Genomic DNA, 54,014 nt, shown 5'->3' with positions numbered 1-54,014 from the left:
CCGTTGCGCCTGAACCGCTGCCCTGGCTTGCGGCGGGAAGGCAAGGCCGGAATCATGGGCGTGCCGGTCGGCCCCGCACGGTCCGCCGGATTCCGATCGGCCCGGCTCCGGTCCGTACGGCGCCGCCAGGCCCGACTCCGGTCCACGCAAAGGAGGACGAGCATGCGCAAGCTCCCCTGGATTCCCGCCTGGCTGGCCACGGCCATCCTGCTGGCCGGTTGCGCCACCGCGCCGACCGGCCGCAGTCAGTTGATCCTGGTCAGCGATGCCGACATGAACCGCATGGGCGTCACCACCTTCGACCGGATCAAATCCCAGGGCAAGGTGGCGAAAGACCCCGGCCGGCAGCGGTATGTGCGCTGCGTCGCCGATGCCCTGATCGCCCAGCTGCCGGCGCAATGGCGGCAGCAGCCATGGGAAGTGGTGCTGATTGCCGACGACAGCGCCAACGCCTTCGCCTTGCCTGGCGGCAAGGTCGGCGTGCACACCGGCTTGCTGAAGGTGGCGGCCAACCAGGACCAGTTGGCCTCGGTGATCGGCCACGAGCTCGGTCACGTCGTTTCGCGCCATGCCGCCGAGCGGGTGTCGCAACAGTTCGCCGCCGACGCCGCCCTGAAAGTGCTGGATGCGGGCACCGGCGGCGAGCAGCGCGCCTTGCTGGGTTTGCTTGGCGTCGGCGCCCAGGCCGGCGTGTTGCTGCCGTTTTCGCGCAAGCACGAAAGCGAGGCCGACATCCTGGGCCAGCGCTACATGGCCGCCGCCGGCTTCGATCCGGATGCCGCTGCAGCCTTGTGGCGCAACATGGTCGCGCATTCCGGCGGTCAGCGCGCGCCTGCCTGGCTGTCCACCCACCCGGATCCGCAGCAGCGCATCCGCGAACTCGAGGCGGCGGCGCCTTCGCTGCGGCCGGTCTACCAGCAGGCCCGGGCCGCCGGTCGCCGTCCGGATTGCGAGTGATCTCTCCGGCAAGGAAACGTCCGCCATGGCCTACCTGTTGACCAAAGCCGCCCACGTCCTGTTCGTGATCGCCTGGATGGCCACGGTGTTCTACCTGCCGCGGATCCTGGTCAACCTGGCCGAATGCGCCGGCGAGACGGCCGTGTGCGACCGGCTGGCGCTGATGGGGCGGCGCCTCTATCGCTTCGGCCACACCATGTTCGGTTTCGCCTTCCTGCTGGGCCTGACGCTGTGGTTGCACTTCGGCATGTCCGGCGGCTGGCTGCACGCCAAGCTGGCCCTGGTGGCGGCGCTGCTGGCGCACTTCGTCATCGCCGGCCGATGGCTGAAGCGGGCGGGGACGGGCGGGACGCTGCCGGGCGCCACCGCCCTGCGCTGGTTCAACGAGATCCCGCTGCTGCTGTTGATCGGCGTACTGGTGCTGGTGTACCTGAAACCCTTCTGAGTGCGGTACCGGCTTACCCGGCGCGGCGGCGCGCCCGCCATTCGCGCCAGGCCACCGCCGCCAGCGTCGCCACCGTCAGCGGAATCACCACCATGCGCATCACCAGGCCGTATTCGTCGAGCGCATCGTGGTGCTGGGAGTACAGCACCAGCCAGGCGGTGTAGGCGAGGTAGTAGCCGAAGAACAGTGCGCCTTCCCAGCGTGCGATCAGGTGGCCGGTGAAAAGCACTGGCAGGCAGGCCACCGCCACCGCCACCATCACCGGCAGGTCGAAGGCCAGCAGCGACGGGGCCACCGGCAAGCCGTTCCCGCCGGCGAACAGCGCGCCGAAGCCGAGCACCGCGCCCAGGTTGAAGATGCTGCTGCCCAGTACGTTGCCGACTGCGATCTCGCGCTCGCCACGCGCGGCCGCCACCACCGAGGTGGCCACCTCCGGCAGGGACGTGCCTGCGGCGACGATGGTCAGTCCCACCACCGTCTCGCTGATGCCCAGGCCGAGCGCGATGTCGGTGGCAGCCGCCACCAGCCAGCGCGAGCCGAGCACCAGCAGGGCCAGGCCGGCGATGATCGCGGCGAGATCCCATATCGGCCCGCGCCGCGGCACGGGCAGCAGCGGGTCGGCCATCTCCACGGCGGGCGCGCGTTTTCCCTGGCGGTACAGCAGCAGGGAGTAGGCCGCCAGGCTGGCCACCAGTACCGCGCCATCGGGCATGGACAGGCGGGTGTCCAGGGCCAGCACCATGGTCAGGGCGGACAGGGCGATCACGATCGGCACTTCCTGCCGCACCAGTTGCCGGTCCACCACCAGCGGCGCGATCAGGGCCGACAGGCCCAGGATGAACAGCACGTTGAAGATGTTGCTGCCGACCACGTTGCCCATGGCCAGGTCGGTCTTGCCGGTGACCACGCCGCCCAGGGTGACGGCCAGTTCGGGCGCGCTGGTGCCGAAGGCGACCACGGTGAGGCCGACCACCAGCGGCGGCACGCCCAGGCTCAGTGAAAGGCGGGAGGCGCCGCGCACCAGGACTTCGGCGCCGAGGATCAGCACGGCCAGGCCGGCAAGGAACTGGATCAGGGTCATGGGGGCTCCGTTCTGCCGATCATTATCCACGGCCCTGGTGGTTGCCACGCCAAGGTGACCCTTGCTGCGGACGCCGGTATCGTGCGCGCTCGCCAAGGCCGCCCGCATGACCCCCAACCAAGCCACCGCCGCCGGATTCGCCGCCATCCTGCTCTGGTCTTCACTGGCGGTGCTGACCGCCGCGACTGCGGGGATCCCGCCCTTCCAGCTGCTGGCCTCGGGCTTCGGCATCGCCGGGCTGGCCGGCCTGCTGGCGCTGGTCCGGCCCGGCGGACCGGGGCTGTCGGCGCTGCGCCAGCCGCTGCCGGCGGCGGTGCTGGGCGTGGCGGCGTTGTTCGGCTATCACGCGCTGTACTTCATCGCGCTGAAACGGGCGCCGGTGGTGGAAGCCAACCTGGTCAACTACCTGTGGCCGCTGTTGATCGTGGTCTTCGCCGGGCCGCTTGCCGGCGCGCAGGTGCGCCCGGCGCAATGGCTGGGCACGCTGTTGGGGCTGGCGGCGGCGGTATTGCTGGTCGGCCGCGGCGGCGGCGGCTTCAGGGCCGAACACCTGCCCGGCTACCTGGCGGCCCTGGGGGCGGCCCTGACCTGGTCGCTGTACTCGGTGCTCAACCGACGTTTCGGCGACGTGCCTTCCACGGCCATGGCCGGAGCCTGCCTGCTCGTGGCCCTGCTGGGGGCCGGCGCGCATCTGGCCTTCGAACGCACGATGGCGCCGGCGCCGGCGCAGTGGCTGGCCATCGCGGTGCTGGGCCTGGGCCCCACCGGACTGGCCTTCTGGCTCTGGGACATCGGCACCAAACGCGGCCACATCGCCTTGCTGGGCACCCTGTCCTATGCGGCGCCATTGTTGTCCACGGGGTTCCTGCTGGTCTTCGGCCGGGCGCAGCCGCACTGGAGCCAGACCGTGGCCATGCTTCTGCTGCTGTCCGGCGCCTGGCTCAGCCTGCGCCGCCGTCCCGCCTGAGCGGTTCAGAGCGCGAAGCGGCCTCCCAGCCAGGCCAATGGCAGCGGCACCAGGACTCCGGCCGCCACCATCCACATCGGGTGCGGAATCATCGCGAAATTGACCACGACCAGGGCCAGCATCACGAGGCCCACGGCAAGGGCGGCGCCGCGCTTGTGCAGGGCGCTGACCGTGCCGCCGACGAAACCGCCGACGAAACTGCCGACGGCATAGGCCGCCGGCACGAACGCCAGTTGGGCGACCGGCAGGGAGTCGATCAGCGCCGTCACCGCTGCCCGGTCCCGCCAATCCACCTCGACCGGCGGCGGATACAGCCAGTGGCCAAGGGCCTGTACGCCGGCGACCGCCAGCCCGGCGGCCAGGGTGCCCAGCACGACGGCCAGCAGGGTCCTGAACATGTCGGCATTCCTCCCCGGAAGCGTGCCGCGAGCATCCGCCCGCCTCCCGGGAAAAACAAGCCCCGTCCAGCGCCCGGCGGCCGGGGCGGCGGCTCGATGGCGGTCCCTCCCCGGAGTCCGCTCACACCTTTTCTTGCGGAACGGACCGGGCCCTCAACGGCTGGCGCGACGGGTCGGCCGGTCGGGCTGCGACGTGCGGTGCTGATTCGGGCCGGCATGGCCATGGCTGTCGCCGCGCTGGCCGGCATGACCGCGACGCCCATGGCGTCGGGGTGGCTGCTGGCCGGAGGGACGACCACGCGCGGGGCTGTCGTTGCCCATGCGGACGGCCCGGCCGGGCGCATACCCCTCCACCGTCACCATGGCCAGCTCGGTCTCGAGCAGGCGCTGGATCTGCCGCAGTAGCTGCCCCTCGTCCGGGGACACCAGGGAAATGGCCTCGCCGCTGGCGCCGGCCCGGCCGGTGCGGCCGATGCGGTGCACGTAGTCCTCGGCCACCATCGGCAGGTCGTAGTTGACCACCAGCGGCAGCAGCGGGATGTCCAGGCCGCGGGCGGCCACGTCGGTGGCGACCAGGATGCGGGCATCACCGGATTTGAACGCGGACAGTGCCTTCAGCCGCTGTGCCTGGCTCTTGTTGCCGTGGATGGCGACGGCGCTGATGCCGGCCTTCTCCAGCTGTTCGGCCAGGCGGTTGCAGCCGTGCTTGGTGCGCCCGAACACCAACGCCTGGTCCTGCCAGCGGGCACTGAGCAGCTCGATCAGCAGGTCGCGCTTGCGGCTGCCGTCCACCGGGTGCACGACGTGGCTGACGCGGTGGGCGACGGCGTTGCGCGGCGTCACCTGCACTTGCCTCGGTTCGTGCAGCAGCTCCAGCGCCAGCTTGCGGATACCGTCCTCGAAGGTGGCCGAAAACAGCATCGTCTGGCGCTTGTCGGGCAGCTTGGCCAGCACCCGCTTGATCGAGGGCAGGAAGCCCATGTCGAGCATGCGGTCGGCCTCGTCCAGCACCAGCAGCTCGACCTGGGACAGGTCGGCGCTGCGCTGGTCCAGGTGGTCGAGCAGGCGGCCGGGACAGGCCACCAGGATGTCCACGCCGCGGCGCAGCGTGTCCACCTGCGGCTGCATGCCGACGCCGCCAAACAGGGTGGCGCTGCCCAGGCGCAGGTGCCGGCCATAGGCCTTGAGACTGTCGTTGACCTGAACCGCCAGCTCGCGGGTCGGCACCAGGACCAGGGCGCGCGGCTTGCGCGGACCGCTGCGCGGACCGGTCACGGCCAGGCGCTGCAGCAGGGGGAGGGCGAAGGCGGCGGTCTTGCCGGTGCCGGTCTGGGCGCCGCCCATCAGGTCGTGCCCGGCCAGGGCCAGCGGGATGGCCTCGGCCTGGATGGCGGTGGGGGATTCATAGCCCTGCGCGGACAGCGCACGGACGAGCTCGGGCATCAGCCCAAGGGAGTCGAAAGACATGGATTGGCTCCGTGTGGACCCGGAGCGTTCCCTGGAACCGCGCTGCGAGTGATGTTTCGGGTTTGTGCGCCGGGCCGGTGGCCGGGCGTGTCTGTGCAGCGAAGCTCGTGCGGGTGGGGCCGGGACCGGCGGAGCGGGGCTCCGGCGGAGGGCGGGCCTGCCGTGGGAAAACGGTCAGCCGATGCAGCAAACGGGGCGGGATGCTACGCGAAAGGCCCGACCGCCGCCAGCGCGTGTGAACGGCGTGTTCAGCTGGCGTAGGATGGCGGCCATGCGCATCACGTTCGAGCTGGAACCGGCCGACATCGAGCGTTTCCATGAGGCCTTGGCCCGGGCCGAGGCGCGGGTCGCCTGCGCCGAGGAATGCGACATCGTCGCGGCGGCCAGGCATGCCCTGGACACGCTGCCGATCGCCCGTGCGCCCGGTTACGTCCGCCGTCGCCTGCGCGAGGTGCAGGGGCTGGTAGACATGCTGGAGGACGATGGCTGGGCCCTGCCGCAGGTGGAGCGCGCGGAAGTGCTTCGGCTGCTCGCCTATTTCAGCGATCCGGAGGATCTGATTCCGGACGAGGTGGCGGTGATCGGCCTGCTCGACGACGCGATCATGCTGGAGCTGTTGCTGCGACGGATCCGCCACGTGGTGCAGGCCTGGGACGAGTTCCGCTTCGCCCGTGAAGCCTTGCCGGTGGCGGCGGGACCGGACGACCGCATTGTCCAGGCCCGGGAGATGGCGCGGCTGCGCGACCGCCTGCACGCGCGCATGCGCAGGCGCACCCTGCGTGAGGCCATGGCGCTGGCGGCGGCCACGGCGGGCGCCGCCTCGGACGGCATCGCGCCGGAATGAGCCCGACTGCGCGGGTCCGACGCTGGTTCTGGTTGCTGTTGGCCTACGTGACCCTGGGCCTGGGCATCGTCGGTATCTTCCTGCCGGGGCTGCCGACCACGCCGTTCGTGTTGCTGTCGGCCTACGCGGCGGCCAGGGGCTCGAAACGCCTGCACGACCGGTTGCTGGCGCATCGCGTTTTCGGGCCGATGATCCGCGATTGGCGGGAAACCGGTTCGGTCAGCCGCCGGGCCAAGTGGTGGGCGGTGGGCACGATGGCGGCATGCGCGGTGATCTTCTTCCTGACCGCGCCGAAGTGGTGGATGGCGGCGATCGGCACCGCGATCATGGCGGTGACAGGCACCTGGCTGTGGCTGCGGCCGGAACCGGCGCGTCGCTAGTCCGACAGCGCGCCGGCCGCCCGGCTGCCTGCCCGGAGGATACGGTCCGTCAGTCCAGCAGGCGGCGTGCGCCGGCGTAGTGCCGGCTCCAGTAGGGGTTGTCGAGCCGGTCCAGGCGCACCGTGCCGCCGGTGCTGGGCGCGTGCACGAAGCGACCCTCGCCGACATAGATGCCGATATGGAAGACCTGGCCGCGGTTGGCGAACAGCACCAGGTCACCGGGCGCCAGGCGGTCGGGAGGCGGCGACTTGGCCCGGTGCCGGGCGATCTCGCGCGTGGTGCGCGGCAAGTAGACGTTCGCCGCGTCCAGGAAAACGAAGCCGACCAGACCGCTGCAGTCGAAGCCGCCTTCGGGGGTGTTGCCGCCCCAGCGGTAAGGGGTGCCGACCAGGCCCAGGGCCCGCATCAGGACATCGTTGGCCCGGGCCGGGTCGTCCGGGCTGACGTCGGTGATGCGGATCCCCTCGCCGATGCCGCGCGCGGGTGCGCCGGCCCGGCGCTCGGGCGCGCCCGCGCAGCCCGCGAGCAGCAAGCCCGCCAGCAGCAGGTTTGCGAACGGAAAGGACAGGGCCGGCCGGCCCCGAACTGGCGCCGGCCCGAAGCGGCCGGGATAATGCGCGCTCGCCATCACGTGGCGGAGTCTGCCCCATCCCGCCGGCCGCGTCACCGGCCCCTGCCCGGAAAGCCCATGAAGATCGAGAACAACCGCGTCGTCCGTTTCCACTACACCGTGTCGGAGCCGGGCCGGGAGGCCCTGGAGAGCTCGCGCGAACGCGAGCCCCTGGCCGTGCTGATCGGCCACGGCAATATCATCCCCGGCCTGGAAGCGGCGATGATGGAGCACGTGGCCGGTGACCGTTTCGAGGTGACGGTTGCGCCGGACCAGGCTTACGGCGAGCGTCGCGAGGGCCTGGTGCAGCGGCTGCCCAAGAAGCATTTTCGCCAGGCCAGGCTGCTGCCGGGCCAGCAGGTGGTGCTGGATACGTCGAACGGTCCCCGCGCCGTCACCGTCGTCAAGGTCGGTGCGACGGTGGTGGACGTGGACCTGAACCATCCGATGGCCGGCAAGACCCTGCGGTTCGACATCGAGATCGTGGACGTGCGCGAGGCCGAGCAGGCGGAAATCGAACACGGTCACGTTCATGGCGCCGGCGGCCACCAGCACTGATAGGACGGGAATCGGCGCAAGGGGCTGACTCAAGGCCCGGGGCCGGGAGTCCGATCCTGGCGTCGGAACTGAGGAATCGAACCCCGATCGGGGGAGGAGGCAGGGTGGCTGGAGAGGCAATGGGGCCGGTGGCGGCGGCCGAGCGGATCACCGTCATGGACGTGCTGCGCGGGTTCGCCCTGCTCGGCATCCTGCTGATGAACATCGAAGGCATGGCCGGCCCCCTGACCGCCTCCATGACCGGAGTGGACCCTTCGCTTTCCGGTGCCGACCGGGTTGCCGACACGCTGGTCTACCTGCTGGTACAGGGCAAGTTCTACCCGCTGTTCTCCCTGCTGTTCGGCATGGGCTTCGCGGTGATGCTGGCCAGGGCACAGGCGCGCGAGCAGCCCTTCTTCGCCATCTACCTGCGCCGGATCCTGGCGCTGCTGGCCATCGGCCTGGTGCACGCCCTGCTGATCTGGGCGGGCGACATCCTGGTCACCTACGCGCTTGCCGGCTTCGTGCTGCTGTTGTTCTTCCGGCGCACGCCGGCGTCCAGGCTGATCGGATGGGGCGTTTTCTGGATGCTGGTGCCCTGCGTGCTGAACCTGTTGCTGGGCGGCCTGGGCAGTCTGGTCCAGCTGGCGCCTCCGGAGCAGGCGGCGGAGTTCCAGCGGCAGATGCAGGAGCAGGCCGCCACCTTCGCCGCCCAGATCGAAGCCCAGCGCCTGGCTTACGGCAGCGGCAGCTTCGCCGAAGCCACGGCCCAGCGTGTGGCCGACGTCGGCAGCATGCTCGCCTTCATCCTCATCTACGGCTGGTTCATCCTCGGCCTGTTCCTGCTCGGCGCCTGGTTCGTGCGCAGCGGCGCCATCGCCCGGCCTGGCGAATGGCCGCGCCTCTACGCGGCACTGCGCCGGCTGGCGCTGCCGGCGGGTCTGGCCATGACCCTGTGGTCCTGGTGGCTGGTGCCGACCATGGATTTCGCCCGCCTCGATCTGACCGCCAGCTTCGCCCAGGTGCTGCAGATGCTGGGCGGTGTGTTGATGGCCCTGGCCTACCTGGCCTGGATCGTGCGGGCCGTGCAGGCGGCGAATCCGGCCGGCTGGCCATCCTGGCTGGCACCCGCCGGCCGCATGGCGCTGAGCAATTACCTGTTGCAGTCGCTGGCCATGACCCTGCTGTTCTACCACTACGGCCTGGGCCTGTTCGAACAGGTGCCGCGCGCCTGGCAGCTGCCGCTGGCGACCGGCTTCTTCCTGTTGCAGCTGGGCCTGAGCCGCTGGTGGCTGGACCGGTTCCGCATGGGCCCGGTGGAATGGCTGTGGCGCGCCGCCACCTACGGCAGCCTGCCGCCCATGCGGCGCTGAGCCGAAGGCGCCCGGCGTAGAATCCGCGCATGCACAAGGACGCGGACGTTCTGATCCTGGGCGGCGGGGTGATCGGCCTGGCCTGCGCCCATTACCTGCAGGCCGAAGGTCGCAGCGTCCGGGTGATCGAGCAGGGCCGCGTCGGTGGTGCCGCCTCGCACGGCAATTGCGGCACGCTGACGCCCAGTCATGCCGCGCCGCTGACGGCCCCCGGCCTGGTCGGGCAGGCATTGCGCTGGATGCTCAGCCCGTCGGCGCCGCTCTATATCCGGCCGCGCTGGGATCCCGGGCTCTGGCGTTGGCTGGCGCGGGTGGCGGGGCGCTGCAATGCCCGCGACTGGCGGATCGCCGGCCTGGCCAAGGGCGCCTTGCTCAAGTACTCCCGCGCCCTCGTCGAAGACCTGGTCTACGGCCAGGGCCTGGACTGCGGTTTCGAGGCCGGCGGCCTGCATTACGTATTCCGCAAGGCCCGGGCGCTCGACCGCCACTCCCGCGAGCTCGGCCTGCTGGCCGAGCTGGGCATCGAGGCCAGGCTCATGGATCCCGCCGCGCTGGCTGCCGACGAACCGGCCCTGAAGGAAGGCCTGGCCGGTTCCATCTTTTTTCCCGGCGACGCGCAGCTGCGGCCGGATCGTTACACCGCCGAACTGGCCCGGATCATCCGCGAGGACGGCGGCGCGATCGAGGAAGGCGTGTGCGTCACCGGCATCGTGCGTGGCCGGCACGGCATCGAATCGGTGCAGACCAGCGAGGGCGAACGCCGCGCCTCGCAGGTGGTGCTGGCCTTGGGCGCCTGGTCGCCCCTGTTCGCCACCATGATCGCCCTGCCCATCCCGATCCAGCCCGGCAAGGGCTATTCGATCACCTACGAGCGCCCGGCCATCGTGCCGCGCCGCGCCCTGGTGCTGAAGGAACGCAGTGTCTGCGTCACCACCTGGGCCGATGGCTACCGCTTGGGCAGCACCATGGAGTTCAGCGGCTACGACCAGCGGCTCAACCGGGTCCGCCTGGACGCCCTGGAGCGTGGCGCCCGCGATTACCTGCGCGAGCCGGTCGGGCCGGTCAAGCGCCAGGAATGGTGCGGTTGGCGGCCGATGACCTGGGACGACCTGCCGCTGATCGGCCGCGCGCCCGGCCACACCAACCTGTGGCTGGCCACCGGCCACGGCATGATGGGCATGGGCATGAGCGCGGGCACCGGCCGCCTGCTGGCCGACCTGATGAGCGGACGGGCGCCGGCGCTGGATCCGGCGCCTTATTCGCCGGCGCGTTTCGCCGGCTAGACTCGCCGGCATGGAAACGATCCTCAGCCTGCACCGCGGCGAACTGCCGCTGTTGGTGAGCCTGCCGCACGACGGCAGCCTGATCCCGCCGGAGCTCGCCGCGCGCATGCAGCCGGCGGCGCGGTCCGCGCCCGACACCGACTGGTTCGTCAGCCGCCTGTACGGTTTCGCGCGGGAGATGGGCGCCTCGGTGCTGGTGCCGGTGTATTCCCGCTACGTGGTGGACCTGAACCGCCCGCCCGACGACACGTCGCTGTATCCCGGCCAGAACACCACCGGCCTGTGTCCGGCCGTGCGCTTCGACGGCGAACCGGTGTACCTGCCGGGCCAGGCGCCGTCAGCCGACGAGATCGCGGCGCGCGTGCGGACGTATTGGCAGCCCTATCACGAGGCCCTGCAGGCGGAACTGGCGCGGCTGCGCCAGGCGCATGGCCGGGTGGTTCTGTGGGAGGGCCATTCGATCCGGGCCGAAGTGCCTTTCCTGTTCGAGGGACGGCTGCCCGACCTGAACCTCGGCACGGCCGCGGGCGCCAGTTGCGGTGCCGCCACCCAGGCCCGCCTGGAAGCGGTGCTGGCAGGGCAGGACCGTTACAGCCACGTCGTCAACGGCCGCTTCAAGGGCGGCTACATCACCCGGCACTATGGCCAGCCGGCCGACGGCGTGGAAGCGATCCAGCTGGAGCTTGCCCAGACCACCTACATGGACGACGCCCAGCGCGACTACCAGCCGCAGCGGGCGGCGGCCTTGCAGCCCTTGCTGCGGCGTCTGCTCGGCGCGGCCCTGGGCTGAGCTGCCGGCCGCCCCGGAGCGGCGGGCTTCAGGGGGCGGTTGCGGTTTCCGGGGCGGCGTCCGGCGGATACCGGGGGTCGAAGAAGCAAAGCGCGCGGCCGTCCGCGACCCGGCCCGGAACATCGCAGCTGGCCCGGTTGGCGCTGCGCCCGCCCAAGCCTTGCAGGCCGATCGTGGCTTGGCCACCGACGCTGTCGTCCACCGAGGCGTATTGCATCACGATGGCATGACTGCGGTGATACAGCACCGCCTGCATGCGCAGCGGCCGGCTGCTCGCCAGCGGGGCATTGCGTTCGAAGCCATCCCATTCGATCACCGTGCAGGCCTCGCTGCCTGCGACGCCGGCGCGCGGACAATCCTCGAAGAAGGCATGTCGCACCCGCGCCCCGGGCCGGGGCCGCAGGTCGTCGTGGTAGACGAAGATGCGGTCGAGGCTGGAGCGGGCGTTGTCCGCGCGCGCCGGCAGGCCGCAGCGGTTTCCGTAGTCGCTGCCGTCGTCCTGCGCGAAATCCGAGGCCGCGGCCAGATAGCCGTTGCCCGACACCACCAGCCGGTCGACGCGGGTCTGGAACAGTTCGAAGGGCCGGCGCAGCCTCAGCATCGCCGCCCGGTCGTCGGCCGCCGCGCCCGGGTGCCCGGCGACCAGCTCGAGCTCATGGCCCTGGCGGTCCAGGTCCAGCCAGGCGAAGCCGCACTGTGTAGAGCGGTCGTTGTCGGCAAGCCGATAGCCGTTGCCGCCGGGCAGGCCCTTGGCCAGCTCGCTGGCCTGCAGGCCGACCGCCAGCACGGCGGCCGACACCAGGCCAATCAGGCGCAGCAGCAGCCCGGTGGTGGCATTGCCGGCGCTGTTCGGCGGGGCGTTCATCGCTCCCTCCTGGCGCCGATGTCCACCACGGCGGCCTCGCGCACCTTGACCTCTACGCCGCGACGCTCGTCGGCGCCGTCCAGGAACCAGGGCAGGGGCAGGTTGTCCGGAATCACCACCAGCTCGTGCGTGCCGACCGCCACCCGCGGGAACTCGAAGCCGCCCTGGCTGTCGGTGCGCACCACGTAACGGCCGTCCAGCACCACGGTGACGTTCACCGCCGGCAGCTCCGAGGCCGAACGGACGCCATCGCCGTTCTCGTCCAGGAACACGCTGCCGCGGATGCTGCCGGTGGCGCTGCCGGGCGGGCCGCCCAGCACCATGGCCTGGCTGCCGGCCTGGCGCTCGTAGCGGATGCTCAGGAACAGCGAGCGCTCGCGCGGAATGGGGAAGAACTGGTCCGGCGGCGCCAGCGGGTCGATCAGGAAGGGCGAGCGCTGCTCGCCGGTGCTGCGGTAGACGCTGGCCTGCAACCACCAGTGCGTGGCCATGCGCCAGTTCAGGCTGAGGTTCATGTCCACGCCGCGGAAGGCCTCGGGGCCGTCGCCGCGGGTCCAGCGGACGTTGCCGTCCAGGCTGGTGCGATCGCCCAGCTCGATGCCGCCGAGCGCGGACAGGGTGAAGGTGTCGGTGCGGCCGACGTCCGCGGTGTCCTGCGTGCCCAGGCTGGCCGACACCGACAGGCGCGAGCCGCTGCGGACCGGCACGTCCTGGTCCAGCGTGAGCAGCCAGTCCTCGCGATCGCCGCCGCCGGTGCGGGCCTGGTCGAGCTGGACCCGGGTCAGGCCCCAGCGGCCGCGCCGATCAATGAACCAGCGGGTGCTGTAGTCGGTGGCGGTGGCGGAGTCGCGGATGTTGACGTTGCCGCCGACGCCGACGTTGTGGCGAAGCTGGTAACGGGCGAAGAAGGTGCCGTAGCTGCCTTCGAAGCCGCTGCCGCTGACCGAGTCTATGCGGTCCAGGCCGGCACTCCAGGTCCAGCGCGCGCCGTCGTGGCGCAGCCGGACGTAGCCGCCCTGGGCGTCGTTGTTGATCGGCAAGGCGCCCCAGGCGAGGCCTTCCTCGAGGCGAAAGAGACCGTAGTTCCAGGTATGGCGACCGCGACGCGACTGCGCGTCGACCCAGAGGCCGGTGGCGTCGCCCAGGTAGCCGGAACTCGAATGCAGGTGCAACTGGGCGCGGTGGTTCCCGCCCTCCCAGCCCGTGCTCAGCAGCACGGCTTCGGTGCGGCCGTCCTGGAACAGGCTGCCGGTGATCGGGTCCGGAACGATGAGCCCGTCGGTCGCCAGAGCCGTGGCCGCGCCGGTCCAGCCTTCGGACCAGCGCCACTGCGCACCGACGCTCGCCACGTTGCCGTCGGCCTGGTCGAAGGCCACGATGCGCGAACCGGAGAACACGCCTGCCCGGCCCAGCGCGCCCTGCAGATGCAGGCCGCTGTCCTCGTCCAGCCACTGGCTGGTGGCGCCCAGGAAGGGCACCGAGGGCAGGAAGAAGCGGTACTGGTCGCGTTGCAGCGGCACCAGCGGGGTGTTCAGCACGCCCAGGCCGTTGTCGGCGCGCCAACCGCCGTCGAATCGCAGGCCGCGCTGCCACAGGGTGGCCGAACCGATCCATTCGGCCGGCTCGCCGCGGACGCCGTCGCGCCGGAACACCGTGCCGTTCAGGGACAGGCTGCCCCAGCGCTCGGTTTCGCGATGGCCGCCGAAGTTCAGGCCGAACTCGGTGAAGTCCTCGTCGCCGCGTTCGACGTGGCTGAGCACGTTCTCCAGGCGCCAGCTGCGCGGCAGGCCGCTGGCGTCGAATTGCGTCTCCTCTTCCTCGGGCAGCGGCGCCAGGTCTTCGGGCGCGATCACCCGGTCCTGGTATTCCCCGGTTTCGCCGCCCCCGGCGTCCTGGCGGGCGGCGACCGGAAATACGTAGGGAAGGGCGAGCAGGAGGGCGAGGGCCAGGCGGGCCGGGGCGGGCGTCCTGGTCATCGCGCGACCGTCGCGTCCACGGGCAGGCGCTGGCCCCGCCAGTCCAGGCGACCCTGCAGGCGCAGCGGGAAGGCGATCGGGGGAACGGCGACTCCTTCGGGCTCGCCCATCGGGTACAGGGCGATGTCGCGCTGGCGGCCCGGCAGGATCGGGTCGTTGGCCGGGACGAAGGTCCAGCGACGGCCGTTGGCGTCGCGGCCGTCCAGCAGGCCCTGCAGCCTGCCGTGGGCAATGCCGTCGTTGCTTACCCGCAGTACGGGCAGGTCGCGGCCCTCGACGGTTTCGACGGCATGGCCGACGATGCGAAGCGCGGCGGCGGCGCCGGCGATGTCCAGGTAGACGATCACGCCGATCCGCCCGGCCACGGCCACACCGGCGCCGGTCTTCTGCGGCTCGCCCTCGATCATGATGGCGAAGCGGCACTGGCGGGCCGGCGTGCCCGGCGGCACGGCCACTTCGAAGCGGAAGCGCTTGCGGCCTTTGGGATCCAGGCGGATCTCGCGCGCCTCGAGGCCGACCCAGGGCCGGCAGCTGTCGGGTGCCAGCGCGTAGTCGAAATGCACGCCGCCCTTGTCGTCCAGATCCCAGTCGGCGGTGCGCACGCCGAAGCGGACCGCCTCCGGCGAAGCGTTCTGGATCTCGATGACGTTCCGGTAGGTGCTGCCGGGCTTGGCGGCATCCTCGAACCGGGGCGGCAGCACCTGGGCGGAAAAGCCCTGGGCCAGCACCGGTGCCGGCAGGAGCAGGCTCAGCAGCAGGGCCCCCTGGCGGAACATGATCAGGGATTCTCCAGTTCGATTTCGAAGTCGAAGTTCAGGGTTTCGCGATCTTCCAGCCCGTCTCCGTCGGCGACGATGGTCAACTGGAATACGTCCTGCAACTCGTCTGCGTCGATCAGGCCGGCGTAGACGAGCGCACGCTCGCCGCCGCGCAGCTGGCCGGGCAGCAGGCGGCCCTGGCTGCTCCAGCGGGCATGCACGCGCGTGCTGGCCGGCGTTTGCAGCACCTGGTAGATGCGGGCCCGCTGGCCTTTCCAGGGGCGGACGTTCAACCGCACCTGGACGGTGATGGTGCCGGACAGGGTCTGGACGCCGCCGCGGCCGGGCATGGGCTCGTCCCAGGCGAGCTTGAGCGTGCTGCCCAGCACCTGGCTGGCGCTGTCGTCCACGCGCATGGCCTGGCCCAGGGCCGCTGGCGAGGCCAGCAGCAGGCCCAGGCCCAGCAGCAGGAAGACGAGCCTGCTCATGGCTGCGCCAGCGTGAAGGTCACCGTGGCGTCGTAGGTGCCGGCGGCGACGAGATTCTGGTTGGCGTAGGTAAAGCTCATGCAGCTTTCCCGCCAGGAGTTGCGCGGAAAGGTCGTCAACTGGTTCTGGCCGGCGCTGAGCGTGCCTGCCGGGATCGGCTGCGGGCCCGTGTCTCCGTTGCCGCTGGTGGTCCAGCTGATCTCCGAGATGGGTATGGTGTGGCCGTCGGCGCTGACCAGGTTGGCCGGTGCCGTGATCAGCAACCGGGCCGGCTGGGCGCGCCAGCCGCCGTTCGAGGTGGTCCGGTAGAACCCGCCGATGTAGATCTGCCCGGGGTTGCAGAAGAGGTAGCCGTCGTAGTCGCTGGTCAGGCGGGGCGAGCCTTCCGTTCCCATGGCGATCGGGACGCCGTTGCCCACGGACCCGGCCGGGACCGTGACCAGGACGCGGTTGACGGCGCCGCCGGACACCGGCGTGCCGCCGGCGTTGTAGTTGCCGCCCGACATCAGGCCATCGCCCACGCGCAGGTATACAGCGCGCGGGTTCGCCGGCGCGATGTTCACGGTGTAGGCGGAAGCCAAGCTGGACAAGGCCAGCCCGCCGGCCAGTATGACCAACCGGGGCAGCGCGGTACGCATGATCCTCTCCGGGGTGCGGCCATCCTCACGGGATGGCCGCACCATTCGCCGGAAACGCCCTTACGGAGCGGCAGCGGTGTAGGTCACGGTGCCGTCGTACTGACCGGCGCCGACCACGGTGTTGTTGGCGTACTGGAAGGTCCAGTCGGCGGTGCGGTTGATCACGCCGGAGGCCGGAGCGTTCAGCGTGGTGGCGGCGGCGCCGACGGCCGGCACGGGGAAGTTGGCGTTGTCGGAGCTGGTGCCCAGGATCTCGGACCAGGGGATGGTGTTGGTGCCGTCGGTCAGGCCGCTGCCCGAGCCGGTCGCCGACAGGTTCACGTTGCCAACGTTGCTCAGCAGGCTGACCGGGATCGGCGCGCCGCCGGCATTGCTGCGGTTGATCGGGCTGCCGTCGCCGACATTGGCGGCCGGAACGTCGAACTGCACCAGATCCACGGTGCTGCCGGTGGAGCCGACCCGGAAGCTGATGAAGCGCGGGATCACCACGCGGAAGTTCAGGTCGGCGTTGGCCGAGAAGGCGCCGTTGCCGGTCTGGAAATCGGATTCGGCGAAGGCCGGGGTCATGGCGATCAGGCCGAGGGCCGCCACGCCCATGAGGGCGAGGCCTCGGATGCTACGGACAGTGTTCATGGAGATGTATTCCTCATTGGGGGTTGCGGGGAAACAGCCGGTTGGCCTTGCCCCGGCCATTTCCTGTGACCAGGGGCCGCTTGGAGCGGGCAGCCCATTCGAAGCAAGTAGCGTGCCAGCCTGCCCGGGACGGTCCGGGAGGCTTGAAGTGTGAACCAGATCACATGTTCAAGGCGCGGCCGACACGCGTTAGCAGGCCAGCAACGGCCATCTGGCCGATGAGCGGTCGGTTTTCCGGAGCCGGCGGCGGCAGAAATGTGACGCAGAACGTCACATTTCCGTGCCCGGGGTCACACTTTGGGCGGCTGGCGGCTGGCGGCTGGCGGCTGGCGGCCCGGGCCCGGTCAGGTCAGGTCAGGTCAGGTCAGGTCAGGTCAGGTCAGGTCCGACGGCGTGCGAAACGGATCCCGGCCCCGGTTCAGACCTCCAGCGAGGCCAGATCGCCCTTGGCCTCCAGCCAGGCCTTGCGGTCGGCGGCCCGCTTGCGGGCCAGCAGCAGGTCCATCAGGGCCCGGGTCTCGGCATCGTCGTCCACGGTCAGCTGCACCAGCCGGCGGGTGTCGGGGTGGATGGTGGACTCGCGCAACTGGGCCGGGTTCATCTCGCCCAGACCCTTGAAGCGGGTGACGCTGACCTGGCCGCGGATCCTTTCCCGCTCGATCCGGTCCAGCAGCAGCCGCTTCTCTTCCTCGTCCAGGGCGTAGAACACCTGCTTGCCGACGTCCACGCGGAACAGCGGCGGCATGGCCACGAACACGTGCCCGGCCTTCACCAGGGCGGGGAAGTGGCGCAGGAACAGGGCCGAGAGCAGGGTGGCGATGTGCAGGCCGTCGCTGTCGGCGTCGGCCAGGATGATGATCTTGCCGTAGCGCAGGCCGGCGATGTCGTCCGTGCCCGGGTCGCAGCCGATCGCCACGGCCAGGTCATGCACTTCCTGCGAGGCCAGCACGCCGCCGGATTCCACTTCCCAGGTGTTCAGGATCTTGCCGCGCAGGGGCAGGATGGCCTGGAAATCCTTGTCGCGGGCCTGCTTGGCGCTGCCGCCGGCGGAGTCGCCCTCGACCAGGAACAGCTCGGTGCGCGACAGGTCCTGGCTGCTGCAGTCGGCCAGCTTGCCGGGCAGGGCCGGGCCCTGCACCACCTTCTTGCGCACTACCTGCTTTTCGGATTTCAGCCGGGCGGTGGCGCGCTCGATCGCCAGCTGGGCGATGCGCGTGCCTTCCTCGACGTGCTGGTTGAGCCACAGCGAGAAGGCGTCGTGGGCGGCGCCTTCGACGAAAGCGGCGGCCTGGCGCGAGCTCAGCCGTTCCTTGGTCTGGCCGCTGAACTGCGGGTCGGTCATTTTCAGGCTGAGCACGAAGCTGATCCGGTCCCAGACGTCCTCGGGCGCCAGCCTGACGCCGCGCGGCAGCAGATTGCGGAAATCGCAGAACTCGCGCAGGGCGTCGGTGAAACCGCTGCGCAGGCCGTTGACGTGGGTACCGTGCTGGGCGGTCGGAATCAGGTTGACGTAGCTTTCCTGCACCAGATCGCCTTCCGGCACCCAGGCTACGGCCCAGTCGGCCACCTCGGTTTCCTTGGCCAGGTGGCCGGTGAACAGGCCGGCCGGCAGCAGTTCGCGCCCCTGCAGCTCGCCGCCCAGGTAGTCGCGCAGGCCGTCCTCGTAGCACCACTCGTTGCGCTCGCCGCTGGCGACATCGTGCAGGCGCACGGTCAGGCCCGGACACAGCACCGCCTTGGCCCGCAGCAGGTGGCGCAGTGCGCGCAGGGCGAACTTCGGGCTGTCGAAATACTTCGGGTCGGGCCAGAAGCGCAGGCGGGTGCCGGTGTTGCGCTTGCCGACGGCGCCCACCACTTCCAGGGCCGAGGCGCGGTCGCCGTCGCGGAACTCCATGCGGTGTTCCTGGCCGTCGCGCTTGATGAAGACTTCGACCTTCTTCGACAGCGCGTTGACCACGCTGACGCCGACGCCGTGCAGGCCGCCGGAAAAGGTGTAGTTCTTGCCGCTGAACTTTCCGCCGGCATGCAGCCGGGTCAGGATCAGCTCCACGCCCGGAATGCCTTCCTCGGGATGGATGTCCACCGGCATGCCGCGGCCGTCGTCGGCCACCTCGCAGCTGCCGTCCGGGTACAGGGTGACCTCCACCGTGCTGGCATGGCCGGCCAGGGCCTCGTCCACCGCATTGTCTATCACCTCCTGGGCCAGATGGTTGGGCCGGCTGGTGTCGGTGTACATGCCGGGCCGGCGCTTGACCGGATCCAGGCCGGAGAGGACTTCGATGTCGGCGGCGTTGTAGCGGGAGCTCATGCGTGTGACGTGCTCGGGAGGCGCGCGGGGCAGGCAGGATGGGCGCCGGGGCCGGAGCGGTCAAGCAGGGACGGGCCTGAACGGCAGGCAAGTGCTTGATGCCCGGGAAGAACTCGCCGATCACCGGCGGAGCCGGTAGAATGCCGTTTTCCAGCGCCCCCGCATTCCCATGACCCGTCTCATCTTCGTCACCGGCGGCGTGGTGTCCTCGCTCGGCAAGGGCATCGCGGCCGCCTCGCTGGGAGCCATCCTGGAGGCCCGCGGGTTGCGGGTCACCATGATGAAGCTCGATCCCTACATCAACGTGGACCCGGGCACCATGAGCCCGTTCCAGCACGGCGAGGTCTACGTTACCGACGACGGCGCCGAGACCGACCTGGACCTGGGCCACTACGAGCGCTTCGTCCGCACCCGGCTGACCCGCAAGAACTCGATCACCACCGGCCGTATCTACGAGAACGTCATCCGCAAGGAGCGCCGCGGCGACTACCTCGGCGGCACCGTGCAGGTGATCCCGCACATCACCGACGAGATCAAGCGCTGCATCTTCGAGGCCACCGACGGCTTCGACGTGGCCCTGGTCGAGATCGGCGGCACCGTCGGCGACATCGAGTCGCTGCCGTTCCTGGAGGCCATCCGCCAGATCCGCACCGAGCGCGGGCCGGACCAGGCCATCTTCATGCACCTGACCCTGGTGCCGTACATCGCCGCCGCCGGCGAGCTCAAGACCAAGCCGACCCAGCACTCGGTCAAGGAATTGCGCTCGATCGGCATCCAGCCCGACATCCTGGTCTGCCGCAGCGAGAAGCCGCTGCCGGACGGCGAGCGGCGCAAGATCGCCCTGTTCACCAACGTGCCCGAGAAGGCGGTCATCAGTTGCGTGGACGTGGACAACATCTACCGGCTGCCGCTGTGGCTGCACAGCCAGCAGCTCGACCAGATCGCGGTCGAGCGCCTGCGCCTGGAGGACAAGGCCGGCCCGGCCGACCTTTCCGAGTGGGAGGCGGTGGTGGACGCGGTCGAAAACCCGGTGGACGAAGTCACCGTGGCCGTGGTCGGCAAGTACGTGGACCATCAGGACGCCTACAAGTCGCTGGCCGAGGCGCTCAAGCACGGCGGCCTGCGCCAGCGCACCCGGGTGCGGCTGAAGTGGCTGGAATCCGAGCAGATCGAAAAGGCGGGAGTGGGCCTGCTTCAGGGCGTGGATGCCATCCTGGTGCCGGGCGGCTTCGGCGACCGCGGTTTCGAGGGCAAGGTGCTCGCCGCCCGCTACGCCCGCGAGCACCGCATCCCGTATTTCGGCATCTGCTACGGCATGCAGGCGGCGGTGGTGGACTACGCCCGCCACGTGGCCGGCCTGGAAGGCGCCAACAGCACCGAAAACGACCGCAACTGCCCGCATCCGGTGATCGGCCTGATCACCGAGTGGCGCACCGCCACCGGCGAGGTCGAGCGCCGCGACGAGAATTCCGACCTGGGCGGCACCATGCGCCTGGGCCTGCAGGAGCAGCGGCTCAAGCCCGGCACCAGGGCCCGCGAGCTTTACGGCAAGGACGTGGTCGGCGAGCGGCACAGGCACCGCTACGAGTTCAACAACCGCTACCGCAGCCAGCTCGAGGATGCCGGCCTGGTGATCAGCGCCAAGTCCATGGACGACCTGCTGGTGGAGATGATCGAGATCCCGGACCATCCCTGGTTCATTGCCTGCCAGGCCCACCCCGAATTCCTGTCCACCCCGCGCGACGGCCACCCGCTGTTCATCGGCTTCATCCGCGCCGCCCGCGAACACAAGGCCGGTGGACGCCTGCTCAAGGAGGCCAAGGCCTGATGGAACTGTGCGGCTTCGAGGTCGGCCTGGACCGGCCCATCTTCCTGATTGCCGGCCCCTGCGTGATCGAGTCCGAACAGCTGCAGGTGGACACCGCCGGCCGGCTGAAGGAGATCACCTCGGCGCTCGGCATTCCCTTCATCTTCAAGTCCAGCTTCGACAAGGCCAACCGCACCTCGGGCGAGAGTTTCCGTGGCCCTGGCCTCGAGGCCGGCCTGAAGGTGCTGGAGCAGGTCAGGCGCCAGGTCGGCGTGCCGGTACTGACCGACGTGCACGAATACACGCCCATGGACGAGGTGGCGGCGGTGGTGGACGTGCTGCAGACGCCCGCCTTCCTGTGCCGGCAGACCGATTTCATCCGCCGCGTCGCCTCGGCCGGCAAACCGGTGAACATCAAGAAGGGCCAGTTTCTCTCCCCCTGGGAGATGAAGCACGTCACCGACAAGGCAAGGGCCACCGGCAACACCCGGATCATGGCCTGCGAGCGCGGCGTCAGCTTCGGCTACAACAACCTGGTCTCGGACATGCGCGCGTTGGCGGTGATGCGCGATACCGGTTGTCCGGTGGTGTTCGACGCCACCCACAGTGTGCAGTTGCCCGGTGGCGCCGGCGGCAAGAGCGGCGGCCAGCGCGAGTTCGTGCCGGTACTGGCCCGGGCCGCGGTCGCGGTCGGCGTCAGCGGCCTGTTCATGGAAACCCATCCCGACCCGGACAAGGCCCTCAGTGACGGCCCCAATGCCTGGCCGCTGGGGCGCATGCGCGAGCTGCTGGAAACCCTGGTCGAGATAGACCGGGTCGCAAAGCGCCGCGGCTTTCTCGAGGCCGATCTCCGGCCGTAGGCAGTGGCCAATACCCTTTTCCAGACAAGCAACAGGATGTCATGACCACGATCACCAAAGTCCACGCCCGCGAAATCCTCGACAGCCGGGGCAACCCGACGCTCGAAGCCGAGGTCACCCTTTCCAGTGGCCATATGGGCCGCGCCGCCGTGCCCTCGGGCGCGTCCACCGGCACCAAGGAGGCGGTGGAGCTGCGCGACGGCGACAAGAGCCGCTATCTGGGCAAGGGCGTGCGCAAGGCCGTGGCCAATGTGAACGGCACGATCGCCGAGGCCATCAAGGGTTTCGACGCCACTGACCAGGCCGGCCTGGATGCCAAGCTGATCAACCTGGACGGCACCGAGAACAAGGGGCGCCTGGGCGCCAACGCGCTGCTCGGGGTGTCCCTGGCCAACGCGCACGCGGTTGCCGCCTCGCACGGCCTGCCGCTGTGGGCGCACCTGGGCCTGGGTCGCGAGGCAGTGTTGCCGGTGCCGATGATGAACATCATCAACGGCGGTGCCCACGCCGACAACAACGTGGACATGCAGGAGTTCATGATCCTGCCGGTCGGCCCGGGCAGCTTCTCCGAAGCCCTGCGTGCCGGCGTCGAGGTCTTCCACGCACTCAAGGCCGTGCTCAAGGGCCGTGGTCTCGGCACCGCGGTCGGCGACGAGGGTGGTTTCGCGCCCGACCTGCGCTCGAACGAAGAGGCCATCGAGGTCATCCTCGAGGCGATCGGCAAGGCCGGCTACACCGCCGGCGAAGACATCCTGCTGGGCCTGGACGTGGCCAGCTCGGAGTTCTACGAGAACGGCAAGTACAACCTGGTCGGCGAGGGGCGCCGGCTGTCGTCCGAGCAGTTCGTGGACTTCCTGGCCGGCTGGTGCGCCCAGTACCCGATCATCACCATCGAGGACGGCATGGCCGAGCACGACTGGGACGGCTGGAAGCTGTTGACCTCTCGCCTGGGCGGCAAGGTGCAGCTGGTCGGCGACGACCTGTTCGTGACCAACCCGCGCATCTTCCGCGAAGGCATCGACCAGGGCGTCGGCAATGCCATCCTGATCAAGGTCAACCAGATCGGAACCCTGACCGAGACCCTGGACGCCATCGCCATGGCCGATCAGGCCGGGTATGCCGCCGTGGTGTCGCACCGCTCAGGCGAGACCGAGGACACCACCATCGCCGACATCGCCGTCGCCACTACCGCTACCCAGATCAAGACCGGTTCGCTGTGCCGCAGCGACCGGGTGGCCAAGTACAACCAGCTGCTGCGCATCGAGGAGGCCCTGGCCGGCAAGGCCCGCTACGCCGGCCGCGATGCCTTCGTCAGCCTGACGCGGTGAGGTAGGCCTTGCGCCGCTGGTGGGCCTACGCATTGCTGCTGCTGGTCCTGGTGGCCCTGCAGGCCAAGCTCTGGTGGGGCGAGGGCGGCATGGCCGAGGTCGAGGCCCTGCAGGAGCGCGTGGACGAACAGCGGCGCGAGAACGCCCGCCTGAAGCAGCGCAACGACGCGCTGTCGGCCGAGGTCGAGGATCTCAAGTCCGGCGAGGCCGCGATCGAGGAGCGCGCGCGCAGCGAGCTGGGCATGATCCGCCCGGGCGAGACCTTCTACAGGGTGGTCGAGCCGGCGCCGGTCGCGCCCCGCGAGGACACCGCGGACGACACGGAGCCGAGGCGATGAGCTGGGCGGTGCTGCCCGCCGCCGGGCGTGGCCTGCGTTTCGGAGCCGGCCTGCCGAAGCAGTACCTCGAACTCGCCGGCCGGCCCTTGATCGAGCACAGCCTGCGCGCCGTACTCGACCACGACGACGTGGACGGCGCCATGGTGGTGCTGGCGGCCGGCGATCGGCACTGGCCGGGCTGGCGCGAGATCGGTGGCAAGCCCGTGCTCGTCTGCACTGGCGGCGCCGAACGGGCCGAATCGGTGTTGGCCGGGCTGCGCGCGCTGCCGGCCACCGTCAGCGAGGATCAGTGGGTGCTGGTGCACGACGCTGCCCGGCCCTGTCTGCGTCGGGCCGATCTGGCCCGCCTGTTGGCCGTGGGTCGGGCCGATCCGGTCGGGGCGCTGCTGGCGGCCCCGGTGCGCGATACGCTCAAGCGCGCGGACCATTTGGGCAAGAGTCAGGCCACCGAGCCGAGGGAATGGCTGTGGCGGGCCCTGACCCCGCAGCTGTTCCGGCGCGGGGGCCTGACCCGCGCGCTCGATGCTGCCCTGCGCGCCGGCGTCGCCGTCACCGACGAAGCCATGGCGATGGAACGTCTGGGCCTGCGTCCCTGTCTGGTCGAGGGTGCCGAAGACAACATCAAGGTGACGACGCCGGCCGACCTGGCGCTGGCCGAGTTCATTCTGGGGAAGGACAGGTGATGAGCGGGCAGATCCGGATCGGGCAGGGCTTCGACGTGCACGCTTTCGGGGACGGTGACCACGTCATGCTGGGCGGGGTGCGGGTGCCGCACGACCGGGGAGTTCTCGCGCATTCCGACGGCGACGTGGTGATCCACGCCCTGTGCGATGCCATCCTCGGCGCCCTGGCGCTGGGCGACATCGGCAGGCACTTCCCGCCCTCGGATCCGCGCTGGAAGGACGCCGACAGCCGCATGTTCCTGCGCCACTGCGCTGCCTTGGCCGGCGAGCGCGGCTGGACCCTGGGCAATGCCGACCTCACCGTCGTCTGCGAACGCCCAAAGGTTGGCCCGCATGCCGAAGCCATGCGCGCCAACCTCGCCGCCGATCTGGGTGCGGACATCGGCGCGGTCTCCGTGAAGGCCACCACCTCCGAGAAGCTGGGCTTCACCGGTCGCGGCGAGGGCATCGCCGCCCTGGCGGTGGTGCTGTTGACGCGGGCCTGAGCCTGCCGGCGTGAGCAGGGAGCTGCCGAGGGCCTGGGGCGGACCGGTGTTGACCGGCTGCTTCCGGGCCTGTCCCGAGGACTTCCAGGTCGAGGAACTGCCCGCCTTCGACCCCTCTGGGGAAGGCGAGCACCTGCTGCTGGAAGTCGAAAAGCGGGGCATGAACACGCTGTTCGCCGCCCGCCTGCTGGCGAGTGCCGCCGGCATCCCGGAATCGGCGGTCGGCCATGCCGGCCTGAAGGATCGGCACGCCCTGACCAGGCAGCGTTTCAGCCTGCACCTGCCGCGCCGGCAGCTGCCGGACCTGTCCGGCCTCGGCGGCGACCTGCGCGTACTGTCGGCGCAGTGGCACGGCCGCAAACTGCAGCGCGGCGCCCTGGCCGGCAACCGGTTCCGGCTGCGGCTGACGGCGATCGGCGGCGACCGCGAAGCGGCCGCGGAAAGGCTGCGCGCGATCGCGGCCGGCGGGCTGCCGAACTACTTCGGCGAGCAGCGCTATGGCCGGGCCGGCGACAACGTGGAATCGGCCAGGGCCATGTTCGCCGGGCGGCGGGTGCGGCGCGAGCAGCGCTCCCTTTATCTGTCGGCGGCCCGTTCGGCCCTGTTCGACGCGGTGCTGGCCCGGCGGGTGGAGCAGGGCAACTGGCGCGGCGGACTGGAGGGCGAGGTCTGGATGCTGGACGGCAGCCACAGCCTGTTCGGCCCCGAACCGATGACGCCGGCGCTGGCGGCCCGGGCTGCCGCGCTGGACATCCATCCGACCGGCCCGCTCTGGGGCCGCGGCCAGCTGCGCAGCGGGGCGGCGCTGGCGGAGCTCGAACGGGCGGTCGCGGCGGCCGAGCCGGCGCTGTGCGCGGGCCTGGAGGCCGCCGGATTGCGCCAGGAGCGCCGCGCCCTGCGCATCCGGGTGGCCGACCTGGCCTGGAACTGGGAGGGAGACACCCTCTGCCTGGATTTCGCCTTGCCGCCCGGTGCCTACGCCACCGTGTTGTTGTGGGAGCTGGGACGCTTCTCGGGCGGAGATTCCGACTGACAGCTGAACGACTCTGTCGGCGGCGAACTCCGAGGAAATCTCCCGGGAGTAACCTCGGGAGCGTGGTTTCCCTAGACAGCGTCAACGGGAGGTCGCCATGAAAGCAGTCATTCTTGCTCTTGCAGCCGTCAGCATCCTCGCCCTCACAGCCTGCGTGTCCACGTCCAGCACCTACGCGCAGCGCCTTGGGCCGGCACCGCGGGTCCAGTACGACACCGAGTACATGGCCAAGGTCGAGGCTGCCAACCGCCAGGTCGGTTCGCGGGTGGTCTGGATCAACCCGCCCACCAAGCCCGTGGAAGAGGAGGTCGCCTCGGCCGACTGAGGCCTGCCTGGCTGCAGCTCAGTCCCGCCGTGCCAGCAGCACCAGCACGGCGCCGGTTCCTCCCATCGCTTCGGGTGCCGAGGCGTAGGCGAGTACGTCCGAACGCTGGCGCAGCATCCGGTCCACCAGGGCCTTGAGCACCGAGCCGCCTTCGGCGGAGCGCAGGCCCTTGCCGTGGATGATCCGGACGCAGCCGATACGCTCGGCCCGAGCCTCGGCCAGGAAGGTGCGCAGGTGCCGCTCCGCCTCGGCGGCGCGCAGCAGGTGCAGGTCGAATTCGGCGCCGACGCTGTAGCCGCCCCGGCGCAGTTGCTTCAATACCTTTTCCGGGACTTCGTCGCGACGCCAGCCCAGGGCTTCGGCCGCTTCGATGGCGCCGGCATGACGCAGGGGGTCGCGTGACTGCGCTAGCGCCTCGGCCTCGTCCCGGGCACGCATGCGGGCCCGCGGCGCAGGGCGTGGCGGGGCCGGGGCCTCCGGCGCCGGATCCAGCGGACGCACCTCGCCGACCGCCGCGCGGAACAGCGACGCGTCCTCGGGACTGACTTCGGGTGCCGGACGTCTGCTCATGATCCAAGCCTAGCGCGCCGGGCGACGGGGGCAACGGGGCCCCGATCCGGGGCCTTCCGTTATCATGGGGGCCTTCCCGCAGGATCCCCGATGCGTGTACTGGTGAGCAATGACGACGGCGTGGATGCCCCCGGCATCCGCGTCCTGGCCGAGGCGCTGCGCACTGCCGGCCACCAGGTGACCGTGGTGGCGCCGGACCGGGACCGCTCGGGCGCCAGCAATTCGCTGACCCTCGATGCGCCGATCCGGGCGAAGGAACTCGGCGGCGGTGTCTGGCGGGTGGCCGGTACGCCTACCGACTGCGTGCACCTGGCCCTGACCGGCCTGCTCGAGCCGGATCCGGACATCGTGGTCTCCGGCATCAACAGTGCCGCCAACCTCGGCGACGACGTCATCTACTCCGGCACCGTGGCGGCGGCGATGGAAGGCCGTTTCCTCGGCCTGCCTGCCGTCGCCATGTCGCTGGTGACCGGCGAAGGCAGCGGTCGTCACTACGAAACCGCCGCCCGGGCCGCCATCGAGATCACCGCCCGCCTGCTGGTGGATCCGCTGCCGGCCGACACCATCCTGAACGTCAACGTGCCCGACCTGCCCTGGGAGTCGCTGCGTGGATTCGAAGTGACCCGCCTGGGTCACCGCCATCGTGCCGAGCCCTGCATCGCGCAGGTGGATCCGCGCGGCAGGCGCATGTGGTGGATCGGGCCGGCCGGCCCGGAGCAGGATGCCGGCCCGGGCACCGATTTCCACGCCGTGCGTACCGGCCACATCTCCATCACGCCCATCCATGTGGACCTGACCCGCTACCAGGCCCTGGACAAGGTCGCCAGTTGGGTCGGTGGCCTGGGCGACAGCCTGAAGAAGAGGGCATGACACCGCGATACCTCTCCAAACCCGAGGCCAGGGGCCTGGGCATGACCTCGCAACGGGCCCGCGACCGCATGATCGAGCGCTTGCGCAGCGAGGGCGGCATCCGCGACGAACGGGTGCTGACCGCCATGCGCACCGTGCCGCGCCACCAGTTCATGGACGAGGCCCTGGCCAGCCGCGCCTACGAGGACACCGCCCTGCCGATAGGCTGTGGCCAGACCATCTCCCAGCCCTGGGTGGTGGCGCGCATGACCGAGGCCCTGATCGAGCACGGCCTGCCGGCCAGGGTGCTGGAGGTGGGCACCGGTTCCGGGTACCAGGCGGCGGTGTTGGCCAGCCTGGGCGTCGAGACCTACAGCGTCGAGCGCATCGAGGAACTGCTGCGGGCGGCCCGGCGCCGTTTCCGCCATCTCGGCCTCAACGTGCGCACCCGCCACGACGACGGTCGCGCCGGTTGGGCGGAGTACGCCCCGTACGACGGCATCATCGTCACCGCCGGCGCCACGGCCCTGGAGCCGGCGCTGTTCGATCAGTTGGCCGAGGGCGGCACCCTGGTGGCGCCGGTCGGCGGCGGCAACGGCCAACGCCTGCTGCGCTGGCGTCGGGTCGCCGGCGAACTGCTGCAGGACGACCTCGGCGCCGTGATCTTCGTGCCCCTGCTGCCGGGAACGCTCTGAATGCGACTGTTCGGTCCCCTCTACGACCGCTGCCGGGCCTGGGCGGCGCATCCGCACGCGCCCTGGTACCTGGGCGCCAACAGCGCCATCGAGGCGATCTTCTTTCCCGTCCCTCCGGACGTGATGCTGGCGCCGATGAGCCTGGCGCGGCCCGCAGCCTGGTGGCGGTACGCCCTGTTGACGACGCTCACCTCGGTGCTGGGCGGCCTGGTCGGCTATGCCCTTGGCTATTTCGCCATCGAGGCGGTGCTGCCCTGGCTGGAGCGGGCCGGACATGCCGATGCCTACGCGGCGGTACAGGACCAGTTCGCCCGTTACGGCGTCTGGATCATGTTCGTGGCCGCCTTCACGCCGATCCCGTTCAAGGTGTTCACCGTCGCCGGCGGCGCAGCCGCCATGCCGCTGCTGCCGTTCGTGCTGGCTTCGCTGATCGGGCGCGGCCTGCGCTTCTTCCTGGTCGCCGGCCTGACCGCTTGGGGCGGGCCGAGGATCGAACCGGTGCTGCGGCGTTACATCGAGATCGTGGGCTGGGGTGTGGCGGTGCTCATCATCGGCATCCTCATCTGGTTGAATATGCGCGGATGAGCACCTTCGTTGCCCGCGCCGCGCTGGTGTCGCTGCTGGTGTCGCTGCTGGTGGCCTGCGGACATGCCCGCGTGGTCAAGCGCGAGGGGGTGCGGCCGGTGACGGCCGCCGATCGCGGCAGTCTGGAAGTGCCGCAAGACGGCCGATACACGGTGCGCAAGGGCGATACCCTCTACGGCATCGCCTTCCGGCACGGCCTGGACTACCGCGAGGTGGCGGCCTGGAACGGCATCCGCGCGCCCTACACCATCTATCCGGGCCAGCGGCTGCTGCTGCGCGGGCGGGAGCAGGCCAGGGAGGTCGCGGTCACGCCGGCGCCGCCGGCCACCACGCCCGGCGCGCCTGTCACCGGCCCGACGATGGCCGGCACGCCGCCCGGCGACACGGCCCAGCAGGGCCGGCCGCCTGCCACGAGTCCGGCGCCGCAGGTCACGAGGCCGGCGCCGCCGGCCACACCGCCCGCCACCCCGGCCCCGGTGCCCGCCGGCGCGCCCTCGGGCTGGCAATGGCCAACCCAGGGCCAGATCGTCGGCCGCTTCGTCGCCGGCGATCCCAAGCGCCAGGGCCTGGACATCGCCGGCCAGGCCGGCCAGCCGGTGCTGGCGGCGGCACCGGGGGTGGTGGTCTATTCCGGCGCCGGCCTGGTCGGCTACGGCGAGCTGATCATCGTCAAGCACAGCGACGAGTGGCTGTCGGCCTATGCGCACAACCGCCGCCGGCTGGTGGCCGAGGGCGAGCAGGTCCGGGCCGGCCAGCAGATTGCCGAGCTGGGCCGCACCGGCACCAGCCGGGACATGCTGCACTTCGAGATCCGCCGCAACGGCAAGCCGGTGGATCCGCTGGGCCTGTTGCCGCCGCGCTGAAACCGGACGGGTGCCCGGGTTCAACCCGGCAGCAGGAAGCCGGCGACGACGGCCCGCCCCTCGGTGGCCAGCACGTTGAAGGTGCGGGCAGCCGCGGCGCTGTCCATCACCTCGATTCCGATGCCGCGGGTGAGCAGGGTGGCCAGCACCGCCTGGGAGGGGAAGACCTGGCGGGGGCCGGTACCCAGCACCATCAGGGCCGGGGACAGGGCCAGCACGGCCTCGAGGTCGGCCGGTTCCAGCTCGGCCGCATTGCGTGGCCGCCAGTCCGGCACCAGTCGTGCCGGCGTCACCAGGAAGCTGGCGGCGACGACCGCCTCGTTGACCAGCACGCCGGACGGACCGACGCCGCGCAGGACGTAGCGGAAATCCGGGGTTTCCCGTGACAGTTGCATGGTCTCAGCCCCGGGGCAGGGCGATCAGCGGTTTCTCGCGACTGCGCCGGTACAGCACGGCGACGTTGCCGATGCGGTCCACCAGGGCGGCGCCGCTACGTTCGCACAGCTCGGCGATCCAGCGGTCGCGCAGTTCGCGGTCGCCGGCGGCCACCTTCACTTTCACCAGTTCGTGGTGCTCCAGGGCCAGGTCGGCCTCGGCCGCCAGCGGCTCGGTGATGCCCTTGGCGCCGACCATCAGTACCGGCTTGAGGCCATGCGCCAGGCCACGCAGGTAGCGCTTCTGGGGGTTGGAAAGGGCGGCGGGCATGCGTTGTGGCCGGTCGTGCTGGGGGCGCTAGGGTATCATGGCGGTCCGTACATACCCGACGGCCCGCCGTCGCCGCCATGGCCCGCAGCCGCAGCAGCCACCGCTGGCTCAAGGAGCATTTCGACGACCCCTACGTGAAGCGGGCACAGTCGGAAGGCATGCGTTCGCGGGCGGCTTACAAGCTCGAGGAGCTGATCGAGCGCGATCGCCTGCTCCGGCCCGGCATGGTGGTGGTGGACCTGGGCGCCGCGCCCGGCGGCTGGTCGCAGGTGGTGCGACGGGCCTTGGGCGACCGCGGCCGGGTGCTGGCCCTGGACATCCTGGACATGCCGCCCATTGCCGGGGTCGAGTTCATTCACGGCGATTTCAGAGAGGACGGGCCATTGTCCGAGCTGGAACGCCTTCTGGATGGCTGCCCGGTGGACCTTGTGCTTTCTGACATGGCCCCCAATATGTCCGGTGTGGACGCCGTGGACCAGGCCCGGGCCATGTACCTGGCCGAGCTGGCCCGCGACTTCGCCGACCGGCACCTGCGGGATGGCGGCAACTTCCTGATCAAGCTGTTCCAGGGCGAGGGTTTCGACGCGTACGTCAAGGACCTGCGGGAGCGGTACGGGAAGGTGGCGATACGCAAGCCCGCGGCGTCGCGGCGCCGCTCCAACGAAGTTTATGCGCTGGCCACGGGCAAGCGCCGAGGACAAGGGAAATGAACGATCTGGCAAAAAACCTCGCGCTCTGGCTGGTGGTGGCGGTAGTGCTGATGCTGGTGTTCCAGGGCTTCAACGGCCAGGGCAATGCCAGTCGCGCGCTCAACTACAACGAATTCATCGAAGAGGTGAAGTCCGGCCGCGTGCAGGAAGTGGTGATTGCGGACAACGGCATCGCCGTCAGCGGCAAGCGCCGCGACGGCAGCACCTTCCGCACCGCCACCCCGCGCGACGATCGCTTGCTCGACACCCTGTTCGAGAACGGCGTGCAGATCGTCCAGCAGGAGCCCGAGGGCCGCTCGCTGTTCTGGCAGCTGGTGATGAGCTTCCTGCCGATCGCCCTGCTGATCGGTTTCTGGATATACATGATGCGGCAGATGCAGCAGGGCGGCGGCAAGGGTGCGCTCAGCTTCGGCAAGTCGCGGGCCAAACTGCAGGGCGAGAACGACGTCAAGGTCACCCTGGCCGACGTGGCCGGCTGCGACGAGGCCAAGGAGGAGGTCGGCGAGCTGGTCGAGTTCCTGCGCGACCCGGGCAAGTTCCAGCGCCTGGGCGGCAAGATCCCGCGCGGCGTGCTGATGGTCGGTCCGCCAGGTACCGGCAAGACCCTGCTGGCGCGCGCCATCGCCGGCGAGGCCAAGGTGCCGTTCTTCTCGATCTCCGGTTCGGACTTCGTCGAGATGTTCGTCGGCGTCGGTGCCAGCCGGGTGCGCGACATGTTCGAGCAGGCCAAGAAGCACGCGCCCTGCATCATCTTCATCGACGAGATAGACGCGGTCGGCCGTCACCGTGGCGCCGGTCTGGGCGGTGGCCATGACGAGCGCGAGCAGACGCTGAACCAGCTGCTGGTGGAGATGGATGGGTTCGAGGGCGGCGAGGGCGTGATCGTGATCGCCGCGACCAACCGCCCGGACGTGCTCGACCCGGCCCTGCTGCGCCCGGGCCGTTTCGACCGCCAGGTGGTGGTCGGTCTGCCCGACGTGAAGGGTCGCGAGCAGATCCTGCGCGTGCACATGCGCAAGGTGCCGGTAGCCGAGGACGTGGATCCGATGACCATCGCCCGCGGCACCCCCGGCTTCTCCGGCGCCGACCTGGCCAACCTGGTCAACGAGGCCGCCCTGTTCGCCGCCCGCGAGAACGCCAAGTCGGTGCGGATGGAACATTTCGACCGGGCCCGCGACAAGATCCTGATGGGCACCGAGCGCCGATCGATGGCGATGAGCGAGGAAGAGAAGAGGCTCACTGCCTACCACGAGGCCGGCCACGCCATCGTCGGCCGGCTGGTGCCCGAACACGACCCGGTCTACAAGGTCACGATCATCCCGCGTGGCCGCGCCCTGGGCGTGACCATGTACCTGCCCGAAGGCGACAAGTACAGCTTCAACCGCACGGCGATCGAGTCGCAGTTGTGCTCGCTGTACGGCGGTCGCGTGGCCGAGGAGCTGATCTTCGGGCCGGACAAGGTCACCACCGGCGCCAGCAACGACATCGAGCGCGCCACCAAGATGGCCCGCAACATGGTCACCAAGTGGGGTCTCAGCGACGAGATGGGGCCGATCGCCTACGGCGAGCAGGAGGACGAGGTATTCCTTGGCCGGTCGGTCACCCAGCACAAGAACGTCTCGGACGACACTGCCCGCAAGATCGACGAGGTGGTGCGCAACATCCTGGACAAGGCCTACGCGCGCACCAAGCAGATCCTCACCCAGAACATTGACAAGCTGCACCTGATGGCGGAGGCCCTGCTGACCTACGAGACCATCGACGCGCAGCAGATCGACGCCATCATGGAGGGGCGCCGGCCCGGCCCGCCGGCCGACTGGGCCAAGTCCGGACGGTTGTCGAAGGACGATCCGCAGGGGCCGGCCGAGCCCCTTGGCGGCCCCGCCGCGCAGACCTGAAGCGGATGTTCGACCTGTCGCCGAGGCTGGACTGCGCCGGGCGCGTCCTGGCACTGGACACGCCCCGGGTGATGGGCATCGTCAACGTCACCCCCGACTCCTTCTCGGACGGCGGCGCCCACGAGGACGTGGAGGCCGCGGTGGCGCATGGCCTGCGTCTGGCGGAAGAGGGGGCCGATATCCTCGATGTCGGCGGCGAATCCACCCGGCCCGGCGCCGCCGAGGTTCCGGTGCAGGAGGAGTTGCGGCGGGTGCTGCCGGTGATCGAACGCCTGGCCAGGGAGACGGCCTTGCCCATCTCGGTGGACACCTCGAAACCGGAGGTGATGCGGGCGGCGGTGGCCGCCGGCGCCGGCATGATCAACGACGTCTACGCCCTGCGCCGCGACGGCGCCCTGGAGGCTGCCGCGCAGGCAGGCGTGCCGGTGGTGCTGGTGCACATGCAGGGCGAGCCGCGCACCATGCAGGAGGCGCCGCATTACGACGACCTGCTGGCCGAAGTGCACCGCTTCCTGGCCGACCGGGTGCTGGCCTGCGAGATGGCCGGCATCGAGCGGAAGCGCATCGTGCTCGATCCCGGCTACGGCTTCGGCAAGACCACGCGGCACAACCTCTTGCTGCTGCGCCAGCAATCGCGCCTGCTCGACCTGGGCCTGCCCCTGCTGGCCGGGCTCTCGCGCAAGCGCAGCCTCGGCGAGATCACCGGCCGTGAGGTCGGCGAGCGCCTGCACGCCTCGGTGGCAGCGGCAGTGCTGGCGGCCGAGTACGGGGCGCGCATCCTGCGCGTGCATGATGTCGCCGCCACGGTGGACGCGCTCAAGGTCTGGTCGGCGGTGACCGCGCAACCGGCGCCCGGACCGGTCGCGCCGGCCAGGCCGGCGATCCGCTGGCCGGACGAGGACTGAAGGGTGCTGGTCAGTAATTGACCAGAACCGCTGCCGGGCCCGTCGCCGGCGGCCTCCGGCGATCCATCCACGGACTTCTCCCGGACTTGTCCACAGGCCCTGTGGATTTCCGCTCAGGCCGCCCGGGGCGATTGCAGGAAGGCTCGGGCACGCGGATCCATCACCCGTCGCCAGAGCGGCGGCAGCAGGGCGAGCACGAACATCGCCGCATAGCCGCCCGAAAGCTGCGGGCTGTCCGGGTGGTGGCGCAGGATCGGATAGCGGCGCTTCGGAAAGGCATGGTGGTCGGAGTGCCGCTGCAACTGGAAAAGCAGCCAGTTCGACAGGGCGTAGTCGGAATTCCAGCTGTGCAGGTGGGTGGTGCGTTCGTAACGCCCGTCGGGCAGGCGCCGTCGCGCCAGCCCGTAGTGCTCGACGTAGTTGATGACTTCGAGCGAACCGGCGGCAATCAGCCCCTGGGCCAGGAAGAAGGCCAGCCCCGGCTGGCCCAGCCACGCGCCGAAGGCGCCAGCCAGGGCCAGCCAGGCCAGGCTCCAGCCGATCATCTCGTTGCGCCAGTGCAGGACCGGCAACCCGCGGCAGCGCAGCCGGTCCGCTTCCAGCCGCCAGGCATTCCAGGAGTTCAACAGGAGGGCGCGCGGGACGAAGCGCCAGGATGACATGCCCAGCGGCGCGCTCGAAGGGTCTTCCGGGGTCGAGACGTGCACGTGATGTCCGCGCAGGTGTTCGACCTTGAAACCGTGATAGCCGACCGTGGCCAGCAGCAGGCCGCCGACGGCCGGCTCCAGCCTGCCGTTCTTGTGGATAAGCTCGTGCGCCGGGTTGATGGCGATGATGCCGCCGACCACTCCCTGGGACAGCAGCCAGCCGGCGATGCCGGCAGGGCCCAGGTCGGCGTGGACGAACCAGTGCGCCGACCAGGCCAGCACTGCCAACTGCGCTGGCAGGCAGGCCAGGGTCAGGGCCTTGAACCAGGCGGCGCCGGCCACGCGGGCCTCGTCGGCGACCGGGACGTTGTCGGGATCCCTGCCCAGGGCGTAATCCAGCGCCGGCAGCAGCACGAACAGGAAAAACAGCGGGAACCAGGCCGCGAAGTCGGCGTGCCCGGTGGCGCCGGCCAGCCAGGCGCTGGCCGGCATCAGGACCGGCACCACGAACACGAGCAGGAAGGCGAGTGCTTTTCGTAAAGGCATCGGGGCTTCCTCCGGCTGCGCCCAGCATACGCCCGGGAACCGTGGCTCGCATCCGGTGGCCGGGCCGTGCCGGGTTCGCGCTAAGCTTGCCCGGCCTCCGACCCGCCCGGACCCCCATGAGCGACCTCTCCCCGCTGCACATCACCTTCGCCGTCTACATCCTCGGCATGGTCGGCATCGGCTTTGCCGCCTGGTACTACACCCGCAGCTTCGACGACTACATCCTGGGCGGCCGCTCACTGGGTCCCTACGTCACCGCGCTCAGCGCCGGTGCCTCGGACATGAGCGGCTGGCTGCTGCTGGGTTTGCCCGGCGCGGTTTACCTGACCGGGCTGTCCGAGGCCTGGATCGCCATCGGCCTGATCATCGGCGCCTGGTTCAACTGGCGCTACGTGGCGGCACCGCTGCGCCTGTATACCGAACGCAGCCGCAACGCCCTGACCCTGCCGGACTACTTCACCCATCGCTTCGAGGACAGGGCCAAGCTGCTGCGGGTGTTCTCGGCCCTGGTGATCCTGGTGTTCTTCGCGGTGTACTGCGCCTCGGGCATCGTCGCCGGCGCCCGCCTGTTCGAATCCGTGTTCGGCCTGCCCTACGGCCAGGCGATGTGGTACGGCGCCGCGGCCACCATCGTCTACACCTTCGTCGGCGGCTTCCTGGCCGTGAGCTGGACCGATACCGTGCAGGCTACCCTGATGATCTTCGCCCTGCTGCTGACGCCGGTATTCGTGCTGATAGGTCTGGGCGGCCCCGGCGAGGCCATCGCGCTGGTGGAACAGGCCGACCCGTCCAGGCTGGATTTCCTGAAGGGCGGCACGGTGGTGGGCATCGTCTCGTTGTTGGCCTGGGGCCTTGGCTACATGGGCCAGCCGCACATCCTCGCCCGCTTCATGGCGGCCGAATCGGTGCGCGCCATTCCACGCGCGCGCCGGATCGGCATGACCTGGATGATCCTCTGCCTGCTGGGTGCGGTGGCGGTCGGTTTCTTCGGCGCCGCCTGGTTTCAGGCCCACCCTGAGCAGGCCGGCGCGGTCGGCGCCAACCACGAACGCGTGTTCATCGAGCTGGCCACCCACCTGTTCAATCCCTGGATCGCCGGCATCCTGCTGTCAGCCATCCTGGCGGCGGTGATGAGCACCTTGAGCTGTCAGTTGCTGGTCTGCTCCAGCGCGCTCACCGAGGATTTCTACAAAGGTTTCCTCCGTCCCGGCGCCGGCCAGAAGGAACTGGTCTGGGTCGGCCGGCTGGCCGTCCTGGCGGTGGCGGCGCTGGCGATCTGGCTGGCTTCCGACCCCGACAGCCTGGTGCTGGGCCTGGTGTCCTACGCCTGGGCGGGCTTCGGCGCCGCCTTCGGTCCGGTGGTGGTGTTCTCGCTGTTCTGGCGGCGCATGACCCGCGACGGCGCCCTGGCCGGCATGCTGGTCGGCGCCGGCACGGTGATCGTCTGGAAGCAATGGTTCGCCGCTGCCACCGGCCTGTATGAGATGGTGCCGGGCGTGGTTCTGGCCAGCCTGGCCATCGTCGCGGTCAGCCGGCTCGGCAAGCCGCCCTCCGCCGAGGTGGAGGGCCTGTTCGAGCACGTGCGTGGCGAGCTGCAACGCGGCGGCTGAGTCCATGCGCGACGAACGGCCGCTGGCCATCGCCCTGATGGGGCCGACGGCGTCGGGCAAGACCGCCCTGGCGCTGGAGTGGGCCGGCGACATGGACACCGAGATCGTCAGCGTGGACTCGGCCCTGGTCTACCGGGGCCTGGACATCGGGGCGGCCAAGCCCGATCACGCCACCCTCGCCGCGGTGAAGCACCACCTGGTGGACGTGCGCGATCCGCATGAAGTGTTCTCAGCGGCCGATTTCGCCCGTGAGGCGCTGGTGCCGATGCGGGCGCTGGCGGCACGCGGCCGGGTGCCGCTGCTGGTGGGCGGCACCGGCCTCTATTTCAGCGCCTTGCTCGATGGGCTGTCCGAGATGCCGCAAGCCGACCAGGACCTGCGCGCGGCCATCGCCGCGGAAGCCGAACGGCACGGCTGGCCGGCCCTGCATGCGGAGCTGGCGCGGGTCGATCCCGAGGCCGCTGCCCGGATCGGTGTCGGCGACCGCCAGCGCATCACCCGCGCCCTGGAAGTCTGGCGTCTGAGCGGACGGCCCATTTCGGTCTGGCAGAAAGGGGGGCTGGGGCGGCAGCCGTTCCCGTTCCGGCTACTCAAGCTGGTGCTGGCGCCTGCCGACCGGTCCGCCCTGCACGCCCGCATCACCCAGCGTTTCGACCGGATGCTGGCGGAAGGCTTTCTGGACGAGGTGCGGCGGCTGCGCGCCGACCCGCGCCTGCATCCGGACCTGCCGTCCATGCGCGCGGTCGGGTATCGGCAGGCCTGGGAGCACCTGGACGGGCGCACCGACGCGGCGACGTTCCGCGCCCGCGCCATCGCTGCCACCCGGCAGCTGGCCAAGCGCCAGTACACCTGGTTGCGCGCTCGGCCGGACGCGATCTGGTTCGATCCCGGACGCGACCGGGCCCGCCTGGAGCGGGCCCGCGCCGACTTCCTTCACCCGGCCTGAACCCCTGCGGGCTGCTAGAATCGGCCCATTCGCGGCCACGGACCCATTTGGCCGCAACCCGCGCCAGCTGGCGCGCCACAACAACAATACGGAGTCCGCGCCATGTCCAAAGGCCAGTCCCTGCAGGATCCTTTCCTGAACGCCCTCCGCCGCGAGCGCATTCCGGTGTCCATCTACCTGGTCAACGGCATCAAGCTGCAGGGCACCATCGAGAGTTTCGACCAGTTCGTGGTCCTGCTGCGCAACACGGTCAGCCAGATGGTCTACAAGCACGCCATTTCCACCGTCGTGCCGGCACGCAACGTGCGGGTGGGGCCGGGCGGTGGCCAGGTGGCGGCCCAGGGCGAGGAAGACGGAGCGGGTCAGGACAGTTGAACGTCTCCCGGCACATGAATGTTTGAGCGTGCCCGCAAGGGCGAACGCGCCCTGCTGATCCAGCCGCATCCACCCGGCCGGGTGGATGCCGACCGCATGGAGGAATTCGCCGAACTGGCTCGCTCGGCCGGCGCCACCGTGGTCGGCAGCGTGAGCGCGCGTGTGGAGAAGCCGCACCCGGCCTACTACGTCGGCACCGGCAAGCTGGAAGAGGTGCTGGCGGCCTGCGAGGCCGGTGCCGCCGATCTGGTGCTGTTCAACGAGCAGCTCAGCCCCGGCCAGGAACGCAACCTCGAGCGGGCGCTCAAGCGCAGGGTGGTGGACCGCACCGGCCTGATCCTGGACATATTCGCCCAGCGCGCCGCCAGCCACGAGGGCAAGTTGCAGGTCGAGCTGGCGCAGCTGAAGCACTGGGCCACCCGCCTTGTGCGCGGTTGGACCCACCTGGAACGCCAGCGTGGCGGCGCCATCGGCCTGCGCGGCCCGGGCGAGAAGCAGCTGGAGCTGGACAAACGCATCCTGCAGCGCAAGATCGAGTCGCTGCAGGGCCGCCTGGACAAGGTGCAGGTGCAGCGCGGGCAGATGCGCAGGGCGCGCCTGCGCAACGACGTGCCACGTGTCGCCCTGGTCGGCTACACCAATGCCGGCAAGTCCACCCTGTTCAACCGGCTCACCGGCGCCGGCGTCTATGCCGACGACCGGCTGTTCGCGACCCTGGACCCGACCACGCGCCGGGTCGAGGGCGTGGCGCCGCTGGTGCTGTCGGACACGGTCGGCTTCGTCCGCGACCTGCCGCATGAACTGGTGGCCGCGTTCCGCTCGACGCTGTCGGAGGCCCGCGACGCCGACCTGCTTCTGCACGTGGTGGATGCCGCCGACGAACACCGTGACGAACGCATCCTGCAGGTGGACGCGGTGCTGGCCGAGATCGGTGCCGGCGACATCCCGCAGGTGCTGGTTTTCAACAAGATCGATCGGCTTGCCGGCCTGGCAGCGCGTCGGGATCCGGAGATCGGCGGCCGCGAGCGGATCTGGCTGTCAGCGCTGGGCGGTGAGGGTCTGGGCCTGTTGCGCGAGGCCCTGGCCGAGCGCTTCCTGGACCGTCGCCTGGCCGGCGAGCTGGAGCTGGGGCCCGGAGACGGTCGGCTGCGGGCTCGCCTGCACGAGGCCGGCGCCGTGAAGGCGGAGCGCAGTCGTGAGCAGGGCGGCTGGTGCCTGCGGGTGGACCTGCCGCGGGCAGTGGCCGAGCGTCTGGCGGCCGAGCCGGGCGGGCAGGCGCTGCGACCGCTCTTGCTTGTCGCCCCTGCAGCCCCTACCTACAATCCCCGAACCCACTGAATCCCGCGTCGGCCTGCGATCCGGCCGACCCGCGACACGGAGCAAGCATGGCCTGGAACACCCCCGGCAAAGGCAACAAGGACCCCTGGAAGGGCAGGGATTCCGGCAACGACGTGGACGCCTTCCTGAACCGGCTCAAGGGCATGTTTGGCGGCGACGGCCGGGGCAACGGCGGCCAGTCCGCCGGTGGCTTCAATCCCGCTCCCTGGGTCCTGGCGCTGGTGGCGGTCTGGCTGGTGTTCAACAGCTTCAAGCTGATGGACGAACGCCAGCGCGGCGTGGTGCTGCGCTTTGGCGAGTTCAACCGGATCATGACCCCGGGCCCGAACTTCAAGTGGCCCTGGCCGATCGAGACGGTGCGCATCGTGGACGCCACCCAGGTGGTCGAGGTCACCGACGAAGTGCGGGTGCTGACCCGCGACGAAAACCTCATCGACATCAAGTTCAATGCCCAGTACCGGCGCGAGGACCCGCGCCAGTACCTGTTCGGCTCGGTGGATCCCGAGCAGACCCTGCGCGATGCCGCCGAGAGCGCCGTGCGCGAGGTGGTCGGTCGCAGCGACATGGACACGGTGCTGTTCGACCGCGCCGAGCTGATCATTGCCGCCCAGGAGCGCCTGCAGGAGTCGCTGGACTTCTACCGCACCGGTCTGCGGGTGGTGAACTTCAACCTGCAGGACGCGCGTCCGCCGGAGGAAGTGAAGCAGGCCTTCGACGATGCCATCGCCGCCCGCGAGGACAAGAACCGCATCGTCAACGAGGCCCGTGCCTACGCCAGCAAGGTGCTGCCGGAGGCGCGAGGCGTGGCCGCACGCATGCGCAACGAGGCCCAGGGTTACCGCGAGGCCACCATCGCCCGCGCCCAGGGTGCCGCCGAGCGCTTTACCCTGCTGGCGGCCGAGTACCGCAAGGCGCCCGAGGTCACCCGCCGCCGCCTCTACCTGGAAACCATCCAGGAAGTGCTGGCCAACAACCCGAAGGTGTTGGCGTCCGACGATGGCAACATTCTTTACCTGCCGGTGGGTGGCAGTCCGTCGCCGGGGCGCGGCGGCGTGCCAGCCGAGGCGCCGGTGATCCGCATGCCGATCACGCCGGCGGAAACGCCCGCCGACACCCGCAACCCGCGCGACGATCGCGCCGACCGCCGCGGAGGCCGCTGACATGCGTGGATTCACCCTTGTCGTCTTTCTGGTGGTGGCTGGCATCCTGGCCGCCATGGGCTCGGTCTTCGTGGTCAACGAAGGCCAGACCGCCATCGTGCTCAACCTCGGTCGCGTCGCCCGCGCCGACCTCGAGCCGGGCCTGCACTTCAAGTGGCCGCTGGTGGAGGAGGTGCGCAAGTTCGACGAACGCGTGCTTTCCCTGGACGACCAGCCGGAGCGCTACCTGACCGCGGAGAAGAAGGACGTCAGCGTTGACTTCTTCGTGAAGTGGCGCATCGCCGACGTCGCCACCTACTACCGTGCCGCCAGCGGCGGTAATGAGGAGGCGGCCAGGCAGCGCCTGACCCCGATCGTCAAGAATGCCCTGCGTAACGAAATCAACCAGCGCACCTTGCAGGAAGTGGTGTCGGCCGGCCGCGCCGAGCTGTCGGGAAGTTTCCTGCAGGCGGTGAACAACGGTGCCCGCGCCTTCGGCATCGAGGTGCTGGATGTGCGTATCAAGCGCATCAACCTGCCCGAAGACAGCAACATCCTGATCACCGTCTACGACCGTATGCGCACCGAGCGTACGCAGGTCGCCAACCAGCTGCGCGCAGAGGGCGTCGAGCAGGCCGAGACGATTCGCTCCGAGGCGGAACGCCAGCGCCAGGTGACCCTGGCCGAGGCCGAACGTGATGCGCAGAGACTGCGTGGCGAGGGCGACGCCCAAGCTGCTGAGATCTTCGCCCAGGCCTACGGCAGGGACCCGGAGTTCTATTCCTTCTACCGCAGCCTGGAGGCCTACCGCGCCGCCCTGGCCGACGGCCAGACCACGCTGGTGCTGGACCCCGATGCGGAGTTCCTGAAGTACTTCAACAACGACCGCGCCCGCTAGGCGGCCATGAGCGACCTGCTGGCGGCGCTCTGTCTGGTGCTGGTGCTGGAGGGGTTGCTGCTGTTCGTGGCACCCCGTGCCTGGAAGGAAGCGGCCAGCCTGCTCCAGTCCCTGGCCGACGGCCGGCTGCGCCGGATCGGCGCGGTAATGATCGTGCTGGGCCTGGGCTGCCTCTACCTGGTCAGGGCCGGCTGAGCTCCGGGCTCTGGCTCCGGGCGGGGGAAACGGGGATAATCGCGCAAAGCCGGGGCCACCCGGCTTTTTCCGCGTCTGGGCGCCGCTGTTGCCGGGCCCGCAGCCAGTCAGATATTTCCGGAGTCGGGTGTCATGGGTCAGTCGGTAGTGGTGCTGGGCGCCCAGTGGGGCGACGAGGGCAAGGGCAAGATCGTCGACCTGCTGACCAGGGAGATCGGCGCGGTGGTGCGCTTCCAGGGCGGCCACAACGCCGGCCACACCCTGGTGATCGGCGGCCACAAGACCGTGCTGCACCTGATCCCTTCGGGCATCCTGCGTGAGGATGCGCTGTGCCTGATCGGCAATGGCGTGGTGCTCAGCCCGGCCGCCCTGCAGAAGGAGATTGCCGAGCTCGAGGGTAACGGCGTCGAGGTGCGCTCGCGCCTGAAGATCAGCCCCGCCACGCCGCTGATCATGCCTTACCACATCGCCCTGGATCAGGCCCGCGAGAAGGCCGCCGGCGGCAAGGCGATCGGCACCACCGGCCGCGGCATCGGCCCGGCCTACGAGGACAAGGTGGCCCGTCGCGGCGTGCGCGTGGCCGACCTGGCCTATCCGGAGGAGCTGGCGGAGAAACTGCGCGCTACGCTCGACTACCACAACTTCGTCCTGACCAGATACCTGGGCGTGGAACCGGTGGACTTCCGGCAGACCCTGGACGAGGCCCTGGCCTTCGGCCAGTACGTGGACCCGATGAAGGCCGACGTCGCCGGCATCCTTCACGAGCTGCGCAAGCAGGGCAGGCGGGTGCTGTTCGAGGGCGCCCAGGGCTCGTTGCTGGACATCGACCACGGCACCTACCCCTACGTCACCTCCTCGAACACGACGGTGGGCGGCGCCCTGGCCGGCACCGGTGTCGGTGCCGACGCCATCGACTACGTGCTGGGCATCGCCAAGGCCTATGCCACCCGCGTCGGCGGTGGCCCGTTCCCGACCGAGCTGCACGATGAGATCGGTCAGGGCCTGCGCGACCGCGGCCAGGAATACGGCGCCACCACCGGCCGCCCGCGCCGCTGCGGCTGGATGGACATCGTCGCGCTCAAGCGCGCGGTAGCCATCAACGGCATCACCGGCCTGTGCATCACCAAGCTGGACGTGCTCGACGGCATGGACACGCTGAAGATCTGCATCGCCTACGAGTACCGCGGCAAGCGCACCGAGTACTCGCCGCTGGACGCCGCCGGCTGGGAGGAGTGCACCCCGGTCTACCTGGAATTCCCCGGCTGGAAGGAAAGCACCCATGGCGTGACCGAGTGGGACAAGCTGCCGCCGGCCGCCCGCGCCTACCTGCGTGCCCTGGAGGAGCTGGCCGGCTGCCCGCTTGCCATCGTCAGCACCGGCCCGGACCGCGACGCCAACATCGTGTTGCGGGACCCCTTCGCCTGAGGGGCGAGGGGCGGTCAGACCTGCCCGTAGCCGAGGCGTTCGACGTGCGGCCGCAGCACCGGAAGGTGCAGGGTGAAATGACTGCGGTAGTGCAGCCAGCGGCCGACCGAATGGCGGTAGATCGGCTCGGCGACCTGGTGGTAGCTGTTGGTGGTAATGCGTTCCCGGCCGGAAGTGCGGCGCGACGTTTCCAGCAGGCCAGGATCCCAATCCAGGCCGAGGAACCCCAGGGCCGCCGCGGCGACCCGTTCCGGCGAGTCCACCAGCTCTTCGTAGCGGACCTCCATGATCGGCAGCCGAAGCCGCGGCCGCAGTCGCTCCCACAGCCCGAATACCGCGTCGTACATGCGCACGCTATCGGCGAGGCTGTAGAAGTTGACGAAGGCCTCGTTGACTGCGAACTGCTGCATGAAATTGCTGAGCACCACATCGCAGGGGTGGCGTAGCGACAGCAGCACCCTGGCTCGCGGGAACAGGGCCTGGACCAGACCGAGGTGGATGATCCGCAGCGGCAGCTTGTCGACCACCAGGGTGCCGGCGGTCGCGCCGTGGCGCGCCAACGCCTCGCGGTAGTAACGGCGCAGCTCGTCGCGCTGGTTTTCCTCGAGCGAGGCAAGGGCATCGGGGTAGCCGTCGGGATGCCGCTGCAGGGCCTGGATGACTGGCACCAGGGTCGGTTTTTCCTCCAGCAGCGTGATCGCCGGATGCGCTCCCAGGATGGTGTCCAGCAGGGTGGTTCCCGATCGGGGGAAGCCGACCAGGAAGCACAGATCCTGCCCCTGGTCGGCCCCACCGTCTTCGCTCGCTTCGATCCCGGGCGCGCCGCGATCCAGCCAGGCCGACAGCGCCTCGACGCCGCGCAGCCACCTGCCAGGCTCGATGGCTCGGGCGCGGACGCTCTGCGAAGCCAGTGTGTTGGCCTGGACGAAGGCCTGCCATGCATCCTCGAACCGGCCCAGGCGGTCCAGCACCGTGCCGAGTTCGTAGAGGAACTGCTGCCGTACCCGTGGTTGCATCCGCCGCGCATCCAGCGCACGCAAGCGCAGTTCCGCGCCTCGTGGATCATGTTGCCGGCGGAGAAGTTTTGCCGCCTCGATGTTCAGCTGGGGATGGTCGGGTGCGATCGCCAGGCCGGCAGCCACCGCCTGCTGCGCTTCATCCAGCCGGTTGGACAGCTCGTGTACTTCGGCAAGCTCGGCCCAGGCATCGGCATCCCTGGGATTGATCGCCAGCGCGCGCTGAAGGGCATCGTGGGCGCCGGCCACGTCGCCCAGTTCGTTGAGAACCGAGCCCAGGTAGTACCAGGCGGCAGGGTGTTGAGGAACCAGTCGCAAGGCTTGCAGGTAACGATCCCGGGCCTGAGTCGCCTGTCCCAGCAGATGCAGGCAGAGCCCGGATCCGACCAGGGCTTCGGCGTCGGCCCGACCGTCGGCGAGTAGCTGCTCGAAGGTGGCAAGCGCCTCGTCGGCATGCTGGATCTCGAACAGGGTGATGGCGAGATTGAGCCGGGCGGAGCGATAGCCGGGAGCGATCTCCAGCGCCCGCCGGAATGCATCGATGGCCGCGTGCGCCTGACCCATGGCACGCAACACGTGTCCGAGGTTATGCCAGGCCTCGGCGTAGTCCGGATCCAGCGCCACGGCGCGCTCCAGCGCCGAACGCGCCTCCACTGAGCGTCCAAGGTTGTGCAGGGCCCGGGCGGCGTGGTTGTGGGCGACGGCATTCCCTGGCTCGAGCTCCGATGCCAACCGGGCCTCCGAGAGGGCGGTGCGGAAATCGCCGGCGAGATGGGCCTTTATCGCTGCGGCGACATGGCCGGCGCAGCCAGTCATGCTGCCGCCATGATCGAGTACCCGCAGCGCTTCGGCATTGCGACGTTCCCCCAACAGCATCTCGACCATGCGCTGTCGGCAGGCAGGGTTGGCTACGAACTCACGTAGCGAGTCGAAGGCGGCGGCTTCATCGCCTGCGGAACGGCGCAGCGAGGACAGGGCGAGCGCCGCGTCGGGGTCGCCGGCCTGCGACAAGGGCAGGACCATGGCCAGCGCTTCGTCGCGTCGGCCGGCGGCGGCCAGGGCGCGGGCACGCTCGAGAGGACGGTCGCTGTCTGCCATGTGGCTCCCGATGCGGCCATCGTCGCCGGTGCGACGGTGGACGCAAACGAAAAAGGCCCGCACCGCGGGCCTTCGTCAGCAAGGTGGTGCCCAGGAGAGGACTCGAACCTCCACGGTTTTACCCGCTAGTACCTGAAACTAGTGCGTCTACCAATTCCGCCACCTGGGCAGGTGGCCGACCGGTTGGCCGGGTGAGCCGCGTACTCTAGTGGCGGCACCTCGGGATGTCAATTGCCGCGCCCGGCGGCAGGCCCGGTCGCCGACCATGCCGGAAGGCCCCGGGGAGAGGCAGGTGTACCATGCCCGCATGAGCAACCCCCCGAAGAAGCGAGGCAAGACCGGCGAGCTGCCGCCCTGGATGCCGGAAAGTGCCCGGGAGCGGCCGGCCGGTTCCGCTGGCAGCGAGAATGCAGCCGCCGGAAGGCGCAAAGGCAGCCGGGGCGACGGGGCGGCCGGGACCAGGTCCACGGCGAAGCGGGCGACGGGTACGGTGTCCGCGCGCGGTGCCCGGGGCGGGGCCGAAGCGAGCGCAAGAAAGGCAAAAACCCGAACCGCAGGGACAATGCCGGACCCGGATCACAAACGTCGTCCGGGGCGGAAGACGGACGAACCGATCGGCAATCGCCGCCGGCGCGACCCCATGGCCGTGCGCGAGGCGCAACGCTACGAGAATCCGATCGCCAGCCGCGAAGCCATCATGGAGCTGCTGGCCGATGCCGACGGCCCGCTGACCGCGGAGGAAATCGCCCGTAAGCTCGACCTGGAGGCGCCGGACCGCTTCGAGGCCCTCGGTCGCCGCCTGGCGGCCATGCTGCGTGACGGGCAGCTGCTGCGGAACCGTCGTGGCGGCTTCGCCGTCGCCCGCAAGCTCGACCTGATTGCCGGCACCGTCATCGCCAACCCGGACGGCTTCGGCTTCCTGAAGTGCGAGGACGGTGGCGACGACCTGTTCCTGCCGCCGGCGGAACTGCGCAAGGCCCTGCACGGCGACCGTGTGCTGGCCTCGGTGACAGGCTTGGACCGCAAGGGCCGGCGCGAGGGCGCCATCGTCGAAGTCCTCGAGCACCGCCTGACCCGCCTGACTGGCCGCTACGAGGAGCGTGGCGGCATTGGCATGGTGGTGCCGGACGATCGGCGCGTGCTGACCGAGGTACTGATTCCGCCGGAGCAGCGCAACGGCGCCCGCGACGGCCAGCTGGTGGTCTGCGAGGTGACGCAGCCGCCGGAGTACGCGCGGCCGCCGGCCGGCCGGGCCCGGCCGCCGCTGGGCCGCATCCTGCTGGTGCTGGGCGACCGGCTTACGCCCTCGCTGGTGGTGAAGGCGGCCATCCACGGCCACGACTTGCCGCACGAGTTCCCGCGCGAGGTGCTGGACGAGGCGGCGCGAGTGCCGGTCGAGGTGCCGGAGTCCGACCTGGAAGGGCGGACGGACCTGCGCAAGCTGCCGCTGGTCACCATCGACGGCGAGGATGCCAAGGACTTCGACGACGCGGTCTGGTGCGAGCCGAACGCCAAGGGCTTTCGCCTGATCGTCGCCATCGCCGACGTCTCGCACTACGTGCGCCCGGGCACGCCGCTGGACGACGAGGCGCTGCTGCGCGGCACCTCGGTCTACTTCCCCGGTTTCGTGGTGCCGATGTTGCCGGAGGTCCTGTCCAACGGCATCTGTTCGCTGAACCCGAAGGTGGACCGGCTGTGCTTCGCCTGCGACATGCAGGTGGATTTCGACGGCAACGTGGTGAAGTCGAGGTTCTACGAGGCGGTGATGCGCTCGCACGCGCGCCTGACCTACACCCAGGTCTGGCGCGCGGTCGGCGAGGCCGATACCGAGGCCGGACAGGAAGCCATCGCCAGGATCGGTTCGCTGATGCCGCAGGTGAAGCACCTGCACCAGCTCTACCAGGTACTGGCGCGGGCCCGCCAGAAGCGCGGCGCCATCGAGTTCGAGTCGGGCGAGGTGCGTTTCGTCCTCGACAACCGCGGCGAGGTCGTGCAGGCCGGCATGCTGGAGCGCAACGATGCGCACAAGCTGATCGAGGAATGCATGATCGCCGCCAACGTCGAGGCCGCGCGTTTCGTCACTGCCAAGGGCCTTCCGGCGCTCTTCCGCGTGCATGCGCGGCCGCCGGAGAACAAGTACGCCGAACTGCTGGAGTTCCTCGCCGAATTCGGGCTCAGCCTGCCGGCCTGGAGCCGGGTGCAGCCGCGCGACTTCACCCGGCTGATCCACAAGGTGCGCTCGCGGCCGGACGCGGCCCTGCTGGAGTCGGTCTTGCTCCGGGCGCAGAGCCTGGCCGTGTACGACCCGCGGAACCAGGGGCATTTCGGCCTGGCCCTGGAGGCCTACGCCCATTTCACCTCGCCGATCCGCCGTTATCCCGACCTGCTGCTGCACCGGGTGATCAAGCATGCGCTCAAGCGGCCGGCCGGCGTGCGCTACGACGAGGCGGAGATGGCGGCGCTGGCGCTGCGCTGCTCCGAGTTGGAGCGGCGCGCGGACGAGGTCGAGCGCGAGGTGGACGAGAGATATCGCAGCGCATGGATGGAACAGCACGTCGGCAGCGAATTCGATGGCGTGGTCAGCGGCGTCACCAGCTTTGGCCTGTTCGTCGAGCTGGCCGAGTCCAAGGTCAACGGCCTGGTGCACGTGACCCAGTTGCCGCACGACTACTATCATTTCGACCCGCTGCGCCGGCAGTTGAGCGGTGAGCGGCGCGGCCTGCGTTTCCGCCTGGGTGATCCGGTGCGGGTGCTGGTGCTCAAGGCCAGCGTCGAGGACCGCCGGATCGATTTCCGGCTGGTGCTGCCCGAAGGCACCGGGTCGAGGAAGGGGAAATACGGATGAGCAGGCGCGACAACTGGGTGGTCGGCATCAATGCGGTGGCCTCGGCCCTGGAGCACGACGTCGAACACGTCCGCGAGGTGCTGCTGGAGGCGGGCGCCAAGAATCCGCGCCTGGCCGGGATCGAGGAAACCGCGCGTCGCCGGGAGGTGCCGGTCCGCCGCGTGCCGCTGCAGTCGCTGGAGGGCATCGCCGGCGGCCTGCGTCACCAGGGCGCCATCGCCCGCTACGAGGCGCCGCGCACCCATGACGAGAAGGACCTGGCCGGCCTGGTCGAGGCGGCCGAAGGCAAGGCCCTGGTGCTGGTGCTGGACGGCGTGCAGGACCCGCACAATCTCGGCGCCTGCCTGCGCACCGCTGCGGCCGCCGGTGTCACCGCCGTGGTCATTCCCAAGGACAAGGCGGCACCGATCAATGCCACTGTGCGCAAGGTTTCTGCCGGCGCCGCCGACCGCATCCCGGTGGTCAGCGTCACCAACCTGGCCCGTTGCCTGCGCGGCCTGAAGGAGCAGGGCGTGTGGATCTACGGTCTGGACGGCGGGGCGGCGGCCGGCCTGCACGGCACCGACCTGCGCGGCAATGTCGCCCTGGTGCTGGGCGGCGAAGGCGAGGGCCTGCGCCGACTTACCCGCGAGACCTGCGACGGCCTGGTGCGTATTCCCATGCCAGGGGAGATGGAAAGCCTGAACGTCTCGGTCGCCACCGGCGTGGCCCTGTTCGAGGCCGTACGACAGCGGGAGGCGGTATGAGCCTGTACTGGTACGACTTCGTCGGCCTGGCGGGCGTGGCCTTCGTCCTGCTGGCGTTTTTCCTGCTGCAGGCCGGTCGGCTGGCCGGTGATTCCCTGGGCTATCAGCTGGCCAACCTGTTTGGCGCCGTTTTCATCCTGGTGTCCATCCTGGCCTCGCCCCGGCCGGTGCGCGAAGTCATATCCGCCACCCTGATGCAGCTGGCCTGGATCGTCATCAGCCTGTACGGCCTGTGGCGGGGCCTGCGTGCCCGCGCAGCCCGACTGCGACGACCGTCGCGAAGCCCGGATTGAGCCGCGTCCGGGCCGAGATTGCCCGGCTTCCCGGCCCGCGCTAGGCTGGCCGGGCCGCTTGGCGGCGTCTACAGGGGACTCCAACATGAACCGATTCGTTGTCGTCGGCTGGGCCGTGGGGCTCGGCCTGCTGGGTGCATCGTTTTCCGTGCCGGTGCAGGCCAAGGAGGGGCTGCTGACCATCCGGGTCTGCAACCGCAGCGCCGACGATGCGCTGGTCGCGCTCAGTTACGTACCGCCGGGCGAGAACCGCTTCCTGAACGAAGGCTGGTTCCGGGTCGAGCCCGGTGAGTGCAAGAACCTGGCCAAGACCGACAACGCCAACTTCTATGCCTATGCCGACGTGGACGGCACCGATCGCTACTGGGGCGGCAGCCACGACCTGTGCGTCGAGTACCCCGGGCCCTACGAGTTCTATTCCACCGGCAGCGATTACTGTGAAGCCGACCAGGACGTGAAGGGCTTCGTGCCGATGACCGCCAAGGAACCGGGCACCTATACCTGGAACCTGGATCCCTGATCCTGTCCGGCGCAGCGTCGCCAGCGGTTGACAATGGCGCAGAACAGCTCGGCGGTGCGCTCCACGTCGTATACCGCCGAGTGCGCCTGCCCGCCGTCCCAGGCCAGGCCGGCGGCCTGCACCGCCCGGCTGAGCACCGTCTGGCCGTAGGCCATGCCGGCCAGGGTGACGGTGTCGAAGGTGCTGAAGGGGTGGAAGGGGTTGCGCTTGTGCCCCACCCGCGCCACCGCCGCGTTCAGGAAGCCCAGGTCGAAGTGGGCGTTGTGTCCGACCAGGATGGCGCGCTGGCATCCGTGCCGGCGTACCGCCGCCCGCACCGGCGCGAATATGTGGTCCAGGGCCGCGCGTTCCGGCAGCGCGCCGCGCAGGGCGGTGTCGAGGCGGATGCCGGTGATTTCCAGCGAGCGCGGATCGATTTCCGCACCCGGGAAGGGTTCCACATGAGCGCTGACGACTTCACCCGGCACGAAGTCGCCGGCCGCGTCCAGTTCGATCGGTGCGGCGGCGATTTCCAGCAGGGCGTGGCGATTGCAGTCGAAGCCGCCCGTTTCCACATCCACCACCACCGGCAGGAAGCCGCGGAAACGGTCGGCCATGCGTGGCGGCGCTGGCGATTCCATGCCGCGCAGGATATCAGAGCGGCCTGACGCGGCAGCGGCTAACGCAACAGCAGGCGATCCAGCAGTCCAAGCAGCAGTGCCAGGCCCAGCAGGGACAGACCGAAGGCAGGCATCAGCAGGGCCAGGGGCAGGCCGGTCACGGCCAGGCCCAGGGCCCAGGCGGAAAGGTCGCACACCGGCGCTCGCACCTCGAGACCGGCGTGGCGCGCCAGCAGCGCATCCAGGCTCAGTCGCCCGGGTCCCTTGAACAGCAGCGGCAGCAGCATCAGCGCGAACAGCAGCGGCAACTTGAAGTTGCCATGGCCGCGGTCGGTGATGGCATAGCCCTGCCAGAGCTCGGCCAGGCTGGACCAGTCGGCCGGCCAGTGCACCGACGCAGTGGCCACGGCGGTCAGCACCAACAGGGCGAAGGCGGCCAGGCGCGTGCCCAGACCCAGCAACAGCGCCACGGCGGCGACCAGCTCGGTCCAGGTGGCCAGGCTCCAGCTCAGGCCGGGCGGCACCTGGTCGAACGGGAACGGGAACTTGTCCTGGATCTGGCCGAACCAGTTCTCGCCGCGCAGCTTCTCGCGCCCGGCTTCCCAGAACTCCCAGGCCAGGATCAGGCGCAGGCCCAGCGGCGCCAGCCAGTTGCCCACGCCGTCCAGGCGGGAGCTCAGCGCCAGCCAGCGATCTGCCCAGTTGTTCGGCATCGTTCGTCCTCCGCGTCAGTCGGGGCGGGTGCCCAGGATCGCGCCCTGGTCCCGCAGTCGTTCGAGGATATCCAGGCCATCGCGCACGAAAGCGTCCGTATCGGCCGCACCGGCCTCGGCGGCCAGAGCGCGCAGCTGGGTGGCGCCATCGAGATCCGGACATTCGTCCAGGCGTTGCAGCAGCCGGAAGGTAAGGGCGGTGATCTCGTGGAAGCGGACCCTGAGGCCGGCGTCGCGCAGCACCAGAAGGAAACTGGGGCGGGCCGGCGGCCCGGCCGGCAGGAAGTCCGGCGACAGCCGATGCACCGGCCAGGCGTAAGCCAGCGGCCAGGCTACCGGCGAAAGCACGGGCACGCCGGCGAGTAGATCGCCGCTTGGATCGTGCGGCACGGCGGACGGATCGGATTCGTCCAGATCCAGGGCCAGTTCCACCCATTCGTAATGCGCCAGTTCGGGCAGCCAGGGCGGATCGCCGCGGCTGCCGCCGTCGCGCTGCTGCAGGTACTGGATGAACTCCCGCGGCAATTCCGGGAACAGCGGCGTGGCGCAGCGGAACTCGCGGTAGAAGTCGCGCACCAGGTCCGGCCAGGCGGGGTCGCCCAGCAGGCGCTTGAGCACCGGGAAATTGCCCGACAGCAGGCCCAGCAGGCTGTTGAAGAACAGATCGCGATAGATGGCAAGACGCCGCTCATCGATGCCGGGTGGCGGCGGTTGCCCCGCCGGGTCGCGGATGTGGGCCGCCAGTCGGAACTCCTGCTCGCGCAGGCGCTCAGGCGCCGACATGCCGCTGCCCCGCCGGCGCCGCATGCCTGGCCAGCACCTCGCGCATTTTCGCCACCTCGGCCACCAGCTCCGCGTAGGGAGGGAAATTGAAGTCGCGTTCCAACAGTGCCGGACGCGGCCCGAACCGTTCGCAGGCCAGGTCCAGCAACTGCCAGACGTCGGCCTTCACCGCCGCGCCGTGGGTGTCCACCTTCAGGTCGTCGGCTTCATCGTAATGGCCGGCGACGTGATAGTAGGCGATGCGCTCGCCCGGAAGCCGGGCCAGGAAGTCCAGCGGGTCGTAGCGATGGTTGATGGCGTTGACGTAGACGTTGTTGACGTCCAGCAGCAGCTCGCAATCGGCCTCGGCCAGGACGGCATTGACGAAGTCGATCTCGGCCATGGCCTGGTAGGGCGCCGCGTAGTAACTGACGTTTTCCACCGCGATCCGCCGGCCCAGCATGTCCTGCACCTCGCGGATGCGGCCGGCGACGTGGCGGACGGCTTCATCGGTGAAGGGAATAGGCATCAGGTCGTACAGCTGGCCGTCGTCGCTGCAGTAGGACAGGTGTTCGCTGTAGACCGGCACCCGGTGCCGCTCAAGGAAGCGGCGCAACTTGAACAGGAAGGTCTGGTCGAAAGGCTCCACCCCACCAAGGGACAGCGACAGGCCGTGGCAGACCAGCGGGTGGCGCCTGGACAGCTCGTCCAGGGCCTCGCCGAAACGGCCGCCGACGCCGATCCAGTTTTCCGGTGCGCATTCGAGGAAGTCGAAGTCACCCGGCGCCGCGGACCGCAGCGCGCCCAGCAGGGCGCGCCGCAGCCCGAGGCCGGCGGAGGTCGCCGGCAAGGCGGATCCTCGGCTCATCGCCCGCTCAGGCCAGCCCGCCGCACTTGCCTTCCTCGGCCTTGTCGGCGCCGCACTTGCCTTCGCCACACTTGCCTTCGTGCCCGGCCTTGTCGGCGCCGCACTTGCCTTCGCCGCACTTGCCTTCGTGCCCGGCCTTGTCGGCGCCGCACTTGCCTTCGCCACACTTGCCTTCGTGTCCGGCCTTGTCGGCGCCGCATTTGCCTTCGCCACACTTGCCTTCCTCGGCCTTGTCGGCGCCGCACTTGCCTTCGCCGCACTTGCCTTCCTCTGCCTTGGCATCGCTGGCGGACAGCATGTAGCCCTGGGCCAGCGGGCTCATGGCGAAGGCCGAGCCGGCCAGCACCGTGCCGCTCAGCATCAGGGCGCCGGCGGCCAGGACAACGGGCTTGAGGTTCTTCTTGGACATGGTTCGCTCCCTTCTCCGGTGGTTGCGGGTCATCCCGCGGAATGGTTCAGGCCAGCAGCCGCTGGCGGGCCAGGGCCCGGGCCCGGTGCAGGCGGGCCTTGGTGGCCTGCTCGCTCAGGCCCAGTCGCTCGCCGAGTTCGGCCAGGGACAGGCCCTCGAGGTCGCGCAGCAGCAGGATTTCCCGGTAATGCGGCGGCAGCGACTCCAGCACGATGGCCAGGTCGCAGACCAGCGCCGGCCTCGAGCTTGCCGGGCACTCTGCGATGTCCTCCGTGATGGGCTCGTGACGCAGGCGGCGCAGGCCACGCTTCATGCGGTTGCACTCGCGCTTGACGATGCGGAACAGCCAGGAGGCAAAACACTCGACATGCCGCAGGTCCATCAGGTGCCGGGAAGCGGTGAACAGGGATTCCTGCACCGCGTCCTCGATGTCGTTGACCACGCAATGGAACTCGGCGTAGCGGCGCAGATCCTGACGTGAGCGCGCCAGCACCCGCTCCAGCGCCAGGCGATCGCCGGCGCGGGCGGCTTCGATGTCGCTGGCCCAGGCGAGCGTGTTCATCGGCAGCGGCGAATATTCCAGGGTTTCGAGCATGGACCGGTCCGTCCCGTCTGTCATCCCCAGGAAAGTGGCCCGCCCCGGGACGAAGGATGCGCGGGCCCGGGCATGCCATTCAGGTTTCGTTTAGCCCGCGGGACGGGCCGCGGATCCCGGCAGGCTCAGGGCCACGAGGGCCGAAACGGCCAGCAAGCCTGCCGAGATCCACAGGCAGGCGGCCAGGCCGGCGACCTGGAACACCCAGCCCGACAGCACCGTGCCCAGCAGGCGGCCGCCCGCGTTGGCCATGTAGTAGAAGCCGACATCCAGGGAAACCCCGTCCTCCCTGGCGTGGCTGACGATCAGGTAGCTGTGCAGGGCGGAATTGACCGCGAATGCCGCGCCGAAGGCCAGCAGGCCACCGATCAGCACGGCTTCCGGCGGCCAGGCGGCCGACAGTGCCCAGGCCAGGCCGGCGGTCAGGGTGGCCAGGCCCAGGGCCCAGCCGAAGGCGGCACCGGCGCCGGGCGGTTGCCGGCCCCGGCCGGTAAACGTCGGCGCCATTGCCTGCACGGCGCCGTAACCGATGATCCACAGGGCCAGGACGCTGCCCACCTCGGCATGGCTCCAGCCCAGGCTGGCCGAAAAATAGACCGGCAGGGCCACCACGAACCAGACGTCGCGGGCGGCGAACAGGAACAGCCGTGCCGCCGACAGCCGATTGATGGCCGGGCTCTTGCTCAGCAGTTCGGTGAACTTCGGCTTCGCGCTGGAGCGGCCGAGGTCGCGTCGCAGCAGGCCCAGGCTGGCCAGCCAGACCAGGCCCAGGGCCGCGGCCATCGCCAGCACGGCCCCGTCGAAACCGAGCAGGGAAAGCAGCAGGCCGCCCAGGAAAAAGCCGATGCCTTTGAGCGCGTTCTTGGAGCCGGTCAGCGCCGCCACCCAGCGATACAGCCGGCCCTGCTCGCCCGGCGGCAGCAGCAGCTTGACGCCGGCCTTGGCGCTCATCTTGTTCAGGTCCTTGGCAATGCCGCTCAGGGCCTGGGCCGCC

General features: G+C 70.0%; 59 protein-coding genes and 1 tRNA gene (1 of these 60 cut by a window edge). 36 read left to right on the top strand and 24 right to left on the bottom strand.

The genetic code is table 11. The annotated features are described in order from the left end of the window. Positions 1-162: 162 nt before the first annotated feature. Together F0415_RS03960 and F0415_RS03955 are read left to right on the top strand one after the other, a co-directional pair. Complete coding sequence (locus F0415_RS03960; protein WP_149859888.1) at positions 163-957, top strand: M48 family metallopeptidase; 795 nt, start codon at positions 163-165, stop codon at positions 955-957. Positions 958-982: 25 nt separating this feature from the next. Continuing rightward, a complete protein-coding gene (locus tag F0415_RS03955) occupies positions 983-1,402 on the top strand; it encodes a CopD family protein (RefSeq protein ID WP_149859887.1) in 420 nt (139 codons plus the stop codon). 13 nt (positions 1,403-1,415) lie between these two features. Here F0415_RS03955 and F0415_RS03950 read toward each other — a convergent pair whose 3' ends face one another. After that, complete coding sequence (locus tag F0415_RS03950; protein WP_149859886.1) at positions 1,416-2,483, bottom strand: calcium/sodium antiporter; 1,068 nt, start codon at positions 2,481-2,483, stop codon at positions 1,416-1,418. 106 nt (positions 2,484-2,589) lie between these two features. Between F0415_RS03950 and yddG the strand changes: the two genes are divergently transcribed. Continuing rightward, positions 2,590-3,450, top strand: a complete 861-nt coding sequence (gene yddG, locus F0415_RS03945) for an aromatic amino acid exporter YddG (RefSeq protein ID WP_149859885.1) — start codon at positions 2,590-2,592, stop codon at positions 3,448-3,450. A 5-nt stretch (positions 3,451-3,455) separates the two neighbouring features. Here yddG and F0415_RS03940 read toward each other — a convergent pair whose 3' ends face one another. Continuing rightward, positions 3,456-3,848, bottom strand: a complete 393-nt coding sequence (locus tag F0415_RS03940) for a hypothetical protein (RefSeq protein ID WP_149859884.1) — start codon at positions 3,846-3,848, stop codon at positions 3,456-3,458. 153 nt (positions 3,849-4,001) lie between these two features. Then, positions 4,002-5,315: a DEAD/DEAH box helicase gene (locus F0415_RS03935; RefSeq protein ID WP_149859883.1), complete on the bottom strand. Its 1,314-nt coding sequence runs from the start codon at positions 5,313-5,315 to the stop codon at positions 4,002-4,004. Positions 5,316-5,586: 271 nt separating this feature from the next. Between F0415_RS03935 and F0415_RS03930 the strand changes: the two genes are divergently transcribed. Both F0415_RS03930 and F0415_RS03925 read left to right on the top strand, forming a co-directional pair. Then, entirely contained in the window at positions 5,587-6,159 is a 573-nt protein-coding gene (locus tag F0415_RS03930) for a YkvA family protein (RefSeq protein WP_188310276.1), read from the top strand. Beyond that, positions 6,156-6,539 carry a YbaN family protein gene (locus F0415_RS03925; RefSeq protein ID WP_149859881.1) on the top strand — a complete coding sequence of 128 codons (384 nt, stop codon included), beginning with the start codon at positions 6,156-6,158 and terminating at the stop codon, positions 6,537-6,539. The genes F0415_RS03930 and F0415_RS03925 overlap by 4 nt, the downstream gene beginning before the upstream one ends. Before the next feature lie 49 nt (positions 6,540-6,588). Here the strand turns inward: F0415_RS03925 and F0415_RS03920 are convergent, their stop codons facing one another. Continuing rightward, a complete protein-coding gene (locus tag F0415_RS03920; RefSeq protein ID WP_149859880.1) occupies positions 6,589-7,167 on the bottom strand; it encodes a C40 family peptidase in 579 nt (192 codons plus the stop codon). Positions 7,168-7,227: 60 nt separating this feature from the next. Between F0415_RS03920 and F0415_RS03915 the strand changes: the two genes are divergently transcribed. The 4 genes from F0415_RS03915 (at position 7,228) to hutG (ending at position 11,132) form a co-directional block, all read left to right on the top strand. Continuing rightward, positions 7,228-7,707 (top strand): FKBP-type peptidyl-prolyl cis-trans isomerase, encoded by a 480-nt coding sequence (locus tag F0415_RS03915; protein WP_149859879.1) that lies wholly within the window; start codon positions 7,228-7,230, stop codon positions 7,705-7,707. 119 nt (positions 7,708-7,826) lie between these two features. Next, complete coding sequence (locus F0415_RS03910; protein WP_149859965.1) at positions 7,827-9,059, top strand: DUF418 domain-containing protein; 1,233 nt, start codon at positions 7,827-7,829, stop codon at positions 9,057-9,059. A 29-nt stretch (positions 9,060-9,088) separates the two neighbouring features. Beyond that, positions 9,089-10,342, top strand: coding sequence for an NAD(P)/FAD-dependent oxidoreductase (locus F0415_RS03905; RefSeq protein WP_149859878.1), 1,254 nt, complete (start codon positions 9,089-9,091; stop codon positions 10,340-10,342). A gap of 10 nt (positions 10,343-10,352) precedes the next feature. Then, positions 10,353-11,132: an N-formylglutamate deformylase gene (gene hutG / locus F0415_RS03900; protein ID WP_149859877.1), complete on the top strand. Its 780-nt coding sequence runs from the start codon at positions 10,353-10,355 to the stop codon at positions 11,130-11,132. Between the two features lie 28 nt (positions 11,133-11,160). Here the strand turns inward: hutG and F0415_RS03895 are convergent, their stop codons facing one another. The 7 genes from F0415_RS03895 to parE all read right to left on the bottom strand — a co-directional run bounded on the left by F0415_RS03895 (position 11,161) and on the right by parE (position 18,798). After that, positions 11,161-11,997 carry a hypothetical protein gene (locus tag F0415_RS03895; protein WP_149859876.1) on the bottom strand — a complete coding sequence of 279 codons (837 nt, stop codon included), beginning with the start codon at positions 11,995-11,997 and terminating at the stop codon, positions 11,161-11,163. Then, a complete protein-coding gene (locus F0415_RS03890) occupies positions 11,994-13,973 on the bottom strand; it encodes a carboxypeptidase-like regulatory domain-containing protein (RefSeq protein ID WP_149859875.1) in 1,980 nt (659 codons plus the stop codon). The genes F0415_RS03895 and F0415_RS03890 overlap by 4 nt, the downstream gene beginning before the upstream one ends. Continuing rightward, complete coding sequence (locus tag F0415_RS03885) at positions 13,970-14,749, bottom strand: hypothetical protein (protein ID WP_149859874.1); 780 nt, start codon at positions 14,747-14,749, stop codon at positions 13,970-13,972. Before F0415_RS03885 ends, F0415_RS03890 begins: the two co-directional genes overlap by 4 nt. Before the next feature lie 2 nt (positions 14,750-14,751). Next, positions 14,752-15,219 (bottom strand): hypothetical protein, encoded by a 468-nt coding sequence (locus tag F0415_RS12585; RefSeq protein ID WP_188310275.1) that lies wholly within the window; start codon positions 15,217-15,219, stop codon positions 14,752-14,754. Continuing rightward, positions 15,216-15,857, bottom strand: coding sequence for a hypothetical protein (locus F0415_RS03875; protein ID WP_149859873.1), 642 nt, complete (start codon positions 15,855-15,857; stop codon positions 15,216-15,218). Before F0415_RS03875 ends, F0415_RS12585 begins: the two co-directional genes overlap by 4 nt. Before the next feature lie 60 nt (positions 15,858-15,917). Continuing rightward, complete coding sequence (locus F0415_RS03870; protein WP_149859872.1) at positions 15,918-16,490, bottom strand: hypothetical protein; 573 nt, start codon at positions 16,488-16,490, stop codon at positions 15,918-15,920. Positions 16,491-16,908: 418 nt separating this feature from the next. After that, on the bottom strand, positions 16,909-18,798 hold the full coding sequence (gene parE / locus F0415_RS03865; protein WP_149859871.1) for a DNA topoisomerase IV subunit B: 1,890 nt from the start codon (positions 18,796-18,798) through the stop codon (positions 16,909-16,911). Between the two features lie 169 nt (positions 18,799-18,967). On the opposite strand from parE, the gene F0415_RS03860 reads away from it, so the two are divergent. The 8 genes from F0415_RS03860 (at position 18,968) to F0415_RS03825 (ending at position 25,657) form a co-directional block, all read left to right on the top strand. Next, on the top strand, positions 18,968-20,626 hold the full coding sequence (locus F0415_RS03860; protein WP_149859870.1) for a CTP synthase: 1,659 nt from the start codon (positions 18,968-18,970) through the stop codon (positions 20,624-20,626). Then, positions 20,626-21,465, top strand: a complete 840-nt coding sequence (gene kdsA / locus F0415_RS03855; RefSeq protein ID WP_149859869.1) for a 3-deoxy-8-phosphooctulonate synthase — start codon at positions 20,626-20,628, stop codon at positions 21,463-21,465. The genes F0415_RS03860 and kdsA overlap by 1 nt, the downstream gene beginning before the upstream one ends. Positions 21,466-21,506: 41 nt before the next feature. Further along, positions 21,507-22,793 carry a phosphopyruvate hydratase gene (gene eno, locus F0415_RS03850; protein WP_149859868.1) on the top strand — a complete coding sequence of 429 codons (1,287 nt, stop codon included), beginning with the start codon at positions 21,507-21,509 and terminating at the stop codon, positions 22,791-22,793. Between the two features lie 8 nt (positions 22,794-22,801). After that, the gene (gene ftsB, locus F0415_RS03845; protein WP_149859867.1) at positions 22,802-23,131 is read left to right on the top strand and encodes a cell division protein FtsB; all 330 of its coding nucleotides are present in this window, start codon (positions 22,802-22,804) and stop codon (positions 23,129-23,131) included. After that, complete coding sequence (gene ispD, locus F0415_RS03840) at positions 23,128-23,814, top strand: 2-C-methyl-D-erythritol 4-phosphate cytidylyltransferase (RefSeq protein ID WP_149859866.1); 687 nt, start codon at positions 23,128-23,130, stop codon at positions 23,812-23,814. The genes ftsB and ispD overlap by 4 nt, the downstream gene beginning before the upstream one ends. Continuing rightward, positions 23,814-24,299 carry a 2-C-methyl-D-erythritol 2,4-cyclodiphosphate synthase gene (ispF, locus tag F0415_RS03835; RefSeq protein ID WP_149859865.1) on the top strand — a complete coding sequence of 162 codons (486 nt, stop codon included), beginning with the start codon at positions 23,814-23,816 and terminating at the stop codon, positions 24,297-24,299. The genes ispD and ispF overlap by 1 nt, the downstream gene beginning before the upstream one ends. 10 nt (positions 24,300-24,309) lie before the next feature. Then, the gene (truD, locus tag F0415_RS03830; protein WP_149859864.1) at positions 24,310-25,332 is read left to right on the top strand and encodes a tRNA pseudouridine(13) synthase TruD; all 1,023 of its coding nucleotides are present in this window, start codon (positions 24,310-24,312) and stop codon (positions 25,330-25,332) included. A gap of 97 nt (positions 25,333-25,429) precedes the next feature. Further along, positions 25,430-25,657 (top strand): hypothetical protein, encoded by a 228-nt coding sequence (locus tag F0415_RS03825; RefSeq protein WP_149859863.1) that lies wholly within the window; start codon positions 25,430-25,432, stop codon positions 25,655-25,657. Between the two features lie 18 nt (positions 25,658-25,675). Here the strand turns inward: F0415_RS03825 and F0415_RS03820 are convergent, their stop codons facing one another. Further along, positions 25,676-26,227: a Smr/MutS family protein gene (locus F0415_RS03820; protein WP_149859862.1), complete on the bottom strand. Its 552-nt coding sequence runs from the start codon at positions 26,225-26,227 to the stop codon at positions 25,676-25,678. Between the two features lie 90 nt (positions 26,228-26,317). Between F0415_RS03820 and surE the strand changes: the two genes are divergently transcribed. The 4 genes from surE to F0415_RS03800 are packed head-to-tail and all read left to right on the top strand — an operon-like array spanning position 26,318 to position 29,219. Continuing rightward, positions 26,318-27,097 (top strand): 5'/3'-nucleotidase SurE, encoded by a 780-nt coding sequence (surE, locus tag F0415_RS03815; protein WP_149859861.1) that lies wholly within the window; start codon positions 26,318-26,320, stop codon positions 27,095-27,097. After that, positions 27,094-27,771 carry a protein-L-isoaspartate(D-aspartate) O-methyltransferase gene (locus F0415_RS03810; RefSeq protein ID WP_149859860.1) on the top strand — a complete coding sequence of 226 codons (678 nt, stop codon included), beginning with the start codon at positions 27,094-27,096 and terminating at the stop codon, positions 27,769-27,771. Before surE ends, F0415_RS03810 begins: the two co-directional genes overlap by 4 nt. After that, entirely contained in the window at positions 27,772-28,356 is a 585-nt protein-coding gene (locus tag F0415_RS03805; RefSeq protein ID WP_149859859.1) for a YqaA family protein, read from the top strand. It begins immediately after the preceding gene. Then, a complete protein-coding gene (locus F0415_RS03800; protein ID WP_149859858.1) occupies positions 28,353-29,219 on the top strand; it encodes a peptidoglycan DD-metalloendopeptidase family protein in 867 nt (288 codons plus the stop codon). The genes F0415_RS03805 and F0415_RS03800 overlap by 4 nt, the downstream gene beginning before the upstream one ends. Positions 29,220-29,239: 20 nt before the next feature. Here the strand turns inward: F0415_RS03800 and F0415_RS03795 are convergent, their stop codons facing one another. Next, positions 29,240-29,614 carry an Mth938-like domain-containing protein gene (locus tag F0415_RS03795; protein WP_149859857.1) on the bottom strand — a complete coding sequence of 125 codons (375 nt, stop codon included), beginning with the start codon at positions 29,612-29,614 and terminating at the stop codon, positions 29,240-29,242. A gap of 4 nt (positions 29,615-29,618) precedes the next feature. After that, positions 29,619-29,924, bottom strand: a complete 306-nt coding sequence (gene yhbY, locus F0415_RS03790) for a ribosome assembly RNA-binding protein YhbY (RefSeq protein WP_149859856.1) — start codon at positions 29,922-29,924, stop codon at positions 29,619-29,621. A 77-nt stretch (positions 29,925-30,001) separates the two neighbouring features. Here yhbY and rlmE point away from each other — a divergent pair, with 77 nt between their 5' ends. The 3 genes from rlmE to folP are packed head-to-tail and all read left to right on the top strand — an operon-like array spanning position 30,002 to position 33,437. Then, a complete protein-coding gene (gene rlmE / locus F0415_RS03785) occupies positions 30,002-30,634 on the top strand; it encodes a 23S rRNA (uridine(2552)-2'-O)-methyltransferase RlmE (protein ID WP_149859855.1) in 633 nt (210 codons plus the stop codon). Further along, a complete protein-coding gene (gene ftsH, locus F0415_RS03780; RefSeq protein ID WP_149859854.1) occupies positions 30,631-32,532 on the top strand; it encodes an ATP-dependent zinc metalloprotease FtsH in 1,902 nt (633 codons plus the stop codon). The genes rlmE and ftsH overlap by 4 nt, the downstream gene beginning before the upstream one ends. A gap of 5 nt (positions 32,533-32,537) precedes the next feature. After that, positions 32,538-33,437 (top strand): dihydropteroate synthase, encoded by a 900-nt coding sequence (folP, locus tag F0415_RS03775; protein ID WP_149859853.1) that lies wholly within the window; start codon positions 32,538-32,540, stop codon positions 33,435-33,437. 113 nt (positions 33,438-33,550) lie between these two features. On the opposite strand, the gene F0415_RS03770 is transcribed toward folP, so the two are convergent. Then, entirely contained in the window at positions 33,551-34,630 is a 1,080-nt protein-coding gene (locus tag F0415_RS03770; protein WP_149859852.1) for an alkane 1-monooxygenase, read from the bottom strand. Between the two features lie 116 nt (positions 34,631-34,746). Between F0415_RS03770 and putP the strand changes: the two genes are divergently transcribed. From putP to F0415_RS03730, 8 genes are all read left to right on the top strand, one after another. Beyond that, entirely contained in the window at positions 34,747-36,240 is a 1,494-nt protein-coding gene (gene putP, locus F0415_RS03765; RefSeq protein ID WP_149859851.1) for a sodium/proline symporter PutP, read from the top strand. A 4-nt stretch (positions 36,241-36,244) separates the two neighbouring features. Continuing rightward, positions 36,245-37,186, top strand: a complete 942-nt coding sequence (gene miaA / locus F0415_RS03760; RefSeq protein ID WP_149859850.1) for a tRNA (adenosine(37)-N6)-dimethylallyltransferase MiaA — start codon at positions 36,245-36,247, stop codon at positions 37,184-37,186. Between the two features lie 102 nt (positions 37,187-37,288). Beyond that, positions 37,289-37,561 carry an RNA chaperone Hfq gene (gene hfq / locus F0415_RS03755; protein ID WP_149859849.1) on the top strand — a complete coding sequence of 91 codons (273 nt, stop codon included), beginning with the start codon at positions 37,289-37,291 and terminating at the stop codon, positions 37,559-37,561. Between the two features lie 18 nt (positions 37,562-37,579). Further along, positions 37,580-38,899, top strand: a complete 1,320-nt coding sequence (gene hflX / locus F0415_RS03750) for a ribosome rescue GTPase HflX (RefSeq protein ID WP_149859848.1) — start codon at positions 37,580-37,582, stop codon at positions 38,897-38,899. 47 nt (positions 38,900-38,946) lie between these two features. Beyond that, a complete protein-coding gene (hflK, locus tag F0415_RS03745; protein ID WP_149859847.1) occupies positions 38,947-40,059 on the top strand; it encodes an FtsH protease activity modulator HflK in 1,113 nt (370 codons plus the stop codon). Position 40,060: 1 nt separating this feature from the next. Then, a complete protein-coding gene (gene hflC, locus F0415_RS03740) occupies positions 40,061-40,936 on the top strand; it encodes a protease modulator HflC (protein WP_149859846.1) in 876 nt (291 codons plus the stop codon). Between the two features lie 6 nt (positions 40,937-40,942). After that, a complete protein-coding gene (locus tag F0415_RS03735; RefSeq protein ID WP_149859845.1) occupies positions 40,943-41,131 on the top strand; it encodes a DUF2065 family protein in 189 nt (62 codons plus the stop codon). 132 nt (positions 41,132-41,263) lie between these two features. Further along, on the top strand, positions 41,264-42,556 hold the full coding sequence (locus tag F0415_RS03730; RefSeq protein ID WP_149859844.1) for an adenylosuccinate synthase: 1,293 nt from the start codon (positions 41,264-41,266) through the stop codon (positions 42,554-42,556). Between the two features lie 14 nt (positions 42,557-42,570). On the opposite strand, the gene F0415_RS03725 is transcribed toward F0415_RS03730, so the two are convergent. Further along, positions 42,571-44,670: a tetratricopeptide repeat-containing sulfotransferase family protein gene (locus F0415_RS03725; RefSeq protein WP_149859843.1), complete on the bottom strand. Its 2,100-nt coding sequence runs from the start codon at positions 44,668-44,670 to the stop codon at positions 42,571-42,573. 84 nt (positions 44,671-44,754) lie between these two features. Beyond that, positions 44,755-44,839, bottom strand: a tRNA-Leu gene (locus F0415_RS03720). Positions 44,840-45,028: 189 nt separating this feature from the next. Here F0415_RS03720 and rnr point away from each other — a divergent pair. From rnr to F0415_RS03700, 4 genes are all read left to right on the top strand, one after another. Then, positions 45,029-47,515 carry a ribonuclease R gene (gene rnr / locus F0415_RS03715; protein ID WP_149859964.1) on the top strand — a complete coding sequence of 829 codons (2,487 nt, stop codon included), beginning with the start codon at positions 45,029-45,031 and terminating at the stop codon, positions 47,513-47,515. Then, complete coding sequence (gene rlmB, locus F0415_RS03710; RefSeq protein WP_149859842.1) at positions 47,512-48,261, top strand: 23S rRNA (guanosine(2251)-2'-O)-methyltransferase RlmB; 750 nt, start codon at positions 47,512-47,514, stop codon at positions 48,259-48,261. The genes rnr and rlmB overlap by 4 nt, the downstream gene beginning before the upstream one ends. Next, positions 48,258-48,554 (top strand): CBU_0592 family membrane protein, encoded by a 297-nt coding sequence (locus F0415_RS03705; protein ID WP_149859841.1) that lies wholly within the window; start codon positions 48,258-48,260, stop codon positions 48,552-48,554. The genes rlmB and F0415_RS03705 overlap by 4 nt, the downstream gene beginning before the upstream one ends. A gap of 85 nt (positions 48,555-48,639) precedes the next feature. Next, positions 48,640-49,074, top strand: a complete 435-nt coding sequence (locus tag F0415_RS03700; RefSeq protein ID WP_149859840.1) for a DUF1036 domain-containing protein — start codon at positions 48,640-48,642, stop codon at positions 49,072-49,074. On the opposite strand, the gene rnt is transcribed toward F0415_RS03700, so the two are convergent. The 7 genes from rnt to arsJ all read right to left on the bottom strand — a co-directional run. After that, positions 49,050-49,694, bottom strand: a complete 645-nt coding sequence (rnt, locus tag F0415_RS03695) for a ribonuclease T (RefSeq protein ID WP_246149845.1) — start codon at positions 49,692-49,694, stop codon at positions 49,050-49,052. The genes F0415_RS03700 and rnt overlap by 25 nt on opposite strands. 38 nt (positions 49,695-49,732) lie before the next feature. Continuing rightward, positions 49,733-50,386: an HvfX family Cu-binding RiPP maturation protein gene (locus F0415_RS03690; protein WP_149859839.1), complete on the bottom strand. Its 654-nt coding sequence runs from the start codon at positions 50,384-50,386 to the stop codon at positions 49,733-49,735. Between the two features lie 15 nt (positions 50,387-50,401). Then, positions 50,402-51,169, bottom strand: coding sequence for an HvfC family RiPP maturation protein (locus tag F0415_RS03685; protein WP_149859838.1), 768 nt, complete (start codon positions 51,167-51,169; stop codon positions 50,402-50,404). After that, positions 51,156-52,016, bottom strand: a complete 861-nt coding sequence (locus F0415_RS03680) for an HvfB family MNIO-type RiPP peptide maturase (protein WP_149859837.1) — start codon at positions 52,014-52,016, stop codon at positions 51,156-51,158. The genes F0415_RS03685 and F0415_RS03680 overlap by 14 nt, the downstream gene beginning before the upstream one ends. A gap of 7 nt (positions 52,017-52,023) precedes the next feature. Then, positions 52,024-52,425, bottom strand: coding sequence for an HvfA family oxazolone/thioamide-modified RiPP metallophore (locus tag F0415_RS03675; RefSeq protein ID WP_149859836.1), 402 nt, complete (start codon positions 52,423-52,425; stop codon positions 52,024-52,026). 46 nt (positions 52,426-52,471) lie between these two features. Further along, positions 52,472-53,020, bottom strand: a complete 549-nt coding sequence (locus F0415_RS03670; protein WP_210244150.1) for an RNA polymerase sigma factor — start codon at positions 53,018-53,020, stop codon at positions 52,472-52,474. 90 nt (positions 53,021-53,110) lie between these two features. Then, positions 53,111-54,014, bottom strand: the 3' portion of a protein-coding gene (arsJ, locus tag F0415_RS03665; protein ID WP_246149844.1) for an organoarsenical effux MFS transporter ArsJ. Its footprint extends 311 nt past the window's final position; only the last 904 of its 1,215 coding nucleotides appear in the window; the start codon falls outside the window, past its right edge; its stop codon occupies positions 53,111-53,113.

The organism is Arenimonas fontis (genome assembly GCF_008386465.1).
Lineage (GTDB): Bacteria > Pseudomonadota > Gammaproteobacteria > Xanthomonadales > Xanthomonadaceae > Arenimonas > Arenimonas fontis.
The sequence above is the reverse complement of the archived record's forward strand: the minus strand, read 5'-3'. Positions and strand labels throughout refer to the sequence as shown.

Bases quoted from the DNA above. Each gene is read 5' to 3' on its own strand.
- F0415_RS03960 (WP_149859888.1), top strand. From the start codon at position 163: ATGCGCAAGCTCCCCTGGATTCCCGCCTGGCTGGCCACGGCCATCCTG.
- F0415_RS03955 (WP_149859887.1), top strand. From the start codon at position 983: ATGGCCTACCTGTTGACCAAAGCCGCCCACGTCCTGTTCGTGATCGCC.
- F0415_RS03950 (WP_149859886.1), bottom strand. From the start codon at position 2,483: ATGACCCTGATCCAGTTCCTTGCCGGCCTGGCCGTGCTGATCCTCGGC.
- yddG (WP_149859885.1), top strand. From the start codon at position 2,590: ATGACCCCCAACCAAGCCACCGCCGCCGGATTCGCCGCCATCCTGCTC.
- F0415_RS03940 (WP_149859884.1), bottom strand. From the start codon at position 3,848: ATGTTCAGGACCCTGCTGGCCGTCGTGCTGGGCACCCTGGCCGCCGGG.
- F0415_RS03935 (WP_149859883.1), bottom strand. From the start codon at position 5,315: ATGTCTTTCGACTCCCTTGGGCTGATGCCCGAGCTCGTCCGTGCGCTG.
- F0415_RS03930 (WP_188310276.1), top strand. From the start codon at position 5,587: ATGCGCATCACGTTCGAGCTGGAACCGGCCGACATCGAGCGTTTCCAT.
- F0415_RS03925 (WP_149859881.1), top strand. From the start codon at position 6,156: ATGAGCCCGACTGCGCGGGTCCGACGCTGGTTCTGGTTGCTGTTGGCC.
- F0415_RS03920 (WP_149859880.1), bottom strand. From the start codon at position 7,167: ATGGCGAGCGCGCATTATCCCGGCCGCTTCGGGCCGGCGCCAGTTCGG.
- F0415_RS03915 (WP_149859879.1), top strand. From the start codon at position 7,228: ATGAAGATCGAGAACAACCGCGTCGTCCGTTTCCACTACACCGTGTCG.
- F0415_RS03910 (WP_149859965.1), top strand. From the start codon at position 7,827: ATGGGGCCGGTGGCGGCGGCCGAGCGGATCACCGTCATGGACGTGCTG.
- F0415_RS03905 (WP_149859878.1), top strand. From the start codon at position 9,089: ATGCACAAGGACGCGGACGTTCTGATCCTGGGCGGCGGGGTGATCGGC.
- hutG (WP_149859877.1), top strand. From the start codon at position 10,353: ATGGAAACGATCCTCAGCCTGCACCGCGGCGAACTGCCGCTGTTGGTG.
- F0415_RS03895 (WP_149859876.1), bottom strand. From the start codon at position 11,997: ATGAACGCCCCGCCGAACAGCGCCGGCAATGCCACCACCGGGCTGCTG.
- F0415_RS03890 (WP_149859875.1), bottom strand. From the start codon at position 13,973: ATGACCAGGACGCCCGCCCCGGCCCGCCTGGCCCTCGCCCTCCTGCTC.
- F0415_RS03885 (WP_149859874.1), bottom strand. From the start codon at position 14,749: ATGTTCCGCCAGGGGGCCCTGCTGCTGAGCCTGCTCCTGCCGGCACCG.
- F0415_RS12585 (WP_188310275.1), bottom strand. From the start codon at position 15,219: ATGAGCAGGCTCGTCTTCCTGCTGCTGGGCCTGGGCCTGCTGCTGGCC.
- F0415_RS03875 (WP_149859873.1), bottom strand. From the start codon at position 15,857: ATGCGTACCGCGCTGCCCCGGTTGGTCATACTGGCCGGCGGGCTGGCC.
- F0415_RS03870 (WP_149859872.1), bottom strand. From the start codon at position 16,490: ATGAACACTGTCCGTAGCATCCGAGGCCTCGCCCTCATGGGCGTGGCG.
- parE (WP_149859871.1), bottom strand. From the start codon at position 18,798: ATGAGCTCCCGCTACAACGCCGCCGACATCGAAGTCCTCTCCGGCCTG.
- F0415_RS03860 (WP_149859870.1), top strand. From the start codon at position 18,968: ATGACCCGTCTCATCTTCGTCACCGGCGGCGTGGTGTCCTCGCTCGGC.
- kdsA (WP_149859869.1), top strand. From the start codon at position 20,626: ATGGAACTGTGCGGCTTCGAGGTCGGCCTGGACCGGCCCATCTTCCTG.
- eno (WP_149859868.1), top strand. From the start codon at position 21,507: ATGACCACGATCACCAAAGTCCACGCCCGCGAAATCCTCGACAGCCGG.
- ispD (WP_149859866.1), top strand. From the start codon at position 23,128: ATGAGCTGGGCGGTGCTGCCCGCCGCCGGGCGTGGCCTGCGTTTCGGA.
- ispF (WP_149859865.1), top strand. From the start codon at position 23,814: ATGAGCGGGCAGATCCGGATCGGGCAGGGCTTCGACGTGCACGCTTTC.
- F0415_RS03825 (WP_149859863.1), top strand. From the start codon at position 25,430: ATGAAAGCAGTCATTCTTGCTCTTGCAGCCGTCAGCATCCTCGCCCTC.
- F0415_RS03820 (WP_149859862.1), bottom strand. From the start codon at position 26,227: ATGAGCAGACGTCCGGCACCCGAAGTCAGTCCCGAGGACGCGTCGCTG.
- surE (WP_149859861.1), top strand. From the start codon at position 26,318: ATGCGTGTACTGGTGAGCAATGACGACGGCGTGGATGCCCCCGGCATC.
- F0415_RS03810 (WP_149859860.1), top strand. From the start codon at position 27,094: ATGACACCGCGATACCTCTCCAAACCCGAGGCCAGGGGCCTGGGCATG.
- F0415_RS03805 (WP_149859859.1), top strand. From the start codon at position 27,772: ATGCGACTGTTCGGTCCCCTCTACGACCGCTGCCGGGCCTGGGCGGCG.
- F0415_RS03800 (WP_149859858.1), top strand. From the start codon at position 28,353: ATGAGCACCTTCGTTGCCCGCGCCGCGCTGGTGTCGCTGCTGGTGTCG.
- F0415_RS03795 (WP_149859857.1), bottom strand. From the start codon at position 29,614: ATGCAACTGTCACGGGAAACCCCGGATTTCCGCTACGTCCTGCGCGGC.
- yhbY (WP_149859856.1), bottom strand. From the start codon at position 29,924: ATGCCCGCCGCCCTTTCCAACCCCCAGAAGCGCTACCTGCGTGGCCTG.
- rlmE (WP_149859855.1), top strand. From the start codon at position 30,002: ATGGCCCGCAGCCGCAGCAGCCACCGCTGGCTCAAGGAGCATTTCGAC.
- ftsH (WP_149859854.1), top strand. From the start codon at position 30,631: ATGAACGATCTGGCAAAAAACCTCGCGCTCTGGCTGGTGGTGGCGGTA.
- folP (WP_149859853.1), top strand. From the start codon at position 32,538: ATGTTCGACCTGTCGCCGAGGCTGGACTGCGCCGGGCGCGTCCTGGCA.
- F0415_RS03770 (WP_149859852.1), bottom strand. From the start codon at position 34,630: ATGCCTTTACGAAAAGCACTCGCCTTCCTGCTCGTGTTCGTGGTGCCG.
- putP (WP_149859851.1), top strand. From the start codon at position 34,747: ATGAGCGACCTCTCCCCGCTGCACATCACCTTCGCCGTCTACATCCTC.
- miaA (WP_149859850.1), top strand. From the start codon at position 36,245: ATGCGCGACGAACGGCCGCTGGCCATCGCCCTGATGGGGCCGACGGCG.
- hfq (WP_149859849.1), top strand. From the start codon at position 37,289: ATGTCCAAAGGCCAGTCCCTGCAGGATCCTTTCCTGAACGCCCTCCGC.
- hflX (WP_149859848.1), top strand. From the start codon at position 37,580: ATGTTTGAGCGTGCCCGCAAGGGCGAACGCGCCCTGCTGATCCAGCCG.
- hflK (WP_149859847.1), top strand. From the start codon at position 38,947: ATGGCCTGGAACACCCCCGGCAAAGGCAACAAGGACCCCTGGAAGGGC.
- hflC (WP_149859846.1), top strand. From the start codon at position 40,061: ATGCGTGGATTCACCCTTGTCGTCTTTCTGGTGGTGGCTGGCATCCTG.
- F0415_RS03735 (WP_149859845.1), top strand. From the start codon at position 40,943: ATGAGCGACCTGCTGGCGGCGCTCTGTCTGGTGCTGGTGCTGGAGGGG.
- F0415_RS03730 (WP_149859844.1), top strand. From the start codon at position 41,264: ATGGGTCAGTCGGTAGTGGTGCTGGGCGCCCAGTGGGGCGACGAGGGC.
- F0415_RS03725 (WP_149859843.1), bottom strand. From the start codon at position 44,670: ATGGCAGACAGCGACCGTCCTCTCGAGCGTGCCCGCGCCCTGGCCGCC.
- rnr (WP_149859964.1), top strand. From the start codon at position 45,029: ATGCCGGAAAGTGCCCGGGAGCGGCCGGCCGGTTCCGCTGGCAGCGAG.
- rlmB (WP_149859842.1), top strand. From the start codon at position 47,512: ATGAGCAGGCGCGACAACTGGGTGGTCGGCATCAATGCGGTGGCCTCG.
- F0415_RS03705 (WP_149859841.1), top strand. From the start codon at position 48,258: ATGAGCCTGTACTGGTACGACTTCGTCGGCCTGGCGGGCGTGGCCTTC.
- F0415_RS03700 (WP_149859840.1), top strand. From the start codon at position 48,640: ATGAACCGATTCGTTGTCGTCGGCTGGGCCGTGGGGCTCGGCCTGCTG.
- rnt (WP_246149845.1), bottom strand. From the start codon at position 49,694: ATGGAATCGCCAGCGCCGCCACGCATGGCCGACCGTTTCCGCGGCTTC.
- F0415_RS03690 (WP_149859839.1), bottom strand. From the start codon at position 50,386: ATGCCGAACAACTGGGCAGATCGCTGGCTGGCGCTGAGCTCCCGCCTG.
- F0415_RS03685 (WP_149859838.1), bottom strand. From the start codon at position 51,169: ATGTCGGCGCCTGAGCGCCTGCGCGAGCAGGAGTTCCGACTGGCGGCC.
- F0415_RS03680 (WP_149859837.1), bottom strand. From the start codon at position 52,016: ATGAGCCGAGGATCCGCCTTGCCGGCGACCTCCGCCGGCCTCGGGCTG.
- F0415_RS03675 (WP_149859836.1), bottom strand. From the start codon at position 52,425: ATGTCCAAGAAGAACCTCAAGCCCGTTGTCCTGGCCGCCGGCGCCCTG.
- F0415_RS03670 (WP_210244150.1), bottom strand. From the start codon at position 53,020: ATGCTCGAAACCCTGGAATATTCGCCGCTGCCGATGAACACGCTCGCC.